Genomic DNA, 57,671 nt, shown 5'->3' on the forward strand with positions numbered 1-57,671 from the left:
GACGTGTTTCATCGCCGATCCGGTCGGGGTGGCCACCCGTCATCAGATCGGGGTGGACAACATCTGCTGGGAAGCCGACTACCCGCACTCGGACTCGATGTGGCCCGGCGCCCCCGAGCAACTCGACGAGGTCCTCAAGGTCAACAATGTGCCCGATGACGAGATCGACAAGATGACCTATCAGAACGCGATGCGCTGGTATCACTGGGACCCGTTCACCCACATCCCCAAAGAACAAGCCACCGTCGGGGCACTGCGCAAAGCCGCCGAAGGACACGACGTCTCCATCCAAGCCCTCTCCCACCACAAGGAGGGCGAACGAGGTGGCGGCGCAGGGCATTTCGACGCGCTGAATGCCGCCGCCCGCGGCAATTCCGGCGCCGACTAGCCACCTACCAACCGTGCCGAAATTGCATTCCAGCAGTTACTCACTCGAACTTTCTCTGCTGGAATGCAATTTCGGCGGGTGGTTGGACTTCAGCGCGTCAGCGAATACCGGATCGGCAGGTGCTTGAGCCCGCCGACGAAGATCGTCGCGATGTGCTCAGGCCTGCCGGCCAACTCGACTGACTTCAACCGGGGCAGCAACTCGGTGAAGAAGCTGTTGATCTCCATGCGGGCCAGCGCTGCGCCCAGGCAGAAGTGCACCCCGTAACCGAACGCCACATGCTTGTTGGGATCACGGCCGACGTCGAACCGGAACGGGTCGGTGAACACGTCCTCGTCGCGGTTCCCGGACGGGTAGGACAGCAGAACCGACTCCCCCGCAGCGATTTTCACGCCACGAACCTCGGCGTCCTGCTGCGCGGTCCGCATGAACTCCTTGACCGGGGTGACCCACCGGATCATCTCCTCGACCGCCAGCGGCATCAGGCCGGGATTCTGCTGCAGCCGCTGCAGCTGGTCGGGATTCTCGATCAGCGCCTGCAGGCCGCCCGAGATCGTCGCGCTGGTGGTGTCGTGGCCCGCCGTCGCCACGATCAGGTAGTAGGAGACCGTGTCGATGTCGGACAGCGGCGCGCCGTCGATGCGCGCGTTGGCGATCGCCGACGCCAGGTCCTCGGTGGGCTGAGCGCGCCGCGCGGAGGTGATCTCGTTGAAGTAGGTGAACATGTCGAACAGCGCCAGTCCGCGCTCCTCCATGCTCTCACCGCGCTGCAGTTCGGCATCGTCGTTGCCGAACAGTTCCTGCGTGTACGTCAGCATCCGCTGGAAGTCGGACTCCGGGATGCCGAGCAGCGACATGATGACGTACAGCGGGAAGTTGACCGCGACTTCCTGCACGAAGTCGCACTCCCCGCCGCGCTCGTACATCTGGTCGACGAACGTCCTGGCGAGCTCGTCGACGCGAACCTTCAACGCCCGCATGGCTTTCGGTCGGAACCAGTCGGCGCCGATTGCCCTGACCTTGCGGTGCTGCGGATCGTCGAGATGGATCAGCGTGCTGATGCCCATGGCTTCGTGCTGAGCGTCACCCTCTGCCGTCGTCAGCACGGGCCGCGGCGAGTTGGTGAACACGAGGTTGTCCCGCTCGACGGCCATGATGTCGGCGTGCTTGGCGATGGCCCAGAACGGGTTGTACCCGGGAACCTCCACCCACGACACCGGCGCGTGGGCCCGCAGGTGCGTCATCGCCGCATGCAGCCGTGCCTCGTCGGCGTAGGCGCTGGGGTCGGCGAAGACCCCGGCGGCCTCGTCGGCAATTCGAACGCTCATCGGTGTCTCCTTCGTCATGCGCCAGTGCGCAAATCGGTGACCAGGTCGACGACCGTCGCCTCGTCGATGGACGGCGGAAAGCCCACCAGCACACGGTCGATCACGCCGTCGCAGCGCGCGCGGATCTTGTCCACCACGTCGTCGACCAGAGCCACGACGGCGAACTCCGCGAGCATCCCGTCGTCGATCAGCGAGCCCATCGTGTCCCAGTCACCCTCACGCGAGAGTCGGTGGAGTTCGGTCTGCAGATCGCCCCAGCCGTGCAACTCCAACACGCTGCGGTAGGCCGGGGTGGAGGCGTAGAAGGCGATCTGCTTGCGGGTCGCCACCGCGGCCGCCGCCATCTGTTGCTCGTCGAGGCCGGTCACGATGAACAGCGGGCTGGCCACCTCGATGTCGGCGCGCGTGCGTCCGGCCCGCTCGATCCCCCGCGTCAACGTCGGGATGGTGATCTCCCGGACGTAGCGCTGCGTCGAAAACGCGTGCGCGAGCAATCCGTCGGCCACCTCGCCGCACATCTCGGTCATCCGGTCCCCGACGGCGGCCACGAACACCCTGGGGTCCCCGTGCGGGTGTGGTGGCGGGACGAACATCGGGGTCATCAGCTTGTGGGTGTAGAACTCGCCGTCGAAATCCAGCCTGCTGCCGTCGCTCCAGCTTGCCCAGATCGCGCGCAGCGCCAGCACGAACTCCTGCATCCGGCCGACGGGCTTGCTCCACGGCATGCTGAACCGCTTCTCGATGTGCGGTTTGATCTGTGATCCCAGACCCAGGATGAATCGGCCCTGCGAGTAGTCCTGCAGATCCCAACCGATCTGGGCGACCGTCATCGGATTCCGGGCGAAGGCCACCGCAATGCTGGTGCCCAGCTCGATGGTGTGGGTGTGTTCGGCCGCCAGCGCCAGCGGCAGGAACGGATCGTGATTGATCTCGGCCGTCCAGCAACCGTCGTAGCCCCGCCGTTCCAGTGTCCTGGCCGCGGCCGGGACCTGGGACAGTTGACTGACGACGGCAGCGTCCACCTTCAGGCCGCCTCCAGCACCCATGCTGGACGAAGCTACAGTAAGCAATTCAGTAAGGTCAACGTTGCGAACCGCGCGCCGTCGGAGGACAGGAGTCTGCACATGGCCAGTGCCGAGGATTGGCAGGACACGCTCGACGAGCTCGGGCGCCGGCGCGCGGTGTCGAGGTCCATGGGCGGCGACGAGCGCCTTGCCAGGCACCACGGCAAGGGAAAGCTCGACGCGCGCGGCCGCATCGACCACCTGCTGGACAAGGGCTCGTTCCGGGAATTCGGCACCCTGGTCGGCGGCGACATCGCCGCCGACGGCATCGTCGCCGGTTCAGGTCTGGTCGACGGCAGACCGGTGCTGGTCGGCGCGGAGGACTTCACCACGCTGGCCGGCAGCATCGGACCCGGCGGCAACGCGAAGCGATACCGGCTCGCCGAACTGGCGCTGCGCGATCGGGTGCCGCTGGTGATGCTGCTGGAGGGCGCCGGATTCCGGCCCAGCGGAGAGCACTACGGCCGCACCCCCACCGACCTGCTGGCCCAGGCACAGTGTTCGGGCAAGGTGCCAACGGTCAGCGGACTGTTCGGGCCGTCGGCCGGGCACGGCGCGCTGGTCGCACCGGTCTGTGACTGGACGATCATGACGACCCAGGGCGCGATCTTCACCGCGGGCCCGCCCGTCGTCAAAGAGTCGACCGGCGAGGAGATTTCGAAAGAGGACCTGGGCGGGCCGACGGTGGCGCTGGCCAGCGGGGTGATCCACAACCTGGGTCAGGACGACGCGGCGGTGCTCGACGAGATCCGCCGGTACCTGTCGTACTTCCCGTCCAGCGCGTGGTCCTATCCCCCGTCCTCACCCGCCGGCGACTCCACGGGCCGCCGCGCGACGCCGGAGCTGTTGGACATCGTGCCGCGCGGCAACCGGCAGGTCTACGACATGCGCGCGGTACTCGACGTCGTCTTCGACGACACCGACTGGTTCGAGGTGCAGCCGAAGTTCGGGCCCGCGATGATCACCGCGCTGGCCCGTCTCGGTGGCCACCCAGTCGCGGTGGTGGCCAACCAGCCCAAGGTGATGGCCGGTTCCATCGACGCCGATGCCGCCGACAAGGCAGCGCACTTCATCATGGTCGCCGACGCGTTCCATCTCCCGATCGTGTTCCTCGCCGACAATCCGGGGATGCTGCCCGGCAGCCGCTCGGAGAAGACCGGGGTACTGCGCAGCGGGGCCCGCATGTTCGCCGCGCAGACGGCCGCGACGACGCTGAAACTGCATGTGACACTGCGCAAGGCGTACGGCTTCGGGTCCATGGTGATGTCGCTGCTCGGCTTCGACAACCAGAGCGCGACGTTCGCCTATCCGGGCGCGACGATGGGCGCGATGAGTGCTGCGGCGCTCAGTCGTGCGTCGCACGCGACCGAGGACATCGAGGCGAAGCTGCGCCAGGCCGAGGTCGACGCGTCGTTCCGGTCCGCGGGTCACCTCGGCTTCGACGACCTGATCCATCCCGAGGAGACCCGCGACGTGCTGCTCGACGCGCTCGAGCGTGGCCTCTACAGCCGCCAGGCCGCCGCGCAACCGGTGACCCGCACGGTGATCACCCCCTAACCCCCCTGCGATTTCGGTGTACTTGGTCTACGTCAGCGTGACCAACAACACCGAAATCACGACCTGCCGGCGCGGTAGGCGGCGACGATCGGTTCGAGCTCGTCGGGGGTGGCGCCGTGCATGATCACCGCGTCGGCGCCGTAATCGAGCTCCTGACGGACCCGGTCCGCGCACTGCTGCGGCGATCCGGTGGCCGAAGGCGCCAGCCATTCGTCCGGGATCAGCGTGGCGATGTGCTCGATCTGCTCGGCGGTGGCCTTGTGGTCGATCCCGCCGCCGACGGACTGGACCACCTTGTCGTCCCGGAACCGTTGCAGCACAGCTGGATCCCAGCCGTTGGTGTTGACCAGCAGGTCACCGTAGCCCTGCAGGTAGGTGGCCAGCCGGGCGACGGTCTTCTTCAGCCGCAGCTCCTCGGGCAGGTGATCGCCGACGGTGGCGAAGCATGACCACACCCGCACCGACGCCGGGTCACGGCCGGCCTGCTCGGCCGCGTCCTTGACCGTCCTGACCGCACGCTGAAGCGTCTCGGGGGTGAAGTAGGTGTGCAGGATGACGTCGTCGAACTCGCGGCCGCCCAGCGCGAGCGTCTGCGGCCCGAACGCGACGATCGCCAGCCGGATGTCCTCGCGGAAGTCCGGGTCGAGGAACAGCACCTGGTACTTGCCCAGGGGTCCGTCATGGTTGAAGATCAGCTCGCCGTGCCAGAGCTTGCGCATCACCTGCGCGAAGTCCTCCATCTGCGCGGTGGTTACCGTCGGTATGCCGAACGCGTTGTAGATCGCGCCGATACCGCGGCCGATGCCGAGGGTGAACCGACCCCCGGACAGCCTGTGCATGGTGGTGGCCCACGATCCCGTGATCAGCGGATGACGCGTGTTGTGGTTGGTCGCCGCGGTCGCGATCTGCATGCGGCTGGTCACCGCCAGCGCGGCACCGGTCAGCGACGACGCCTCCTTGACGTTCCACCGCTCGGAGATGAAGCCGGTGCCGAATCCCAGCTCCTCGCCTCGCCGGACCTCGTCCATCAGCATGGCCGGCCCCTCACCACCCGCACCGGCCAGCAGATAGAAACCCAGTTCGTCCAGTACACGGGTCACGCCCAAACTCCTTGCTTGTAGCCGCAATTCCACACTTCGGTGATCCTGCCGTCGACGACGCGGAAGATCTCCATGCTCCCGACGGTGGTCTCGGTGCCGTCCTTGAGCTTCATCGGTGACTGGTACACGATCGCCACGTGCTCGCCGTCGTCGCCGGCGACCACCAGGTTCAGGTCGAAGCGGATGGTCTCGAACATGTCCCAGTGGTCGACGATGCGGGCGACGGCCTGCTGGTGGGTCAGCGTGGCGGACTCGCCGACGTCGTGACGGATCACCGTCTCACCCATCAGCTCCTCGGCGAGCGCGAAGTCGCGCTGGTTCCAGACGACCAGGTTGTACTGCTCGACCACCTCGCGGGCAGTCCTGGTCATGCGAACACCTCCATGGCATCGATGTCGTCGGCCGTGGCGATGGCGCGGGCGGTGAGTTCCAGACACAGCGCCCGGGAACGTTCCGGCAATGTGTCCCAACCGATCAGCGTGATGACCGGGAGCACCATCAGATAGGCCACCGCGAAGCGGTAGTGGCGCCACGCGTCGTCGAACTGGTAGGACACCAGCCCGCGATCCTGCAGCGCTCCGAGATATTCCCTCACGAGCGACTCGTCATGGCCTCGACGGACTTCGCTGGGCAGGCCCTGGCTGACGAGGTAGCCGATGTCGGCGGCGCCGCAGCCGACCGACGCGAACTGGAAGTCGACGATCTTGAGCCGGTCGCCGTCGAAGAACATGTTGTCGGCCCTGATGTCGCCGTGCAACAGCATCGAGTGCTCGGTCAGCGCCGACAGCGCCTGCGGCGCCATTTCGGCGAAGCGCTCGGCGAATCGCGCGACACGGCGCGGGACGGCGGCACCGGATTTGTCCCGGTAGATCTGCCATCCCGGCGCGAAGGCGGGCACCAGCAGGTCACGGACCACCGATGTGGCCAGACTTGGAAAGCTCTGCAGTGCAACGGCATTGGCCGGTTCAACTGACCATGCGTGCAGGGCCGCCAGGTTCGCGACGGCCAGCCGTGCCCGGTCCATGGACAACCCGGCTAGATGGTCGGCGTTGTCCCAGTCCCGGAGGTCTTCGAGGAGCAGCACGAAATCGACGGAGTCCTCGGCCATCCGGGCGGCGTAGACGCGCGGGGTGTCCAGCGGAGCGCGACCGGCCACGTCCCGGTAGAACGCGATTTCGCGCCGGTAGCCGCCCAACAGCTCCATGGCGCCACGGGCCTGCGACTCCGCGGGCAGTTTCGCGATCAGGGTCGCGGGCAGGCCGTCGCCGCCGGTCAGGTGCAACCGGTAGAGCAGCGACGAGAATCCGGAATCCGCGGCGATCCGCTCGGCCCGGACCTCGGAGACGGTGGCCGTGTCGGGCAGGCCTGCGTCGGTGCGTAACACCGCGGTGAGCCACTGCGGCGTCAGTCCGGCGACACCGCCCGGCACCGCGGTCGCGCTGCCGGCGTCGGTCACATCACCCGAAGTCACCGCTGACCTCCCAAATTATTTGACGCTGCGCAACTAAGTTAGATGTCGGGCCTTTAACATGCAAGGGTGCCTTCCCCCACCCGCGGGCTGACGCAGCCCCAGCGCCTGGAGCTTTCGGCGCGCAGGCTGCTGGAAGCCGCCGTGGCACTGATCGGCGAAAAGGGTTGGGATGCAACCACCGCCGCGGAGATCGGCCAACGCGCCGGGTACAGCCGGGCCATGGTGCACGCCCGCTACGGCAGCAAGGACGCGCTGCTGGAGACGTTGTTCGCCAGCGAGTACGAGAAGAAGCTGAGCCCGTCGCCTGACCCCGGCTCCGACGGGATGACCCAGGCGCTGGCCCACCTCGATCGGATCGCGCTGCTGTATGCCGAAGACCCGGATCTGTGCCGCGCGGTCTTCGTGCTGACGTTCGAGGCGGCCAAGACGACGTCGCAGGCCCACCCGTATATCCGCATGTGGCTGGAACGTGCGGCGCACGCCGTCGAGGCGGGGCTTCGCAAGGGCATCGCCGACGGATCCGTGCGGCCCGAGGTCGATATCGCCAGGGCCGTCAACGATTTCGGGGCGGCGGTACTGGGCACGGCCTATCAGTGGATCATGCAGGCCTATCCGTACGACATCGCCGAAGAGCTGGCCTACGTGCGGGCGCGGCTGGTCTGCGACTACGGCGCCTGACAACCGGGACACCGGCTCAGGGCCGGTCCGCGGCGACGGACCGGAGAAATTCCTCCGAGGCATCCTGCACCCCGCCGGCGAACAGGTGCCCGACGTGGCTGCCGCGATGCCAGTACAACCGCCCGCCCCAGCGGTCGTGCAGCGCGAGCGCTGGTTCCCGGCGTGCCATCCGGTCGTGCCACGCGCCGACGATCAGCCTGCGCTCGGGCGGCGCGGACGGTGCGACGGAATGGTAATCGACCGCCGACGCCACCCGTTCGACGGCTTGGGACCGCAGCAGCGCGACGGTTTCGCCCACCGACGGCCCCCAGCGACCCAGGTGGGCCGCGATCATCCCGTTCAGCCCCGAGATCGGGGTGTACACCGCGACCGCGTCGACCGGCTCCAGGTGGGAAACCAGCCCCGCCACAGGGCTTCCCATCGACACGCCGGCCACCGCGATGGAGGCGGCCTGTGGTCGCAGCCACCGCACGAGCGCGCGGACTTCCGACACCGCGCGCATCATGCCTGCGACGTTGGCCAGCGGATCCATGCTCGGATACTCCGGCCATCTCCCGCGCCGGACCCCGCACCCGGGTTGCACGGGAAGAGCGACGTTGAACCCGAGTTCCTCCTGCAGGCGCCGCGCCCGCGAGAACAGCAGATCGACGGGCTGCCCCTGTCCGGCGCCGTGCACCCACACCAACCAGGGCCTGCGCTCGTCGGTCACGCGGCACAGGTGCACGACGGCGGTGGCCGGGCCACCGAAGGCGGCCAGGGATTCCGGCAGGTGGGGGTCGTGGTCGAACCTCAACCGCTCGTAGGCCTGCCGACCGAATCGGCGTTGCCTGCAGGACCGCACCCGCAGCGGCTCCGGGTCGGCGTGGGCCCCGGCTACACCACGAGACGACAGTTCGGCCCCGGCGTCGGCACAGGAGTCCACCGAGCGCTCCAGCTTCGGCGGCGGCGCCGTCAGCGTCATGCCCGTCAGCGCCATCTCATCGAGCGCGACCTCGCCGAATCGTCGGATACCACTCGGCGACAAAGGGTTCCAGTCTCTGTCTGCAGCCACGGCGGCGTACACGCGTGGCAGCAGGCCCGCGAAGTCGCTGCCGGTCCGCCAGATCCGCTCCGTTACTCTCACGCCAGTTTGAACCCGGCGTAGCCCGCCTGCGCGATCTCGTCGCAGCGGCGGCGGTATTCGGGGATCCCCGCGGTGTAGCCCATGTACATGCGTTTCTTGCCGGGGACGTTGCCGCCGTTGTACCAGGAGTTGCACGACGGGTGGACGAGCACCGTGGGCGCCACCAGCGCGGTGGCGTCGTCGATCCATTGCTGTTGCGCCTCGGGCAGCGCCTCGATGGTGCGGTAGCCGTGCTCGCGCAGGTAGGTCACGCAGGCGCCGATCCATTCCACGTTCTGCTCCAGCGCCGCGACGAAATTTGCTGCCGCAGAGGGGCTTCCGGGACCCTGAATGGTAAACAGGTTGGGAAAGCCGGCGACCGCGAGACCCAGGTAGCTCAACGGCCCCTCTTCGGCCCAGAACCGGCCCAGCGACGCCCCGCCGCGTCCGCGCACGTCGATGCGGCTCAGCGCGCCGGTCATCGCGTCGAACCCCGTCGCATAGATGAGCACGTCAAGCTCGTGAAGGGCGCGCTCGGTCTCCAACCCGCCGGGCCGCACCGACACGATCGGATCGGCACGCAGATCGACGAGGGTGACGTTGTCGCGGTTGAAGGTCTCGTAGTAGCCCTGATCGATGATCGGCCGTTTGCACGCGAACGGGTGGCTCGGTGTCAGGGCCCTGGCGGTGTCGGGGTCGGTGACGATGCGGGCCACGGCCTGCCCGTACAACTGGGCGGCCATCTGGTTGGCTTCGATGTCGAAGAACAGGTCACCCCAGTTCAGCGCGCCCATGACGCCGTTCTCCTCGACCGCGCGACGTCGCTCCTGCGGGGAGGCGGACTTCAGCGCCGGCTTGGTGAGCATCTCCAGCAGCACCGAGAAGGCGCTCAGCCGGGCCGCACCGACGGGATGCTCGCGCTGGGCCGCGCGGATCTCGGGGTAGCGGGCCTTGAGTTCGTCGAGCTCGCCCGGTTCGAACTTCCGCACCTCCCATGGCAGCGTGTAGGCCGGAGACCGTTGAAACACCGTGAGCTGAGCCGCTTCCCGCGCGACCACCGGGATCAGCTGCACTCCGGTCGAGCCTGTGCCGATCACCCCGACCCGCAGCCCCGTCAGGTCGACGCCGCCCTCGGGCCAGCGGCTGGTGAACAGCGAGCTGCCCCCGAAGGTGTCCATGCCTGGGATCGACGGTTCCAGCGGCACCGACAGGATCCCGGTGGCGGCGATGACGAACGGGGCGACGAACGTCTCCCCCGTCCCGGTCCGCACCTGCCACTCGTCGGCGTCCTCGTCGAACGTCATCGCGACGACATCCGTGCCGAACGTGATGTCGCGGCGCAGGTCGAGCCGGTCGGCGGCGAAGTTGAGATACGCCTCGATCTCCGGTTGGGCCGGCATGGTCTCGGTCCAGACCCACTCCTGCTGGATCTCCTCGGAGAAGCTGTAGGAGTACTCGATGCTCTCGATGTCGCAGCGTGCCCCCGGATAGCGGTTGAACAGCCAGGTACCGCCGACGGCCTGCGCCCGCTCCAGCACCCGCACCCGCAGCCCCAGCTCACGCAGATGGTGCAACGCGTAGAGGCCGGAGAAGCCGGCTCCCACCACGAGTGCGTCGAAACGGGCAGCGCGATGTTCGGTCGTCACGGTTCCTCCGGGCTGGACATACTGTCGCTGTTACAGTATCGATGCCTAGAGCGGAACGTGGCCGATCCGCACGATCCGTTTCCACCACGCCTGCCGGATGGCCGTGGCAGCAGAGGAGTCGTCATGAAAGTCCCTTTCACCTGGAAGGTCACCGGGTGGTTCATGATCGGGTGGTCGGCGGAATACGAGGTCGGGGAGGTCAAGGCGCTCAAGTACTTCGGCGAGGATCTGGCCGCATACCGCGACGAATCGGGTCAGCTTCACGTCCTCGAAGCGCACTGCAAACACCTCGGCGCACACATCGGCCACGGCGGCACGGTGGTCGGCGACTGCATCGAGTGCCCGTTCCACGGCTGGCGCTGGGGCCCGGAGGGAGACAACACCTACATCCCCTACCGGCCGGACCGGCCCAACCGGGGCCTGCGGCTGAGGTCCTACCCGGTCAGGGAGCAGTACGGCTGCATCTTCATGTGGTACCAGCCCCAGGGCAAGGAACCCCAGTGGGAACTGCCCGACATCTTCCACAAGTTCCCACAGTTCGAGACCGACGCGAACGCCTACTACCGGCCGTATCCGGAGTTCTCCAGCCGTGCGGACGCCATTCCGGTGCACCCGCAGATCGTGGCCGAGAACGGGCCCGACAGCTCCCACTTCCGCTACGTCCACAAGGCCACCGTGACGCCGGTCTGCCTGCACTGGGAACACGTCGACGAGGAGTGGCGGTTCCTGACCGGATGGCCCGACGCACGCAGCGACGATCCCGACAGGATGGCACTGAAGATCCACAGCCACTTCTCCGGACTGGGGTTCGCGATGAGCGCGTTCGAGGGTTCGTCGAACCACCGGCTCATCTTCGCCTGCACACCGGTCGACGACGAGGTCTCGGACATGTTCTATTCGATCTGGTGGCCCAAGCTGCCCGGCGAGACATCCGACGTGCCGCCGCCGGAGGTGATCGAGAAGGTGGAGCGGCAGTTCCTCAAGACCGTGTGGGAGGACTGCGACATCTGGCGCTACCAGAAGTACGTGGAGAACCCGCCGCTGGCCAAGATCGACGCGAAACCGTACATGGCCATGCGCAAATGGGCGCAGCAGTTCTACGAGGTTCCCGCCAAGGTGCCGGCGCCGGCGACCACCGCATGAGGATTCCACTCGCCGAGCTCGTCGCACCCGGCCACACCGCGGTGGTGACACAGGAGTGTCAGGGTGCGGTGGTCGGACCCCACGCCGGCCTGGCCGCGCTGGCCGACGAGGCGCGCCGGGAGGCGCTGCCCAACATCGCCCGGCTGCTCCCGGTGGCACGCGCCGCGGGCGCATCCGTCGTGCACTGCCTGGTGCAGCGCCGCGCCGACGGGCGCGGAGCCAACCACAACGCCAAGATCTTCGCCATCGGCGCCACCGGGGTCGACATCACCCCGGGCAGCCCCGGCACCCAACTGGTTCCCGAAATCGAACCCCAGCCAACCGATCTCGTCCTGTACCGGTGGCACGGGCTGGGTCCGATGGGCGGCACCGACCTGGACGCCGTCCTGCGCAATCTCGACGTGCGCACGATCGTCGCGGTCGGGGTGTCGGTGAACGTCGCGATCACCAACCTCGTCATGGACGCCGTCAACGTGGGCTACCGGGTGGTCGTCCCCCGCGATGCGGTTGCCGGGATACCGGCCGACTATGCGGCCGCGGTCATCGACAACACGCTGTCGCTGCTGGCGACCGTGACCACCACCGACGAACTGCTCGACGCCTGGAGGTAGCCCGATGGGCATACAACTTTCGGCCATCTGTCCACTCGGCTGGCGCCGCCGTCTAGAGTCCATCGCATGACCGAGTCGATTCAGTTCACCGTCCCGGCCGCCGCAGACGCCGTCGCGGCCGCGATCGGCGACCGCGAGTTCATCGTCCAGGGCGACCGCCGGTACACCTACACGCAGATCGTCGAGCGGTCGAACCGGCTCGCCGCCTACCTGCACGCGCAGGGCCTGGGCTGCCACACCGAACGAACGGCGCTGCCCGGCCACGAGGTCGGCCAGGACCTGCTGGGCATCTACTCCCACACCGGTCCGGAGTACGTCGAAGGGATGCTGGGCGCCTGGCGGGCCCGCGTCGCCCCGTTCAACGTCAACTACCGCTACGTCAAGAGCGAACTGCACTACCTGCTGGCCGATTCGGGCGCCACCGCGCTGCTCTACCACGCCGCGTTCGCCCCGCGACTGGCCGAAGTCCTGGCCGACCTGCCCAACCTCAAGGTCCTGATCCAGATCGCCGACGACTCCGGCAACGAACTGCTGCCCGGCGCAGTCGATTACGAGTCGATCGTCGCCGAGGGTCCGGCCGATGTCCCGCCCGTCGAACCGTCGCCCGACGACCTCTACGTGCTCTACACCGGGGGAACAACCGGTATGCCCAAGGGCGTGCTGTGGCGCCAGCACGACATCTTCATGACCTCGTTCGGCGGCCGCAGCCTCTACACCGGGGAACTCGTCTCGACCTACGACGACATCGCCGCGCGGTGCTCTGAGTCGCCCGGCACCAAGTTGATGGTGCTGCCGCCGCTGATGCACGGCGCCGCGCAGTGGGCCGTCTTCACCGCGATGAACACCGGCCAGACCGTGGTGTTCTCGCCGGTCACCAGCCACCTCGACGTCGACGACGTGGTCTCCACGATCGAGCGGGAGCAGATCCTGGCGGTCACCGTGGTCGGCGACGCGATGGCCCGGCCCCTGGCAGAAGCGTTCGAACGCACCAGCGCGGATCTGTCGTCGCTGGCGGTCGTCGCCAATGGCGGGGCGCAGCTCACCCCGACCGCCAAGCAGCGCCTCATCGACGCCAAGCAGAACCTGATGGTCGTCGACGGGGTCGGATCCTCGGAGACCGGCGCCCAGATGACGCACATGTCGGCGCCGGGCGCGGTATCGACCGGCAAGTTCAACGCCGGGCCCGACACGTTCGTCGCCGCAGAGGATCTCGGCTCGATCCTGGAACCCGGACACGACGGGATCGGCTGGCTCGCGCAGCGCGGCTATGTGCCCCTGGGCTACAAGGGCGACGCCGCCAAGACCGCGGCCACGTTCCCTGTCATCGGCGGGGTTCGCTACTCGGTCCCCGGCGACCGGGCCCGGCACCTCGCCGATGGCGCGGTCGAACTGCTCGGCCGCGATTCGGTCACGATCAACTCCGGTGGCGAGAAGATCTTCGCCGAAGAGGTCGAGTCCGCCATCGCGTCGCATCCGGCCGTCGCCGACGTCGTGGTCGCCGGGCGGCCGAGCGACCGCTGGGGTCAGGAAGTGGTCGCCGTGGTCGCGCTCGCCGACGGCGCACAGGCGACCGCCGACGAACTCGTCGAGCACGCCTCGTCGGTGATCGCACGCTACAAGCTGCCCAAGGCTGTGGTGTTCCGGCCGGTGATCGAGCGCAGTCCGGCCGGCAAGGCCGACTACCGGTGGGCCCGGGAGCAGGCCATCAGCGGTTCCTGAGCCGACGGCGGGTCCGGCGGCGCGCCAGACGCAACGCCAGCGTGGTCGTCATCTGCATCGAACGCGGGAACGGCGGCGCGGCGCGACCGGTGATCGTGAACGGCAGATCGCTGCCGACCACGGTGCGATAGTGGCTGAACGCGTCGAAACCTGCTTTTCCGTGATAGGCGCCCATGCCGCTGCGCCCCACCCCGCCGAACGGCGCCGCTGACGGAATCATCTGTGCGGCAAAGTCGTTGCGCGCGACCCCACCGCTGCGAGTGTGCTCGACAAACGACCGGAAGTCGGTGTCGTCAGGTCCGAACCAGTAGGCCACCAGCGGCGCGGGACGCGCGTTGACGTAGTCGACGACGTCGGCGAGCCGCTCGTAGGGCCGTACGGTGAGCACCGGCCCGAACGTCTCCTCGTCGGCGATCCGCATGCTGTCGTCGACGTCGAGCAGGATGGTCGGGGCGATCTTGCGGGACTTGCGGTCGGGCAGGGTCTCGCTCGGCGGGGCCACCGATTCGACCCGGGCGCCCTTGGCGCGGGCATCCTCGATCAGGCCGACGACGCGGTCGAAGTTCGCCTCGTTGACCGAGGAGCAGTAGTCGGCGTTGTCCACGATCGAGCCGAACATGCCACGCAGCGTGTCGCGGGCGACCGCGACGAATTTCTCCACCCGGTCGGCGGGCACGAACACGTAATCCGGGCACACGCAGACCTGGCCACCGTTGATCATGCGGCCCTGCGCAATCCGTGCGGCCGCGCGCCCGAGATCTGCGCCGGGCGCCACCACCACCGGGTTCTTGCCTCCGAGCTCCAACGTCACCGGCACCAGGTTGGCCGCGGCCGCCTGCTGGACCAGTGCACCTACGCCCGGGGAGCCGGTGAAGAACAGATGGTCGAACGGCAGCGCAGCGAAGTCCGCGGCCACCTCGGCGTCTCCGGTGATCACCGCGAGTTCCGTGGCGTCGAAGTAAGTCGGCGCCACAGACTGCATCAGCTCAGCGGTCCGCGGCGTCACCTCCGACATCTTGATCAGCACCCGGTTGCCCGCCGCGAACGCCGCCGCGGCCGGCAGCACCACCAGGTTGAGCGGGAAGTTCCACGGCCCGATGATCCCGACGACCCCCAGCGGTGACGGTTGCACCTCGGCCCGCAACCCCAGGGGCCGCGCCGGGCGCATCAGTTTGACGGGCTTCATCCATTGCCGCACATGGGTTCTGGTGTATTCGATCACCGAGATCATGCCCATGATCTCGGTGAACAGCGTTCCGGCCCGCGGCCGGGTGCCGTAATCCGCCGCCATTGCGTCGACGAAATCGTCGGCGTTGTCCAGCACGAGAGCCATCAGCCGGTCGATGCGGTTGCGTCGCAACGCCGCGTCGGGAGGCCCGTCGGCGATGAACGCCGTTCGCTGACGCTCGAGGAACTCCGCCATCGGTTCTCGCCGACTCGCGGTCATGCCGCCCGGCAGCACTGTCATGTCCGACCCCTCTGTCCGGCAACACCTGCGGTAAGGGCAACGGTAACACCCGGTGCGGCATTGTCGACCGTCGACGAGTTGTTTACAGTCGTCCTTACTGTCGGCCATTCGGGGAGTTGTGGGAAGTCGGTGCTCATGCAGGTTGAGAAACGCAGGATCGTCGTTGTCGGAGCGGGTTCCGGCATCGGCGCGGCGGTCGCCGCCCACTTCCACGACAACGGTGACCATGTTCTGGCGGTCGACCTGCGCCCCAACGACACTCCGGCCGCAGCGCACGCACGGTGCGATCTACGTGACCCGCAGAGCATCGCCGGTCTCCTCGACGACATCGGCACGGACTGGGATGTGCTCGCGCACGTCGCCGGGGTTCCGGGCACCGCGCCGGCCGACGACGTGCTGACGGTCAACTACCTGGGCATGCGCAAGATGGTCGAGGGGATGTTGCCGCGCATGCGCCGCGGTGGTTCGGTGGTGGCCGTCGCCTCGATCGCCGGAATCGGTTGGGAGCAGCGCGTCGACGAGCTCTCCGGACTGCTGGCCGCCACCGACCCCGAGGCGGTCGCCGCCTGGCAGTCCCGCCAGGACCCGTCGTATCCGGTGTACACGACGTCCAAACAGGCGGTGATCCTGTACGCCAAGCGGTTGGCCGGCACCGCGCTGTCGAGATACGGGGTGCGTGTCAACACGGTCAGCCCCGGGCCGGTACAGACCCCGATCCTCGCCGACTTCGAACAGACGATGGGCAAGGAGATCCTCGACATGCTGCGCGACACCTACGGCAGACACGGCACCGTGGAGGACATCGTGCCCGTCATCGCATTCCTTGCCTCAGGCGCCGCGCAGTGGATCAACGGCCAGGACGTGCACGTCGATTCGGGGTTCGTCACGTCGATGACGGCGGGCACTCCGATCGCGCTGTAGCACGACGCTGTACACGTCAATACTGTAAGAGTTACAGTATTGACGTGGAGACCCCGGTGCAGGACCTCGCGAAGGACGAGCCCATCGACCTGCGCGACCCCTACCCCATGTTCGCGCGCCGACGGGCCGAAGGCGGGGTGTTCCGCGGATCGGTGATGGACTGGTCGAAGACCCCCGACTCACTGCGGCCCGAAAACCTGTACGCGGCGGTCTCCTTCGACGCGGTCAACAGGGTGTTCCGCGACGGCAAGGTGTTCAACTCGCACATCTACGACTCAACCATCGGGCTGTTCATCGGCCCCACGATCCTGGCCATGGAGGGCAAAACCCACTGGGAACACCGCAATCTCGTCTCCGCGGCCTTCAAGACGAGATCGCTGGCCCGCTGGGAACCCGAGATCGTGCGACCGGTGGTCAACGAACTGATCGACGAGTTCATCGACGACGGTCGAGCAGATCTGGTGCGCGACTTCACGTTCGAGTTCCCGACCCGCGTGATCTCCCGGCTGCTCGGGCTGCCCGAGGAGGACCTGCCGTGGTTCCGCAAGCGAGCGGTGGAACTCATCAGCTACGCGGTGAACTACAAGAAGGCCTTCGAGGCGTCGGCGGCCCTGAAGGACTACTTCCTCGGTCAGATCGACAAGCGGCGGTCCGCACCGACCGAGGACATCATCGGCGACCTGGTGTCGGCCGAGATCGACGGTGAACGCCTCACCGACGAGGCCATCTTCTCGTTCCTGCGCCTGCTCCTGCCTGCGGGCCTGGAGACCACTTTCCGATCGTCGGGCAACCTGCTCTACCTGCTGCTGACGCACCGCGACCAGTTCGAGGCCGTCAACGCCGACCACGCGTTGATCGGCGCGGCCATCGAGGAGGGACTGCGTTACGAGACGCCGTTGACGACCGTGCAGCGGTTCGCCAACGAGGACACCGAGATCGACGGGGTGGAGATCCCGGCCGGGTCGGTGATCGACGTGTGCATCGGGTCGGCCAACCGCGACGAGTCCCGCTGGGAGCGCGCCGAGCAGTTCGACATCTTCCGCACGAGGACCCCGCACATCTCGTTCGCCGCCGGCGAGCACACCTGCATGGGCCTGCACCTGGCCAGGATGGAGACCCGGGTGGCCGCGGAGACACTGTTGAGCAGGCTCTCTGCCATCGAGTTGCTCACCGACGGCGACCCCCACATCCACGGCCAACCGTTCCGGTCACCGACGGCCCTGCCGGTGACGTTCACCCCATCTGCCGCGGAATAGTATTCCTGGCTGCGACATTGGCCGCGGTCACAGCCCCGGCTTCACGTTCGCGGGTGTGGTCAGCTCTGCCGGCGTTCGCGCCGGGCGATGGTCTTGGTCTCGAGGTACTGCTGGAATCCTTCGATCCCACACTGGCGTCCGACCCCGCTGCTCTTGTAGCCGCCGAACGGGGCGTCGGCTCCGTAGAACATGCCGCCGTTCACGCCGAAGGATCCGGTGCGGACGCGGCGGGCGATGCTCATGCCGCGCTCGGCCGAACGCGACATCACCGCACCGGCCAGACCGAATGCACTGTCGTTGGCAAGGCGTACCGCGTGGTCGTCATCGTCGAACGGCAACAGCACCAGGACCGGGCCGAACACTTCCTGCTGCGCGATCGCCGCGCTGTTGTCGACACCGACCACCACCGTCGGCGCGACGTAGTGGCCGCCTGCCAGATGCTCCGGCAACCCGTCGACGGGTTCGCCGCCCACGGTGATCTCGGCGCCGTCGCGCCGGGCCCCGTCGATCGCGGAAAGCACACGGTCCTTCTGCGCGGCGCTGATCACCGGACCGACGAGGGTGCCGGGGTCGACCGGATCCCCCACCGGCATGGCCGCGTACGCGGCGGTGATGTCGGTGACGGCCTGGTCGTACAGCGACCGGTGAATCAGCATCCGGCTGGTCGCGGCGCAGGCCTGCCCGGCGTGAACACAGACTCCCATCGCGGTCGGGACGATCACCGCGGGGTTGGCGTCGTCGAGGACGATGGCCGCCGACTTTCCACCGAGCTCGAGGAACATCCGTTTCATGGTTTCGGCGCCCTGGCGCATCAGGAGCTTGCCCACCGCAGTGGATCCCGTGAACGACACCAGGTCCACCCGGGGATCGGCGCCGAGCAGGCCGGCGACCTCGTTGGACGGGGTGGGCACGACGTTGACCACACCCGCGGGGATATCGGTGTGCTCGGCGATGAGCCGGCCCAGCCGGGTGGCGTTCCACGGGGTGTGGGGGTCGGGTTTGAGGACGACGGTGTTGCCGGCCGCCAGCGCCGGACCCAACTTGTTGAGGATCACCTCGATCGGGAAATTCGACGGCGTCACCGCGGCGACCACGCCGACAGGCTCTTTGACCACGGTGCGGATGTTGCGCTCGCCGAACAGTCCGCCGCCGTCGAGCACCCGTTCCCACTCGAAGGTGTCGATCAGACCCGCCGGATAGTGCAGCGACTCGGCCAGCGGCCAGTCCAGCTGCGCGGATTCGGTGGTCATCACCGGGCAGCCCACCTCGGCGACGAGTTCGGTTCTCAGGTCTTGCTTTTCGGCCTCGATCGCGGCCTGCAGCTGCGCCAGGCAACGGCTGCGCAGCTCCCGATTCGTCGCCCAGTCGGTGGTGTCGAACGCGGTGCGCGCCGCGCCGATGGCGCGCAACATGTCCCGCTCGCCGGCGGCGGTGGTGGCGCCGAGGACCGCGCCGGTGGCCGGACTGTGATTGTCGAACTGCGCACCGGACTCGGCCTCGACCAGCTCACCGTCGATCAGCATCCGGCGTTCGGCCCGCTGCGCGGCACGCCTGCCCCAGTCGGCACTGGTCTGGGTACCTTCGACCGTCTCGGTCATCGCGTCGCTCATCGGACTCCTCCGGGGCCGCCGTTCTCGGACGATCAACGGTAAAGCTTACAGTATCGAACTTCCGCTACACTGCCCGACAAGAGCCGTTCGACATCGTCGTCAGAAGGGGATGCACTTGATCAAGGTGATGGAGGGCGTCCGTGTCCTCGAGGTTGCGCAGTTCACGTTCGTACCCGCGGCGGGCGCGATCCTCGCCGACTGGGGTGCCGACGTCATCAAGGTCGAGCACCCCGTGCGCGGTGACACCCAGCGCGGCTTCATCAACATGGGAGGGTTCCAACTCGACCCCAACCGACACCCGCTGATCGAGCATCCCAACCGTGGCAAGCGCAGCGTCGGCATCGACGTGTCCAAGCCCGGCGGTCAGGAGGTGCTCTACGAGATCGCCAAGACCGCCGACGTTTTCCTGACCAACTACATGCCTGCCCAGCGGCAGAAGAACAAGTTCGACATCGAACACATCCGCGCGGTCAACCCCAACATCATCTACGCCCGCGGCAGCGCCTACGGCGACAAGGGGTCCGAGCGTGACACCGGCGGGTTCGACGGCACCGCGTTCTGGACGCGCAGCGGCGTCGGGCACGCGTTGACACCGGAGGAGATCGGCGGCGCGCTGTCCCAGGGCATTCCGGCATTCGGCGACTCGATCGGCGGGATGAACATCGCCGGCGGGATCTCGGCGGCGCTGTTTCACCGGGAGCGCACCGGCGAGGCCGTCGAGCTCGACGTGTCGCTGCTGAGCACGGCCTGGTGGGCCGCCGGGGCGAGCGTGACGCAGGGCATGGAAACCGGCGAGACGATGCGCTCGCTGATGCCGGACTCGATCAGCTCCGTCAATCCGTTCATGGCGAATTACCTGACCTCCGACGGCGGCACCATCAACTTGTGCATCGTGAGCCCGACCGGCTACATCCGGGACGCGTTCGAACATCTCGGCCTGCCGGAACTGGCCGACGATCCGCGCTTCAACGACGTGATGCCGTTGATCGAGAACTCCGAGGAGGCAGCGCGGCTCATCGCCGAGTCGATCCGTAGCAAGCCGTTCGACTACTGGCGTCAGCACCTGAAGACGATGAAGGGGCAGTGGGCTCCGTTCCAGAGTCTGGTGGATCTGGGCACCGACGAGCAGGCCCTGGCCAACGACATGGTCGTCGAGGTCGAGGCCGGCGACGGCGGGAAGCCGTTCAAGGTGGTTCGGGGTCCGGTGCAGTTCAACCACGAGCCGCTCGAGACCACCAGGGCGCCGCAGGCCTCGGAGCATACCGAGATCGTGCTGATGGAGCTCGGTCTGGATTGGGACCGCATCGAAGCCCTCAAGGACAGCGGCGCGATCGCCTAGCCACGTTCCTCGCCGAAATTGCATTCCAGCAGCGAGAATTCGAGTGAGGGCCTGCTGGAATGCAGTTTCGGCGCGTTCTAGACAGGTTCGACGCGGACGGGGACGCCGGTCAGCCACGCCATGCCGGACAGGCTCTCGACGTCGTCAGGCTCGCTGGAGGTCAGCTGGTTGACGTTGGCGCCGCCGGCCCGGTTCGCCAACCGCCATCCACCGGTCCCGTCATGGCCCCAGCCGTGCGGCAAGGCGATCACCCCGGGCACGATGTCCTTGGTCAACGTGACGGGCACCGTGATCCGCCCGTACGGCGAGCTGACCGTCACGTCACTGCGGTCGTCGATCATGAGCTCGGCGGCGTCGTCGGCGTTCATCAGCCCGTGATGACTGCGGTCGCCGCGCATCAGCAGAGGGGCGTTGTGCATCCACGAGTTCTCCGACCGCGGTTCGCGCATCCCGATCATTCGTAACGGGTACCCGACTGGCTGTCGCATCTGCCTCAGCGCAGCGATCTCGGAGGCAATATCGTGGTGCGCCAACTGGATTCGCCCGTTCAGGTAGGAGATCGCCTCCTTGAGCACCCCGGTCCTCAGATGCGGTGCGATCACCGCACCGTGCGGGTGATCCCGCGTCAGCCGCGCGAACGTGAGACCGCCACGGCGCAGCCCGAACCGGTCACCGCCCGCGCAGACCCGGATGATCCCGTCGGCGAGCCTCCTCGGCGTGAACGGCACACCGAGTCGCGTCAAGCCTCGCCCCGCCCCGGTCAACACCGCGAAGACGCGCGACTGGCCGGACAACCGCTGCAGCAGCCCGCCGACGATCTCCCACTCCGGACGGGCCTGCCCCACCGGTTCGATCACCGCCTCGGTGGCCTGCCGGAACGGTGTGGCCTGGAACGGCTGGAAGGTCAGCGGGAAGTCGTCCCGCTCGTACATCGTCGTCACCGGTAGGACGTAGTCGCAACGCGCCGAGGTCTCGGTCAGGTAGAAGTCCAGCGCGACAGACAAATCCAGCGAGTCCAGCGCAGAGGCGAGTTCGTCACCGTTGGGCACCGACAGCACCGGGTTGCCCGCACTGACGAACATCGCCCGGATCTGGCGCTCCCCCGGAGTGGTCATCTCCTTGGCCATCAACGCCGCGGGCTCGGAGCCGATGACAGCCCGGAAGCCACCGATCCGGGACCGCCTGCGACGGTAGGTCCGCCGCAGCAGCGCACCCATGCCGACATTGACCCAGCGCTGGCCGGGAAGCCCCATTCCGCCGATGACCGAACCGCCCGGTGTGTCGAGATTCCCGGCGACGAGGTTGACGACGTCGATCAGATACGACGTCAGCGTGCCGTGCCGACCGACGCAGGTGCCCAACCGGCCGTAGATCGCCGCGCGCGGCGTCGTCGCGAGGTCACGGGCCAGTGCGCGCACCACCTCGGGGTCGATACCGGTGCGGGCCGCGGTCGCCTCGGGCGGGAACGGCGCCGCCTGACTGCGGAGCCAGTCGAGACCCGCTGTCTGCGCCGCGATTTCGCCGGTGTGCGCCAACTCCTCGGCGAACATCACCTGCAGCAGCGACAGCAACAGCAACGCGTCGGTATCGGGAACGATGCCGCACCACTCGAACTGCGCCGCGGTCTCGGTCTTGCGCGGGTCGATCACCACCACCCGGCCGCCGCGGCGGACGATGTCGTGCATCCGGTCCTTGATGCGCGGCGCGGTCAGGAAACTCCCATGGGATACCACGGGATTGGCCCCCATGACGACGAGAAAGTCGGTGCGGGTGAGGTCCGGGATCGGCACCGAGGTCGGGGTGCCGTAGAGCAGCTGGCTGGCCATCAGCCGGCTGTTGGTGTCCTGTGAGGACGCCGTGTAGAAGTGGGTGTGTCGGCCCAGGCCCTTGATGAAGGCCAGAATCGACAGGACGTGGGAGTAGCTGAACGCACCCGGGTTGCCCATGTACCAGCCGACGGCACCGGACCCGCGCTCACGCAGCACCGCCGCGAGTCGCGCCGTGATGTCGGTCAGTGCCTCATCCCAACTGACAGGCACGAACCCGTCGGGGGTTCGTCGCATCGGAGTGGTGACCCGGTCCGGGTCGTTGACGACCTCGGTGAACGCGATGCCTTTCTGGCAGGCGAACCCCGCCGAGAGCGGATGCTCCTTGTCGGGGCGCAGTGCGGTCAGCTTGCCGTCCTCGACGGTGGCGATCATGCCGCACAGCGGCTCGCAGATCCGGCAGAACGTGCTCTTCTGCACTATGTCGGACATCCGGTCGCCTCCCTGCGCTGGGCTACTTCGCTAGTCTGCGCACAATGCGCTGGATTGTCGATGGCATGAACGTGATCGGTTCGCGTCCCGACGGCTGGTGGCGCGACCGGCACCGCGCGATGGTGACGCTGGTGGAATCCCTCGAACGGTGGGCGCTCGTCGACGGCGCGGAGGTGACGGTGGTGTTCGAACGTCCGCCGTCACCACCCATCGAATCCGCGGTCGTCGCCGTGACGAGCGCACCGTCGCCCGCACCGAACTCGGCCGACGACGAGATCGTCCGGTTGGTCCGGGGCGACCCCCATCCGGAGCAGATCCGGGTCGCGACGTCGGACCGCGCCCTGTCAGAACGGGTGCGCGGAGCGGGCGCGACGGTCGTTCCCGCCGAGCGACTGCGCCAGCTCATCGACCCCCGCTGAAACCATCGCGATTTCGGTGCAGTTCGTCAACGCCAGCATGACCAACTACACCGAAATCAAAGGATACGCACCGGCACGTTCGCCCACCCGGACACGTTCTGCATACTGACCCGCCTGCACCCGTCCCACTCCACCTCGTAGCGCGGCATGAAGTCCAGCAGCATGTCCAACGCGATCGAGCTCTCCAGGCGTGCCAGCGCCGCGCCCAGACAGCTGTGGATGCCGTAGCCGAATCCGAGGTTCTGGGCCTCGGTGCGGTCGCGGTTGATGTCGAACACGTCGGGCGCGGTCCAGGCGTCGGGATCGCGGTTGGCCGACGCGCCCAACAGGAAGACGGGCGCCCCAGCGGGAATCGTGATGCCGTGCAGCGTGACCGGGTGATTCGACCGGCGCACGTTGTACTGCACCGGAGCGTCGTAGCGCAGCAGTTCCTCGATCGCCACACCGATCTTGCCGCGGTCGTCGAGCAACTGTTGCCACTGCTCGGGGTGGCGCGCGAACGTCACCACGGCGCTGCCCACCAGCTTCGTGACGGTCTCGGCCCCGGCCCCACCCAATAGCGTCGCGAAGCCGGCGATCTCGGAGTCCTTCAGCCGGTCGACCGTTCCGTCCTCGCGTTCCACCTCGGCGGCGATCAGCGCGCTGATCATGTCGTCGCGGGGGCCTGCGCGGCGCTGCTTGATCAAGTCGTAGTACATCAGCCAGGTCTCGGTCATCGCCTGCATGCCGGCCTCCGACATGTCGATCTGCCCCGGCTCACGGTGCAGCGACTCGTCGATCCACAACCGCACCTGCTGCCGGTACTTTTCCGGCACCCCCAGCATCTGGGTGATCACGTCCACCGGGAAGTACACCGAGAAGTCCTGCACCACATCGAAACTGTCGCCCCGGACTGCCGAAAGGAACCGCGTGACGGTGTCGGTGACCATCGCGCGCAACGCTTCGATGGCACGGGGTGTGAAGACCTTGTTGACCAGGCTGCGCATCACTCGGTGCTCGGGCGGGTCGATCGAGATGATCATCTTGGCCGGCACCTTCTCCCCCCTGCGCACCATCCCGAGGTCCACGCCGTAGGCCGACGAATACGTCGCGAAGTCCTTCAGGCCCGCGGCGACGTCGGCGTGCCTGCTCAGCGCGTAGAAGTCATAGGTGGCGTTGTAGTAGACGGGCGCCTCGGCACGCAGTCTCGGATAACACGCCTGCGGGTCGCGGTAGAACCCCTCGCTGAACGGGTCGAAGACCACCGGGTCGCGCCCCACGTCCACAACGGCCACAACCACCTCCTGTAAGCCATCCAGTTGTGCTTTCGGTAAAAGTCACTCTATCCTGCTCATGGCTGCCGCTGCGCGCAAGACAGGACGGGACGTGACCGACGCCTATTACGAACTCGTCGACGCCGACGATCCCCGCGGAGCGAAGTTCGCGGCGTCCGACCACGTCATCAGCACGTGGGGGCCGCACATGCAGAACGCCGCCCCGGTGTCCGCGCTGTTGGTACGCGCGGCCGAGCGCTGCGCGCCGCGTGACGACGTCCGTCTCAGCCGGGTCGTCGTCGATCTGCTGGGCCCGGTTCCGGTGGCCGGCGAGCTCTGGGTCCGCGCCACCGTTGTCCGTCCCGGGCGCAAGATCGAGCTGATCGGGGCCGAGATGCTCGCCCCCGGCCCGGACGGGACACCCAGGCCGGTCGCGACCGCATCGGCGTGGCGCTTCCAGCATTCCGAGACCGCTGCGCTGCCCGACTCCCCCGCCGAGCCGATGCGACCGGTCGCCGAAGGTCGGCGTCGCCTTCCCGACGACGGCACCGACCAGACCTACATCCAGAGCCTGGACTGGCGCTGGCTCAACGACATCCTGCACAGCGCGCAGGCCGAGTGCTGGGCCACGCCGTTGGTCGATCTCGTCGCCGGCGAAGAGATGACCCCGGCCCAGCGACTGTTCAGCGTCGCCGATATCGCCAACGGCATGGGGAGCCGGCTCGACCCCGGCAGTTACACGTTTCTCAACACCGACCTCGCCGTGCATATCCACCGGCTTCCGGAAGGACAGTGGATAGGCGTCCGCTCCGAGAATCATTACGGCGCCGACGGAGTCGGGGTGTCGAGGGGCATGTTGTTCGACGAATCCGGGCCGGTGGCGGCTATTCAGCAGGCGCAACTGGTCCGTCAACGGCCGTAAGCCGTAACCGAACTTCTTGGAAAGGACTCTCCGGATGCACGACGTGGCGATCATCGGGGTGGGGCTGCACCCGTTCGGCAGGTTCGAGGGCAAGACCGCCATGCACATGGGTGTCGACGCGATCACCGCTGCGGTCGCCGACGCGGGTGTGTCGTGGAACGACATCCAGTTCGGGGTCGGCGGCAGCTGGACGGTCGCCAACCCGGACGCCATCGTCGGCATGGTCGGACTGTCCGGGATCCCGTTCACGAACGTGTTCAACGCCTGTGCCACCGCCGCCAGCGCCACCAAGGCCTGCGCCGACGGAATACGGTTGGGCGACTACGACATCGGCATCGCCGTCGGCCTGGACAAGCACCCGCGCGGCGCGTTCACCGAGGATCCGGGCCTGGTCGGGATGCCCAGTTGGTACGCGGAGAACGGCCAGTACCTGACCACGCAGTTCTTCGGCATGAAGGCCAACCGCTACCTGCACGAGCACGGCATCAGCCATCGCACGCTGGCCAAGGTCGTCAACAAGAACTTGCGTAACGGCGCGCTGAACCCGAACGCGTTCCGTCGCAAACCGATGGACGAGGACGCGATCCTCGACTCGCCGATGCTCAACTACCCGTTGACGCAGTACATGTTCTGCTCCCCGGACGAAGGCGCCGCCGCGGTCGTCATGTGCCGGGCTGACATTGCGCACCGCTACACGAACAAGCCCGTCTTTGTGCGCGCGGTGGAAGTCCGCACCCGCAAATACGGTGCCTACGAGGTGAATACGACGTTCGCGCCGGTCGACGAGGACGTCGCGCCCACCGTCTACGCGTCGCGCGCGGCGTTCGAGAAGGCGGGCATCGAACCGTCCGACGTCGACGTGATCCAGTTGCAGGACACCGACGCCGGCGCCGAGATCATCCACATGGCCGAGGCCGGCTTCTGCGCCGACGGCGATCAGGAGAAGCTGATCGCCGACGGCGCCACCGAGATCGGCGCGGCGATGCCGGTCAACACGGACGGCGGACTCCTGGCCAACGGTGAGCCGATCGGCGCGTCCGGACTGCGGCAGCTGCACGAGATCGTGCGTCAGCTGCGCGGGCAGGCCGGTGACCGGCAGATCCCCGGCGAGCCGAAAGTCGGCTTCGCCCAGCTGTACGGCGCCCCGGGCACCGCAGGCGCCACCATCCTCACCACCTAGAAACGCGCCGAAATTGCGTTCCAGCAGGGAAGTTCCGAGTAAACCTCTGCTGGAATGCAATTTCGGCGAGGGGTGGCGACGCCGGACCCGCTATGTCTTGACCGGTGAGTAGTTCGGCTTACCGAGCCCGAGCGCGTACTGCGCGATCATGTTGCGGAATACCTCCAGGGTGCCGCCGTAGATTCCGACCAGTGGGGCGAACCGGTAGATGTACTCCGACGCTCCGTCGTCGGCGGCGCCGTCGGTGCCCAGCGGCAACGCCGAGGCAGCACCCAAGACGTCCATCAGATCCGGTGAGATGTCACGCATGGTCTGCGCCAGCGCGACCCTGCCGAAGATCGACGGCGCCGACAGCGACGCCTCCAGCCGGGCCACGCTGCGGCCCAGCCGGTAGGCCACCGATCCGTCGTCGATCAGTCGGCGTCCGTTCGGATCCGGGATCGTCGACTTCTGCGCAGCCTTGTCCACCGCGGCGGCCATGAACATCGCCTGATGCATCATGATCGACACGTCCTGCAGGCCGTCATCAGCCGCGTCCACCGCTCCGTGCTCGGCGTTGAGCGGCTCGCGCACCACGGTCCAGCCGTCGTTGACCTCGCCGAGCCGGTACCGGTCGTCGACGCGGACGTCGCTGTAGTACACGATGTTGGTCCGGTCGCCGTCGACGGTCCGGATGCCCTGGATCTCGACCCCCGGCGAATCGAGGGGCACCAGGAACATGGTGAGGCTCTTGTGTTTCGGTGCGCTCGGGTCGGTGTTGGTGATCAGGAAGACGTACTGGCAGTTGTGCGCACCGGTGGTGAACATCTTCGACCCGTTGATGACCCAGCTGTCGCCGTCGCGCACCGCGCGGGTCTTGCAGGTGGCCACGTCGGAGCCACCCTCGGGTTCGGTGTACCCCAGGCACAGCCGCACGTGGCCGCTGTACACCTTCGGCATCACTTCGTCTTTCAGTTCCGGGGAACCGAACCTCTCCACCGACTTCGCGATCATCGCGGTGGTCCCCGACGTCACCCACGGCACGTGAGCGCGGCGTTTCTCCAGCTCCCAGATCCGGCGCTGCACCCGCGTGAACGCCCGGTCGGAGTCGGGGTTCCAGTCGCGTTCGAGGTAACCGGCAGCACCGAGCGCAAGATGGACGCCCTCGTCGAAGTTGTCTCCGGTCTCGCGATCGCGGCGAATGACATCCTCGGTGACGATCTCGCCGAGGAACGTGCGGACCTCATCGAGGAACTTCTGGTCCTCGTCACTCAGTTCCACCCGTGAGAAATCCATTGCTCAGCTCCGTCCTTCACGATCAGCCACGATCTGCGCGATGTACTTGGCGGTCACACCCGGGTCTCCCCCGGCAACCGCCCAGCCCCGTGCCCGCACCAGGTACGCGGTGGCGGCTGCCTCCGCGGACACCCCGAGACCACCTTGGACATGGACGGCCATGGTGGCGGCCTTGGCGGCCTCCTCGGCCATGAACACGAACACCGACAGCGCCAGTTCGCGCCGTTCGCCGGGCTCGTTGTCGAGGAACCAGGCTGCCCGCCGCGCAAGGTTGCGACCGCCCTGCACGGTGATCGCGATGTTGGCCAGTGGGTGCGAGATCGCCTGCAATGTCGAGATCGGCACGCCGAGCGTGTACCGGGTCTTGGAGAACTCGGCGGCGATGGTCATCGTCTCCTCGACGAGACCGACCAGCGCGGCGCCCGTCAGGAGCCGCCATTCATCGAGTGCGCGTTGGTATTCAGCCGATGCCTGGGCACCGCTGGCCAACACGGTGCGGCTGTCCGCGGCGGCGGGATCCACCCACGCCATCGGCAGCTTGCCGATGTTGTCCACCCGCACCGGGCGCGTCGAGAAGCTCAGGAGCACCACGTCGTCCCCGTCGCGCACGATGATGTGGTCCGCGACGGAACCCGCCGGGATCAACCTGACCCCGGACACGTTGTCCTGCAGGGGATCCAAGGCGACGATCTGCCGGCCGTTCACGACGTCGGCCTCGACGCTGCCGAGGCGTGCCAGCAGCCGGGCCGCGCAGATGTGGTCGATCCACGGCACCGGAGCCAATGAGCGGCCGATCTCCTCGGCGACCAGGGTCAGATCCACCTGCGTGGCCCCGTCGCCCCCAACGGATTCCGGCAGCGCCATCGTCGTCGCGTCCATGGCGCACAGCCGTTCCCAGAGGTTCTTGTCGAACCCGGTTTCCTCGGCCGCCCGCACCGTCTCGATGGTGCAGCGGGTGGCGAAGAAGTCCTTGTAGGCGGCCTGCAGTGCCTGATGATCCTCGGACAGGCTGTAATCCAGCCTGCGCAGTTCGTACCGGTCCACGGTCAGATCTCCTGTTCTGCTGCGCCGAAGAAGAAGTCGTTGGCGTTGTTGTACAGATAGTTGTCGAGTACATCGGGTGGCAGATCCAGCGCGACCGCTTCCGGAACGACCCGGCTCTGGCGCAGCACCGGCCAGTCGGAGGCGAAGATCACCTTGTTCTTGCCGCGGGTGCGCATGAAGTGCAACAGGCTGTCGGGCAGGCGCTTCGGCGACCACGCCGAGGTCATGATCCGCAGGTTCGCGCATTTGATCAGCAGCCGGATCGCGACGTCCCACCATGGGTCGGCCCCGTGGATCATGCACAGCTTCAGCTCGGGGAACCGGACGCACACCCGGTCGAGGTGGATCGGGTTCTGCACCTCACCAGGGATCGGTGGCCCGGGTAGCCCGGTGTTGATGCACAGCGGCAGTTCGAGTTCCGCGCATTTGGTGTAGAGCGGGTAGTAGACGGCGTCGCTGGGCGGGTACATGCCGTCCCCCCAGAAGCTCGGCCCGACTGCGGCATAGGCGACAGGCAGGTCGGCAACCACCGCCGCGAGCTCGCGCAGAGACGGCATCGGGCGGAGCAGGTTCACGCCGCCGACCGCGAGGGCGAACTTGTCCGGCCGTTCCTCGACGAACTTGCGTGCGGTGACCGACGGCTTGACGAGGTTGTCCATCAGGATGGCCTTCTCGACACCGTGCTCGGCCATCTCGTCGAGCAGCGCGGGCAGCTCGACCTGTTCGTAGAGCGACTGCGGGCCCTTGAAGTAGTCGTCGCGAACCTTGAGCATGAACTCCGGCTGCTTGGCGGTTTCACCGAAGTGCACGTTGACCAGGCAATCAATCACCTTGTGCGTCACGACTGCCCTACCACCGTATCTCTCTGCGTCACCTGACTTTTCGCCCATCGGTAGTCGGCCTTTCCGTTGCCCAGCCGGCGCACCTTGTCGACGAAGATGAATTCCTTGGGAGCCTTGAACCGCGCCAGCGCCGAGTTGCACACGAGCAGCAGCGCCTCGGACTCGACGTCGGCGCCGGGCGCCTTCTCGATCAGCGCCACGATCTCCTGCCCCCAGCGGTCGCTGTCGCGCCCGACCACCAACGCGTCGGCGACGCCGCCGTGTGCGCGCAGCACTTCCTCGACCTCCTCGACGAACACCTTCTCGCCGCCGGTGTTGACGACCAGCGAATCGCGTCCGTAGAGGCGCAGGGTGCCGTCGGGTTCCAGCGAGGCCCGATCACCCGAGATGACCACCCGTCGCCCCTCGACCTGGGGAAAGGTGCGCCGCGTCGCCTCGGCGTCGTCGAAGTATCCCAACGGGATTCGGCCCTCGCGCGCCACCCAGCCGACCTCCTGGTCGCCCGGTTGCAGGATCCTGCTGTGGTCCTCGGACAGCAGGACCACGCCGTCGCGCCTCTCGAACGTGTCCTTGCGATCGTCGGCCTGGCTGCGGCCGAACGCCATGTTGCCGGTCTCCGACGATCCGTAACCGTTGATCAGCGTGATCTGCGGGAGCAGCTCGAGCAGCGCCTCCTGGTGGCGCTGATTGGTCGCCGCACCTCCGGTGCCGATCGCGAACAGCGACGAGAGATCGTAGGGGCGACGCCGCAACTCGTCGATCAACGGTCCGGCGTAGGCATCTCCGACCATGGTCATCAGACCGACCTTCTCCCGCTCGGCGGTGGAGAGCACCGTGGCCGAGTCGAGGGTCGGCTTGTCGTATAGGATCACGGTCTGGCCGTTGAGCAGCGCCGCGAACGCGGTCCACATGCCGGCGGCGTGCATCAGCGGGGAGACCGCGAACCACGGCGGTCCGGCGTGCTGCACCTTGTCGTGGATTTCCGCGACCGATTCGTGGTCGGCGCCGTTCATCGACACCACGTAGGTGTCGGACTGCCGCCACATCACGCCTTTGGGGCGGCCGGTCGTTCCGCCGGTGCAGATCATCATCACGTCGTCCGGCGACGGCGTGACGTGCTGGTCCGCCTCCCCCGCGGCCAGCGCGTCGTCCAGCCGCACCGCCCCGGACAGCTCGGGCGCGCCGCTGCCGTCATCGATCGAGATCATCAGGTCCACCCCCTCGCGGGGCAGCACGTCGGCGAACTTGGCGCCGAGCGAGCGGTGGAAGACGACTGCGCGCGGCCGCAGGTAACTCAGGAGCTCGTCAACCTCGCGCGGGGTGTAGTTGAAGTTCACGTTGACCGGTACCGCACGTGCCTTCAGCGAGCCGATCACCATGTCCGGGTACAGATCGTTGTGCATGATCAGCGCGACGCGGTCCTGCCCGCATTCCCAGCCCTGCAGCGCGTCGCGCTCCTGATGCGCCCCGATCCCGTTGGCGCTCAGGAAGTTCGCGAATCGCCGGGTGCGATCGGCAGTCTGTCGGTAGGTGCTCCTGCGCTCACCGCACACTGTCATCAACCGGTCCGGCACGGCCTCGGCGATGGCGTCGACGACACCACCGATCGTCCACTCGCCCATGGCTCAGGCCGACACGTGTGTGCCGACGAGGGTAAGAGCGTTGTCGCGCATCACCTTGCGGGTGTCCTCGTGGCTGAACTCGGGGAACTGCGGGATGTCGGCGGTGAACGACGTGGGGTCGGCCAGCCCTTCACCGTGCGGCCAGTCCGAGCCGAACAGGATCTTGTCCACCCCGATGGTGTCGGCGAGCAGTTTCACGTCGTCCTCGTAGTACGGCGCGATCCAGACGTTGTTGCGCAGCTGCTCGACCGGGTCCTCCTTGTAGTGGTACGGCGCGTTGTTGGCGGACTTCTTGAGCCGCTTGATCAGCCGGTACACGAAGTAGGAACCGTTCTCGATGCTGGCCACCTTGAGCGTGGGGTGCCGGGTGAACACCTGGTGGACGATCATCGCGGCGATGGTGTCGTGGATGGCGCGGTCGTCCATGATCACCATGTCCAGCGGATCGCGCTTGCCGAAGCCCCTGAACACTCCGCTGCCGCCCCACAGCGCGGGGATCGCCATATAGCCGGAGTCGGACAGGTGGAACACCACCGGGACACCGGCCTCGGCCAGCCGTGCCCACACCGGGTCGTGCACCGGGTCGCCGAGGGAGCGGGGCCGGACCTCACCGGGCACCGGCGCGGGCCGCACGCACACAATCTTGGCGCCCCGGCTCAGCACGAACTCCACCTCCTCGACGGCCTTCTGCACATCGGCCAGCGAGATGATCGGCGCGGCGAGGATGCGGTGATCCTGACGGTCGAATCCCCAGTCCTCGTCGACCCACAGGTTGAAGGCGTGGACCGAGGCCATGGTGGCCGGGATATCGTGCTTGAGCCCCTCCTCGACGCCGCACGCGAACGTCGGCAGCATGAACACCGTTTCGAGGTTCTGCTTGTCGAGGATCTTCACCCGGGCGTCACGGTTCTGGTACTCGGGGTGGTCGGCGAGCCGGTCGACCTTCATCAGCGAGGCGGGGTCGACGCCCTCGGGGATCTCGCCCCGGAACAGCAGATCCAGGCAGCCCGGTTCGATGATCGGGTCGAAGGTGGGGTTCGGGATGAAGTGGTTGATTACCCCGCCGAACACCGCGTAGGTGCGCTTGCCGTCCGTGAGCATCTGCACGCCACGGCTGCGGAACTCCTTGGGCAGGTGCCGGGTGAACGAATCGATCGGCTCGTAATAGTGGTTGTCCACATCAATCGCCCGATAATCCAAAGGTTGGGGGGCTGTCATGACGTCTCCTCCTTGAGCGGCGGGAAGCTGGGCTGTCTCTTTTCGAAGAAGGCGGTGATGCCTTCGATGAAGTCGGGTCGCTGCATCGACTCATGCATCAGTTTCTCCGCGTCGGCACTGGCGTCGGACAGATTTCGCAAAGCATCCCGGTAGATCTGCCGCTTGATCACCGCGAGCGAACTGGGCGCACAGTTGCGGGCCATGTCCTCGGCATAAGCGAGCGTGTGCGCCATCAACTCGTCGGGGGCGACCACCTGATTGACGAGGCCGAGCTCGTTGGCCTCCTCGGCGTAGAACGTGCGTCCGGAGAGCAGCAGATCCTGCGCGGCGCTCCAGCCGACGATTCGCGGCAGGATCCACGAGATGCCGTACTCGGCGATCAACCCACGCCGCGCGAACGCGGTGGTGAACTTCGCGCCCGCCGCGGCGAACCGGACATCACACATCAGGGCGTGGGTGAGGCCGATCCCGGCGCACGCCCCGTTGATCGCCGCGATCAGCGGTTTGCGCAGCTGGGTCAAGAAGTGCGGATGACGCTCGCCGACCAGCTGCGACACGTCGGTGTCGGCCAGTCCGCTCTCCCCGTCGCTCCGTTCGCCCCGGCCGGTGTCGCCGGCGGCGCTGATCGAGTCGAGGTCGCCCATGTCGGCGCCGGCACAGAACGCCCGGCCATTCCCGGTGAGCACGATGACGCGGACGTGCGGGTCGGCCTCGGCCCGGTCGATGCACCGGTAGAACGCCTGTGCCAGTCCGCCGCCCCAGGAGTTCATCCGCTCCGGCCGGTTCAGGGTCAACACCGCGACGCCGCTGTCGTGCACGTCGAACAGCACCGGCTCGGTGTCTGCGATGCCGGGCTCCGCAGCGCGATCGACAGCGCTCACCGACGGACCTCCTCAGCTCGATGGATGCTCATACTGTACACCTATCGGTAGTGGCTTCCGCAACCGTCGGAGACCGCAGTCAGCCCACCAGTCCAAGGTTTCGGTAGGCGACACGAATCTCGTTCTGCGCCAAAGCCGGAAGCTCCGCCTGAGGGGGACGCGAATGCGGATATGAGCCGATCGGCAGGCCCAGTACCGACGCCGCGAACTTGAACGCCCCGCCCCAGTGCGTGAAATAGTCCGGCCGACCCGGATAACAGGTGAACCAGGCGCCCATGTCGATGTCGAACTGATCCAGCCCCGACTCTCGGGCGTAGTCCATCGCGTCGAGCAGTTCTCCCGCGACGATCAGCTCCCAGTACTCGGAATAGATTGGGCGATCCGGGGTTTCGAAGAGATAGCCCGCGGTGCCCAACTGGGCCGGGCATACGATGCCGTCCCGCAGCCAGCCGGCCCAGTCGATGTCCTCGCCGTCGGCGCCGCCGAGCGGGGTGTAGAGCGAGTCCCCGATACCGCGCAGGGCGCCGCGCGCCCACTCCCGGGCTTCTACCGCTGTCGCCATCCGCATTCCCCCGGTCAGGTGAAGTCGCTACCGCCGTCGACGTTGATGTTGGCGCCCGTCATATAGGAATTGCGCCGCGACGCCAAAAACGCAACCACAGGCCCGATCTCGGTCGGCAGGCCGGCGCGAGGCAGATGCGCGGGGTGGCCGAAGTGTTCGTCGATGGCGGCCATCAGCGCGTACGGGTCGCTGCCGTCGACACCGACGGAATCGGCCCAGCCGAGCAACGCCTCGGAGGCGATGCTGCCGGGCGAGACGACGTTCACCAGGATCTCGTCGCGGGCCAGCAGCAGCGACAGGTTCTTCGAGATGCTGGTGACCATGGCCTTGGCCGCGGTGTATGCCGGGAGTATCACGCTCTGGCGTTGCGTCGAGTGGGCGGAGAAGTTCACGATGCGCGCCCACTCGGCGGCCCGCAGCAAGGGCAGAGCGGCGCGCACACAGTGCACCATCCCCATCGCACCCTCGTCGACGGCCTGTCGCCAGTCGGCGTCGGTGAGCTCGTCGAAGGTGCCCCGCACCGTGGGCCCGACGGCGTTGACCAGGATGTTCAGCTCACCGTTCCACCGTTCGCCCAGTTCGGCGAAAGCCCGCCGGACCGCTGCGTCGTCGGTGGTGTCGGCGACCACTCCAACGGCGTCGGGGCTGCCCCGCTCCCGCAGCTGCGCGGCCGCACCGTCGAGCACCTCCGGGGATCGGCCGATCAGCGCGACGCGCGCGCCATCGTCGGCGAAGCAGTGCGCCGCGGCGAGGCCCATGCCGCGACCTCCGCCGACGACGACCGCGGTGGCGTCACGCAGACCCAAATCCACTGTGGTCCAGCCCTAGCCAGGCCCGGTCAGGAGCCCGTCCAGTTCGGCTTGCGCTTCTCGGCGAATGCGGTCGCACCCTCCATCGCGTCCTTCGACGAGAAGACCGACATGACGAGTTCGCCCTGCTTCTTCCACATCTCGGCTTCGGTCCAGTCGGCCGACTTCACGATGACCTCCTTGGTCACCGCGACCGCCAGCGGACCGTTGGCGGTGATGCGCTCCGCCAGGGCCAGCGCACCGTTGAGCGCTTCGCCCGGTTCGGTCAGCACGTTGACGAAGCCCCACTGCGAGGCTTCCTCGGCGGTGAAGCTGTCGCCGGTCAACGCGAGTTCGAGCGCCTTCTGGTAGGGGATGCGCTTCTGCAGCCGCAGCAGACCGCCGCCCGCGGCCACCAGGCCGCGCTTCACCTCGGGGATGCCGAACTTCGCGTTCTTGGCGGCCACGATCAGATCGGTGGCCAACACGATCTCGGTGCCGCCGGCGAGCGCGTACCCCTCGACCGCGGCGATCACCGGCTTGCGTGGCGGGCGCTCGGTGAACCCGATTCCGCGGCCCTCGATCGCGGGCACCTCGCCGGCCATGAACGCTTTCAGGTCCATACCGGCGCAGAAGTTGCCGCCCGCCCCGGTGATGATCGCCACCGACAGCTCAGCAGAGCTGTCGAGTTCGTCCATCGCGTCCGCCAGCCCCTGCGCCACCGCGAGGTTGAAGGCATTGCGCGCCTCCGGACGGTTGATGGTGATGATCAGAACCCGGTCCCTGCGTTCCAGAAGAACCTCGTCAGCCACTTGTCGCCCTTCACCTTTCAATGGGATGCCGCCCCGTATCGCTGGAAAACCTTACTATAGGACTTACAGTAAAAGAGTGGAAGAACGGCGGCCGCTGCCGATCCGGGCCGGGGCGGTAAGGTCTCGCACACGGCGACGTAGCGACACGGATGCAAAGACGCAGGCCAGAGTACCCGCTGCCGGTAATTTCACGAACCACCGCGCCGCTCCGGCGGAGCGCCGCGAGCAGCATCGAGACGATGGAGGTGCCCGACAGTGGCAAAGCAGGCGACCGCGGAGAAGCGTCAACGGCGTGAGCGCGGGTCCATCAATCCCGATGACATCATCAAGGGCGCTTTCGAACTCGCCGAGCAGGTCGGCATCGACAACCTGAGCATGCCGCTGCTGGGCAAGCACCTCGGCGTCGGCGTCACGAGCATCTACTGGTACTTCCGCAAGAAGGACGACCTGCTCAACGCGATGACCGATCGCGCGCTGCGCCAGTACGCGTTCGCCACGCCGTATGTGGAGGCCAAGGACTGGCGCGAGACGCTGGCCAACCATGCCCGGTCGATGCGGCAGACGTTCAACGGCAACCCGATCCTCTGTGACCTGATCCTGATCCGCTCGGCGCTGAGCCCGCGGGCGGCGAAGTTGGGTGTCCAGGAAGTCGAGCGGGCGATCGGCAGCCTCGTCGAGGCGGGCCTGTCCCCCGAGGACGCGTTCGACACCTACTCCGCGATGTCGGTTCACGTCCGCGGGTCGGTGGTGCTGCAGCGTCTCCGCGAGAAGAACCTGGCCGGCGAGGACGGCCACGGCGACATCGACGACACGATGACGATCGACCCGGAATCCGCCCCGCTGTTGGCTGCCGTCACGCAGAAAGGCCACCACCTGAGCGCGTCAGACGACCGCAACTTCGAGTATGGCCTGGAGTGCATCCTCGATCACGCCGCCCGGCTCATCGAGCAGAACGCCAAGCCTGCGCGCAAGGCCACGCCAGCCAAGAGCACCGCACGCAAGCGCTGACTCTTCACCCGCCGAAATTGCATTCCAGCAGGGCGCTACTCGATCTTCGTCTGCTGGAATGCAATTTCGGCGGAGAGTTGACCTAGACCTCGATGACGACGCCGCCGCCCTGGCCGCCGCCGGCGCACATCGCCGCCACACCGATGCCACCGCCGCGACGCTGCAGCTCGTAGATCAGCGTGGTGATCATCCGCGCGCCGGAAGCGGCGATGGGATGGCCGAGGCTGCAACCGCTGCCCGAGAAGTTGACGAGTTCCTCGTCGATGCCGTACTCCTTGCACGCCGCGATCGGCACGGACGCGAACGCCTCGTTGATCTCCCACAGCGCCACATCGGACGGCTTGAGTCCGGCCCGGTCGAGCACCCTGCCGATGACCTTCACGCCGCCGAGGCCGGTGTCGCGCGGCGCCACACCGACGGCACCCCACGCCCTGACCTTGGCCATCACGTTGAGGCCGTTCGCGGCGGCGTAGTCGGCATCGACCAGCGCCACGCCCGCGGCGGCGTCATTGGTGCCGCTGGCGTTGCCTGCCGTGATCGAGAAACCCTCGATCTCGGGGTGCAGCACCTTCAGACCGGCCAGCTTCTCGAGCGTGGTGTCGCGACGGGGAGACTCGTCGACACTGAAGTCGATGACCGATCCGTCGAACTGGGTCACCTTCAGCGGGACGATCTCGTCGACGAACTTGCCGGCATCGATCGCGGCGACGGCGCGCTGGTGCGAGCGGACCGCCCAGACGTCCATCTCCTCGCGGGTGATACCCGCCGCCTGCGCCGTGTTCCAGCCGACGGTGATCGACATGTCCTTGGTCGGCGCGTCGGGGGTTTCGACGTGGGTGGGCGGCATCCACCGCTCTTCGAACTTCAGCTCGGGGCCGGGGATGCGCCAGTTGACCAGCGGCGTCATCGACAGCGACTGCACGCCGCCGGCGATCAGCACCCGCTCCATGCCGGAGCCGATCTGCGCCGAGGCGTTGCCGATCGCGGTGAGGCTGCCCGCGCAGTGCCGGTTCACCGACTGACCGGGCACGTGCTGCAGCCCGACGGCGTCGGCGGCGTAGCGGGCGAGATCGCCACCGCCGTAGTGAGATTCGGCGAAGATGATGTCGTCGATGTCGGCGGGGTCGACGCCGGAACGGCGGACGACCTCGGGCAGCACCGTGGTGATCAGGGTTTCGGGCGGGGTGTTGACCAGTGTGCCCTTGAACGAGCGGCCGATGGCCGTCCTGGCAGCACCGACGATGACGGGTGTTGGCATGCTCTTCGACCTCGGTTTCGTGACAGACAGACGTTACAAAACTAACAGATAATGTAGTGCCGGCAGTAGGTGGGGCGGGTCACTTACGGTGACGGGTCGGGGCGAGGGCCCGGCTCAGGAACAAAGAAGTGCTCGTCACGCAGGCGGAAGGCTTCCTTGGTGCCGTGTTGCGCGCGGGTCTTGACGAAGTTGAACTCGCCCTCGGCGAACTGCAGGTTGGTGCCGTAAGCGTGGAAAAGATAGCTCGCGACCTCTTCCCCCTGGTAGGCCTGACTCTGCTCGACGAGCCGGAACGCCTCCTTGGCGATCACCACACCGTCGGCAGGCATCTTCGCGGCCTTCTCGGCCCAGTACCGCGCCCTGGCCGGCACCGCGGCGGCATCGCAGGTGTCGGTGAAGACACCCAGGTGTTCGACCTCGCCCGCTCGGATGATGTCGCCGGTCAATAGCAGCCGGCGCGCCAGCACCGGTCCCAACCGGTGGAAGAACATGTGCAGGCTGCCCAGCGCGGGACCGAGGAAGCGGGTGGCCGGCATCCCGATCCGGGTGTCGCGGGCGATCACCGAGATGTCGGTCATCAGCGCCATCTCGAAGCCGCCGCCGAGCGCATAGCCGCTGATCTCCCCCACGGTGACCTTCGGGAAACCCATCAGGTTGTGATAGAAGCCGAACGACTTGCGATCCACGGTCAGGCGCCGACGCTGACTTGGCCGGTTCTTGGCCGGCTTGTCCTGCTTGTCGGGTCCATACCAGCCGTACGCGTTGTTCATGTCCGCACCGGTGCTGAACACGCCGTCCGCCCCGCGCAAAAGCACCACGGTGATGTCGTCGTCCTCGGCCACCTCGTCGAGGTAGCGCGCGAGCAGATTCCGCATCGAGGCGTCGTAGGAGTTGCGTTGCTTGGGGTTGTTCAGCGTGATCGTCGCGATGTGCTTGTCGCGGTCGACCTCGAAAAGTACGCGGTTGTCCTCGGCGGTCGTCATGGTGAATTCCTGTCGTTTACTGGACGTTTCAACGGTCGTGGTTGGCGATCAGCTTCGCCTCGATGGTTCTGTCCGAACCGGCGGCCAAGGTGTTGTGGCGTGCGGCGGCGAGGTGGTCCTGCGCCAATCGCACTGCCCGTGAGGAATTCCCGTCGATGATCGCCTCGACGATCCGGTGATGATCGCGCAATGCGGCCCGCATCGTCTTCGGCCGCATCGGGTCCTCGGGGTGACACTCGTCGCTCCACACCGAGGACTCGTGCGCCGACCAGATGAGCTCGAGGGACCCGATCAGCAGGATCATCGGCTCGTTGCCGCACCGGGACACGATCGCCTCGTGGAACCGCCGCGCGTTGGACACATAGCGCGACGTGCGGTCGAACTGCTCGACCTGCACATCGATCGCCGCCTGCAGGTGCGGCACCACCTCTGTCATCCGATCCCCGCGCGAGGCGCACATCCCGGCACAGATCGGCTCCAGATGCAGCAGCGCCTCGCTGACATCGGCCGGGGTGGCCGACCGGGTCTGTAGCACCATGCTGATCATCTGCGCGGTGCGTTCGGCCGACGGCAGGTGCACGACCGCTCCGCCGATGTTCCCGCGCCGCACCGAGATCAGACCGTCGGACTCGAGGATGTGGACAGCCTCCCGCACGGCGGGTGGGCTGACCCCGAACTCGGCGAAAAGGGCTTCCTGCGAGGGCAGTACATCCCCCTCCTTGAGGCGCCCGGTCAGGATGTCGTCGCGCAGCCGGGATGCCACGAGTTCTGCGACCCGCGGCTGACGAATTCGCTGTGCCGGCACTGTTCCCTCGACGGCCTTTCCTTGCTAAGTTGTACAGGATAGTAATAGTAGTACCAACTGTATGGCTATCTGTATAGCTTTTCGTTCAGTGCCCGAAAGGACGGTGCCTGGTGCGCGACGACGCCGGCGCGGTGCGCGTCGTCAGGGACGACGCGGTCCTGCGGATCACCCTCGACCGCCCCACCCGACGAAACTCTCTCAGCCACGCGATGATCGACGATCTGGTCGGCACCCTGACAAGTGCCGCCTCGGACGACTCGGTCCGCGCGATCCACCTGACCGGCGCCGGGGACGACTTCTGCTCCGGCGCGGACTGGGTCACCACCAACAGCAGCGACCGCAAACCCCGGCCCGGCAACCTCGTCCGGCGCATCCCTCACGCGGCCAACCGGGTCGTCGAGCTTGTCGCCACGATCCAACTTCCCGTCGTCTGCACCGTGCGCGGTTGGGCGGTGGGCCTCGGCGCCAACCTCGCCCTCGCCGCGGACTTCACCCTCGCCACCCCCGAGGCGAATCTCTGGGAACCGTTCATCGACCGGGGCTTCAGCCCGGATTCCGGCTCGACCTGGCTGCTCCCCCGTCTCGCCGGGGTGACCCGCGCCAAACGCATGCTCCTGCTCGGCGAGAAAGTGACCGGCGCCGACGCCGCCGACTGGGGTCTGATCCACCAGGCGGTGCCTGCCGACGAGATCGACGCGGCAGCCGAGGAGTTGGTCACCCGGCTGGCATCGGGGCCGACGGTGGCGATCGGTCTGGCCAAGCAGGCGATCAACTACGGCATGCACGCAACCCTGCCCCAGTCCATGGCTCACGAGCTGGCGAGCCTGGAACTGGCCTGCAGGACAGCAGATTTCAAGGAAGGTCTGGCGGCGTTCCGGGCCCGCCGAGCTCCCGATTTCGAAGGCAGATGAGGAAAGAAGGCACGTGAGTTCCCACAGCTACGACACCATCGGCTACGAGGTCGACGGGCACAAGGCCACCATCACCCTGAACCGTCCCGAGGCGCTCAACGCGCTGTCCCCACACATGATCAACGAACTGCGGGCGGCCTACGACGAGGCCGAGAACGACGACGACATCTGGCTGATGATCGTCACCGGCACCGGCCGGGCGTTCTGCACCGGCGCGGACGTCAAGGAGATTCCCGAGGACGGCAAGGTCATCTACGAGCGGCCCTACCTGTCCACCTACGACCAGTGGGAAGCCCCGCAGGAGGGTACGCCCCCGTTCCGACGGATGGCCAAACCGGTACTGGCCGCGATCAACGGAATCTGTTGCGGCGCCGGGCTCGACTGGGTCACCACCGGGGACATCGTGATCGCGTCGGACAAGGCCACCTTCTTCGATCCGCACGTCAGCATCGGTCTGGTCGCCGCCCGCGAGATGGTGCGGCTGGCACGCGCCCTGCCGCGCTCGGTGGCGCTGCGGATGGCGTTGATGGGCAAGCATGAGCGCATGAGCGCCGAACGCGCCTACGAGCTGGGGATGATCACCGAGGTCGTGGAGCACGACAAGCTTCTCGAGCGGGCCCACGAGATCGCCGACATCGTCAACTCCAATGCGCCGCTGGCGGTTCGGGGCACCCGGCTGGCCATCCACAAGACCCTCGACCTGCCGCTGCTCGAAGGTGAGATCCTCGCCGAGACCTTCCGCGAACGGGTGGTCCGCACCGAGGACGCCCAGGAGGGGCCGTTGGCCTTCGTCGAGAAGCGCGCCCCCGACTGGCAGTGCCGGTGAGCGACCCGATGACGTTCGAGACGATCCTGCTCGACCTCGACCACGAGGTCCGCGTCGCCACGGTCACCTTGAACCGGCCGGACGCGCTGAACTCCTTCAACCGCGCGATGTGCGAGGAGATGAAGGATGTCTGGCGGATCATCAAGGCCGACGAAGGCATCAACGCGGTGGTGTTGCGTGCTGCGGGCGAGCGGGCCTTCAGCGCCGGGCTGGATGTCCGTGCCAGTTACGGGCAGCCCGAGATCGTCTGGAACCACGAGGATCCCGGCGAGCTGCTGAGCCCGAAGTGGCAGAAGATGTGGAAGCCGGTGGTGTGCGCCGTGCAGGGCATGTGCACCGCCGGGGCGTTGTACTTCGTCAACGAGGCCGACATCGTGATCTGCTCGCGGGGTGCGACGTTCTTCGACTCGCACGTCAGCGCGGGCCTGGTCTGCGCACTGGAGCCGGTGGGCCTGATGCGCCGGATCGGTCTCGGCGACACACTGCGGATGGCGTTGATGGGCAACGACGAGCGCGTCGGCGCGGAGACCGCGCTTCGCATCGGTCTGGTCACCGAAGTCGTCGACGAGAATGACCTGTGGGCCCGCGCGCACGAGATCGCCACGACGATCGCCGCCAAACCACCCACCGCCACCCAGGGCACGGTGAAGGCCATCTGGGAATCGCTGGACAAGCCCTATCGTGCCGCCATGGACCAAGGTCTGATCTACACCCGGCTCGGCAACCCGATCGCCAAGGCCGAGCTGGCCGAGCGCCCCGTCCCGAAGACCCCGCCCCGGATCCGTTGATGGTGCATCGCCTTTCGCAACGGATCGACGACGTACTGGCCTTGGATCCGCCGGGCCGGGCGATCCAGTTCGGCGGCGACTGGATCACCTGGGAGCAGATCGGGACGTTGGCGCACCGTATCGGTGACCTCGTCGGTACCGCGCGCGCCGGGATCATGCTGCGCAACCGGCCGGTACACGTCGCCGCACTGCTCGGTGTGCTCCGCGGCGGCGGCACCGTCGTCGTCATCAATCCCTCCCGCGGGGACGACCGCACCCGGTCCGACATCGAGGCGCTGAATCTGCCGATCATCATCGGGTCCTCCGAGGACCTCGCGGCGCTGGCACCGGACACAACGGCAACGACGCTGGCCGTCGACGGATTCGACGAGCCGCCGACAGTGCACCGCGGCAACACTTCTGACGACGCGGGCCGTCCGGGCGTGGCGGTGTGGATGCTGACCAGCGGCACCACCGGCCCGCCGAAACGGGTCGATCTCACCTACGACATGCTGGCGCGCAGCGTGATGGGTCCCGATTCGGACCACGACGCGGCCCCGACCGACCTGCGGCGCGGCGTCGCGATCGTGAACTCGCCGCTGGTGCACGTCGGCGGGGTGTTCCGGGTGCTGCTGTGTGTGGCCGAGGCGCGGCCGTTCGTGTTGTTGCCGAAGTTCGAATTGAAGCAGTGGGCCGACGCCGTGCGCGAGCACCGCCCCCGCGCGGTGTCGCTGGTGCCCGCCGCGCTGCGGATGGTGCTGCACTCCGACCTGACCCGCGAGGACCTCGACGGCATCCGTGTCGTGACCTCCGGGACAGCCCCGCTGTCGGCCGATGACGCCGACGCGTTCACCGAGAAGTTCGGCATCCCGGTGCTGACCTCTTACGCGGCAACGGAATTCGGCGGAGGCGTGGCGGGCTGGACCTTAAAGGACCATCAGAGGTTCTGGCAGCACAAGCGCGGCAGCGTCGGCCGTGCCAACCCGGGCGCACAGCTGCGCGTCGTCGACGACAACGGCGAACCGGTACCGCCCGGGCAGCAGGGTCTCCTGGAAGTCATCCCGGCACAACTGGCGGGCCGAAGCGGGTGGATGCAGACCACCGATCTGGCCCGCATCGACGAAGACGGCTTTGTGTGGATCCTGGGACGCGCCGACCAGGCGATCATCCGGGGCGGGTTCAAGGTGATGCCCGACGACGTCAAGAACGCACTCGAAAGCCATCCCGCGGTGGCCGGGGCTTCGGTGGTCGGCCGGCCCGATCCACGTCTCGGCGAAACCCCGGTCGCTCTGGTGCAACTGCGTCCCGGTATGAGCGCCGAACCGGACGAGCTGCTGAATTATCTGCAAAAGAGGCTGGCACGCTACGAGATTCCGGGCGAGTTGGTGATCACCGACGCGATTCCGCGCACCGCGTCGGGGAAACCCGACCTGACCGCCGTCCGCTCCCATTTCGCGCAGTCGTGACCCCCGACCCGGCCACCGTCGCCGACGTGCTGCGCCGGCAGCGGTTGTGGGCCGACAAGCCGCTGCTGGTCTGCGACCGCACCCGGCTGAGCTACGGCGAGGCCGATGAGCGGTCGGCGGTGCTGGCACAGCGGCTCGTCGCACTCGGCGCCGGAAAAGGCACGCACGTCGGCCTGCTGTATCCCAACAGCGCCGAGTTCGTCGTCGCCATGCTGGCCGCGACGCGCATCGGTGCCGTCGTGGTTCCGTTCTCGACGTTCGGCACCGCCCCCGAGGTACGTCGGCAACTGGTCGACAGCGACGTCTCGGTGCTGCTGGCCGCCCGCAGCTTCCGGTCCCACGACTACGTGCAGACGCTGACCGACGCCGTCGGTGCGCGGCCCACGCACGGCCCCGTCTTCAGCACCGCCGCGCCGGTACTGCGGCACGTGCTGTTCGACGACCAGGACGGTGACGCGCGGGGTCGCGTCGACGACGCGTTGCTCCGCGCCATGGAGGACGACGTCGACGGCTGCGACCCGCTGGCGGTCATCTACACGTCGGGGTCGACCAGCGCCCCCAAGGGCGTCGTGCACACCCATGCGGCACTGCTGGCACACCAGCGCAGTCTCAACGAGATCCGCCGACTGACCGCCGACGACCGCCTCTTCTGCAATTCGCCGTTCTTCTGGATCGGTGGCTTCGCGTTCGGCCTGCTCGCCACCCTGGTGGCCGGCGCCACCCTGATCTGCTCCAACGCCACCGACGCGGCCGACACGCTCGACCTGCTCGAGGCCGAGAAACCCACCGTCACGAACGGATTCATCGCCGGCATCGCGCATCTGCCGCGTCATCCCAGCTTCGCGCGACGCGACCTGTCGTCAATGCGGCGCGGCAACCTCTACCCCATCATGGCCGCCGGCGCGCGGCCGGCAGACGCCGAGCTACGGCACAACATGCTCGGGATGACCGAGACCGGAAGTGTGGTGCTGCTCAGCGGCGACGACTCAGATCAACCGGAGTCCCGCCGCGGCTCGTTCGGGTTTCTGGCACCGGGGTTCCAGGCGCGTGTCGTCGACCCCGACACCGGCTGCGACGTCGCGGTGAACACCCCCGGGGTGCTTCTGTTGCGCGGCCCGTTCCTGATGCAGGGCTATTACGGGCGTGCCCGCGAGGACTGCTTCGACGGCGACGGCTGGTTCGACACAGGAGACCTGGTGCGCCGCGACGGGGACGGTGTCTTCTACTTCATCGGCCGCACCGGCACGATGATCAAGACTGCGGGAGCCAACGTGGCACCCGGCGAGGTGGAGAAGGCGATCATCGCCGTGATCCCGGATCCCGACGTCGTGGTCCACGTCGTCGGCCTGCCCGACGCCGATCGTGGTCAGCTTGTCGCCGCGGTGATCGCGTCGGACACCGAGGTCGACGTAACCGGTCTCCAGGAGACCCTGCGCTCCCACCTGTCGGCGTACAAGATCCCCCGCCGAGTGGCCACCGTCAGGCACGCCGACATTCCGATGTTGTCCAGCGGAAAGGTCGACCTCTCGGCGCTGCGGAGACTCTTCGGGGCTCTTCGATGACCGACACCATCGACTCGCTGTTGCGGGATCAGGCCGCCGCACACGGCGCCAGGGACGCCGTCGTCGACCCGGCCGAACGGATCTCCTACGCCGAATTGAACCGGTCGACAGGGGAACTCGGCGCCGCGTTCGTCGCCTCCGGCATCGGCAAGGGGATGCGGGTCGGGCTCCTGATGCCCAACGGTGTGGCGTGGGCGCGGATCGCGTTGGCTCTGATGCGTATCGGGGCCGTGGTGGTTCCGCTGAGCACGCTGCTCACCGCCCGGGAGCTGTCGGCACAGCTGCAGACCGCGTCTGTGCAACATCTGATCGCCGTCGAGGAGTTCCGGGGACACCGCTATGACCTGGATGCGACGACGCCCGCACTGCGGAGTGTACGGACGCCTGAACAGGTGTTCGCACTGCGCGGCCATCCGGCGGCGGCGGAGGTCGCCGAGGCGATGTCCCGAGGTGTGCGGCCGGCTGATCCGTTGACCGTCGTGTTCACCTCCGGAAGCAGCGGCGCACCGAAGGGGGTCCGTCATTCGCACGGCAACGCGATCGGCGCGGTGCGGTCCGGCCTGGCGGCGCGCTGTGTCGATGCCGACACCCGGCTGTACCTCCCGATGCCGTTCTTCTGGATCGGTGGGCTCGGTGGCGGGCTGTTGTCGGCGCTGACCGCGGGGGCGACTCTGGTCACCGAGCCTGTCCCCCAACCTGATTCGACACTGCGTCTGCTGGCAGACGAGCGGGTCACCCTGTTCCGCGGCTGGCCTGATCAGGCCGAGGCACTGGCTCGGCACCTGCCAGCCTCGGGTGTCGAGCTGACGGAGCTGCGGGCGGGCAGCCTCGACGCGCTGCTGCCGCCGCGGTTGCGGTCCCGGCCGGGCGCCCGGGCCCGGTTGTTCGGGATGACCGAGTCGTTCGGGCCGTACTGCGGATACCCGGCCGACACCGACATGCCCGAGACCGCCTGGGGAAGTTGCGGTAAGCCGTTCGACGGCATGCAGGTACGCATCGTCGGCGCCGACACCGGTGAACCGGCGCCGACCGGCGCGATCGGGATGATCCAGATCCGCGGACGCCACGTGATGCGCGGCATCTGCCGCCGCAGTCGGGATGAGGTGTTCACCTCCGACGGCTGGTACGCGACAGGAGATCTCGGCCACCTCGATGCGGACGGATTCTTGTATTACCACGGCCGTTGCGACGACATGTTCAAGGTCCGCGGCGCCACCGTCTATCCGTCGGAGGTCGAGCAGGCGCTGCGCAGCCTGGACGGGGTCAGCGCCGCGTTCGTCACCAATGTCGCCGGGCCCGAGGGGGATCGCGTCGGCGCGGCGGTGGTGTGCGACGCACCCGCCACCGCCGAAAGGCTCCGCTCCGCGGCCCGCGAGGTCCTCAGCAGCTTCAAGGTGCCGACCGTGTGGCTGCTGCTCGACAGCCAGGACGGCGTGCCCCGGGGCGCCACCGGCAAGGTCGACATGGCACGGCTTCGCGCTCTTCTCGAACAGTCCTGAGCGGCTCAGATCACCTTCCGGTCGCGCAGCCGCGCGACCTGGTCGCCCGTGTAACCGATCTCACCGAGGATCTCGTCGGTGTGTTCACCGAGCTGCGGTGCGCGTCTGCGGATCTGGCCCGGGGTGGCGGACATCCGGAACGGGGTCTCGATGATCGGGACGTCGCGGGGGGCACCGGGGAACGGCACCCGCTGCAGGAACCCCATCGCCTGCACGTGCGGGTCGTCGAGCACCTCTTGTGTCGAATGCATCGGAGCCGCGGGCAGTTTCGCCGCCTCCAGGCGTTCGAGGACCTCGGCCTTGGTCTTGTCGGCGCACCACTGCGCCATGATGTCGTTGAGCTCGTCGCCGTGCTGCCAGCGCAGATCGTCGTTTGCGAAACGCGGATCGTCGAACAGTTCGGGCCTGCCGACCAGCCGGCACCAGCGCTTGAACATCGGCGGACCGGCGACCTGCAGCAGCACCCAGCCGCCGTCGCGGGTGCGGTACAGGTCGCAGGGCGCCACCGAGGTTCCCCGGTTGCCCATGCGCGGTTTGTCGGTGCCGAGCAGCTCGCGTTCGATGAGGAACGCGTTCGACAGCATCAGCGCGGTGGGCAGCAGCGCACCCTCCACGTGTTGCCCCTGCCCGGTGCGGTCACGGTGGAACAGCGCCATCATCACGCCGATGGTCAGGGTCAGCGCGGTGCCGAAGTCCGCGTAGGGCACCACGGTCCGGATCGGTTGGTCCGGCAGCCCCTGCCGATACACCGCACCCGACATCACCTGTCCCGCGCCGTCGAATCCGATGCGGTCGCTGTAGGGGCCGCCCTCGCCGTACGCGGTCGCACTCGCGAGGATGATGTCGGGCTTGACCGCCCGCAGTGTCTCGTAATCCAATCCGCTGGACCGCATCCCGGCCGCGGGCATGTTGGCGACCACGATGTCGGCTCCGGCCACCAGTTTCCGGGTGATCTCCTTGCCCTCGTCGGTGGTCGAGTCCAGCGTCAGCGAGCGCTTGTTGCGGTTGCACTGAAGGAACGTGCCGCCTTCGCCGCCTTCGGCGACCGACTGCACCCAGCGGTCCTCGCCGCCCTCCCGTTTCTCCACCCGGATCACGTCGGCGCCCATGTCGGCGAGCAGTGCCGCGCACCAGGGCGCGGCGATGAAGCGGCCGTAGTCCAGTACCCGCACACCGTCGAGGACACCCATCGTCGACCTTCCTTCCGGCGAGCAGACACAAACTCGCACAGTTCAGCGCGTAACCCTGCGAGTTTGTGTCTGTTCGCCAATCATTGGATGACGCCCCGCCGGGTGAGGTGTTCGATCAGCGGACCCGACGCGGCGCAGAGATGCTCCGACATCGCCGCCCGCGCCGCCTCGCTGTCGCGTGCCTTGAGCGCCGCGAGAAGTTCACGATGGTCGCGCATGGAGTGCGCGGGCCACCCTTCGACGGTCGGATACACCGACTCCAGCGCGAATCTCGTGATCTGCCCCATCAACAGGCCGAGCTTGGGCGAGCCTGCCGCGACGTTGACGCCACGGTGGAACTCGTGGTTCAGCCGCACCGCGCCCTCGTGGTCGTCGGCGTGGTAGGCGACTTCCAGCTGATCCTGGACGTGGTCGAGCGCCTGCAGCTGCTCATCGGTGATGCGCTCGGCGGCCCGGCTGGCCAGCACGCCGCCGATGTGGGCCTGCACGTCGGCGACGTCGGCGATGTCACGGCGGGTGATGGGCAGCACCACGAAACCCCGGCGCGGCTGCTGGGTCAGCAACCCTTCGGCGCGCAGCCCGAACAGCGCCTCCCGCACCGGGGTGACACTGATGCCGAGTTCGTCGGCCAGCTGTTCCAGCCGGATGTACTGCCCGGCGGGGTAGGTGCCCTCGAAGATGCGCCGCCGCACGAAGCGCGCCACATCCTCGGCGAGCTGCGGCCTGGCCGCGAATTCGGGAATGCTCACCGCCGTCAGACCCGGTAGTCCGCCAGCAACCGCTTGCTGATGATGTTCTTCTGGATCTCGCTGGTGCCCTCGCCGATCAGCAGGAACGGTGCGTCACGCATCAGCCGCTCGATCTCGTACTCCTTCGAGTAGCCGTAGCCGCCGTGGATGCGGAAGCTCTGCTGGGTCACCTCGGCGCACACCTCACTGGCGAAGTACTTGGCCATGCCCGCGGCGACGTCGTTGCGCTCCCCGGAGTCCTTGAGCCGCGCCGCATTGACCATCATCAGGTGGGCAGCCTCGACTTTGGTCGCCATCTCCGCCAATTGGAACGCGATGGCCTGGTGTTCGGCGATCGGTTTGCCGAAGGTGCTGCGCTGCTGGGCGTACCGCACCGCCAGCTCGAACGCCCGGATGCCGACACCGCACGCGCGGGCGGAGACGTTGACGCGACCGACCTCGACGCCGTCCATCATCTGGAAGAAGCCCTGCCCTGGCGCCTCACCGAGGATGTCGGTGGCGCCGGCCCGGTATCCGTCGAAGATCAGCTCGGTGGTGTCGATGCCCTTGTAGCCGAGCTTGTCGAGCTTGCCCGGGATGGTCAGTCCGGGGGCGACTTCACCGAAACCCGTGGGCTTTTCGATCAGGAACGCGGTGAGGTTGCGGTGCGGCTTGTCGGCGCCCTCGTCGGTGCGGACCAGTGCGGCCACCAGGGTTGAGCTGCCCCCGTTGGTCAGCCACATCTTCTGTCCGTCGATGGTGTAGGTGCCGTCGCCGTTGTCGCGGGCCCTGGTCCGGATGGCCGCCACGTCGGAGCCCAGCTCCGGTTCCGACATCGAGAAGGCGCCGCGGGTTTCTCCGGTGGCCATCCGCGTCAGGTAGTGGCGCTTCTGCGCGTCGGTGCCGTGCTGACGGATCATGTAGGCCACGATGAAGTGGGTGTTGATCACGCCGGACACGCTCATCCAGCCGCGCGCGAGTTCCTCGACGCACAGCGCGTAGGTGAGCAGCGACTCCCCCAGCCCGCCGTACTCCTCCGGGATCATCAGCCCGAACAGACCCATCTCCTTCATGGCGTCGACGATCGCCTGCGGGTAGGTGTCGGAGTGCTCGAGCTCCTGCGCCGTGGGGATGACCTCCTTGTCGACGAATTGCCGCACCGTCGAGACGATCTCGGCCTGGAACTCGGTGAGCCCCAACGTCTGCGCAAGCTTAGTCATGCGCGATCCCGCTTCGCTTCTCGCTGTATGTCACGGCGTCACCCTTTCGAAGACCGCGGCCAGTCCCTGCCCGCCGCCGATGCACATCGTCTCCAGGCCGAAACGGCCGTCACGGCGGTTCAGCTCCCGCGCCAGCGTGGCGAGCATCCGCCCGCCGGTGGCGCCGACCGGATGCCCGAGCGAGATTCCCGACCCGTGCACGTTGGTTCGCTCCAGGTCCGCCTGCGTGAACTTCCACTCCCGCATACAGGCCAGCGCCTGCGCGGCGAACGCCTCGTTGAGCTCGATCAGGTCCATATCGGACAGCTGCAGTCCGGCATTTCCCAGCGCCACCTCGGTCGCCGGAACCGGGCCGATGCCCATGACGTTGGGGGCAACCCCGGCCACGCCCCACGACACCAGTCGCACCAGCGGGCGCAGGCCCAGCTCTGCGGCCTTCTGCGGGGTGGTCACCAGGCACATCGAGGCGGCGTCGTTCTGGCCGCTGGAGTTACCGGCCGTCACGGTGGCATCCGGATCCGACTTGCCGAGAACAGGTTTGAGCTTGGCCAGGGATTCCAGCGAGGTGTCGGCGCGGGGGTGTTCGTCGGTGTCGATCACCTGGTCACCCGATCGGCTCGTGACGGTCACGGGAATGATCGTCTCCGCGAGCAGTCCGTCCTTCTGCGCCGTGACCGCCCGACGGTGCGACAGCACGGCGAGCTCGTCCTGCTCCTGGCGCGAGATCCCGTAGTCGCGGCGCAGGTTCTCGGCGGTCTCCAGCATGCCGCCCGGCACCGGGTAGTTCTTACCGCCTGCGGTGGTGCGCCCGCGGGCCAGCGCGTCGTGCACGGTGATGCCGGTCCTGGCCCCGCCCCACCGCATGTCGGTGGAGTGGAACACCACGTTGCTCATCGACTCGGCACCGCCGGCGACGACGAGATCGTTGTTGCCGCTTGCCACTTGCATCGCCGCCTGGATGACCGCCTGCAGACCGGAGCCGCAGCGGCGGTCGATCTGCATGCCCGGCACGGTCACCGGCAGGCCCGCGTCGAGCGCGATCACCCGCCCGATCGCCGGTGCCTCCATGCTCGGGTAGCAGTGGCCCACGACGACGTCCTCGACGGCGCCCGGCGCGACGCCGGTTCGGGCGAGCAGGCCCTGCAGCGCCGCCACCCCGAGTTCGACGGCGGTCAGCGACTTGAACATCCCGTTGTAGCGGCCGATCGGCGTGCGCACGGGCTCACAGACGACGGCATCCCGCATCACAGATGCCGTCCACCCGTGACCTCGAGGACCGTGCCGGTCATGTACGACGACAGGTCAGACGCCAGGAACAGCGCGACGTTGGCGACCTCTTCGGGTTCCCCGGCCCGGCCCATCGGGACCTCCGCCACCTTCGAATCCCAGATACGTTGCGGCATGGCCTCTGTCATCGCCGACCGGATGAGCCCGGGCTGGATGGCGTTGACGCGCACCCCGAGATAGGCGAGCTCCTTGGAGGCGGCCTTGGTCATCCCGACGATGCCGGCCTTGGCCGCGGAGTAGTTGGTCTGCCCGACCATGCCGACCTTGCCGGAGATCGACGACATGTTCACGATCGCGCCGCGCTTCTGCTCTCTCATCACCGCGGCGGCGGCGCGCAGACCGTTCCAGGTTCCTTTCAGGTGCACGGCGATCACCTGATCGAACTGCTCCTCGGTCATCTTGCGCATCGTCGCGTCCCGCGTGATGCCCGCGTTGTTGACCATGATGTCCAGGGATCCGAATCCGTCCACCGCGGCCGCGATCAGCGCGTCGACCTCCGCCGAATCGGTGACGTCGCAGCGGACGGCGCGGGCGACGTCCTCGCCGCCGAGTTTCTCCGCGGCGGCGACGGTGGCGTCGAGGTTCACGTCGCCGAGCACCACCCGAGCGCCTTCCTCGACGAACCGTTGCGCGATGGCGAAGCCGAGCCCCTGGGCTCCTCCGGTGATCACCGCGGTCTGACCTGTTAGCAACGACACTTGTTCACCCATCCTCACGCCCGTAACCAACCCGACCATTCGGGACTGATCGTATTTCATATACGATATTGGCCGATCGCCTCCCCCTTCGACTCCCCCTCCACGCAACTTCCCCGAGGAGCACCGACGATGTCCACAGCCGAAGTCGGCGACGAAGATTTCCGGCAGATCCTGGCGCAGACACGCCAATTCGTCCGCACCGCGGTCGTGCCGCGCGAGCAGGAGATCCTCACCACCGACCGGGTGCCCGACGAGCTGCGCGAGCAGGCCAAGTCCATGGGCCTGTTCGGCTACGCCATCCCCCAGGAATGGGGCGGGCTCGGCCTCGACCTCACCCAGGACGTGGAGCTCGCCATGGAGCTCGGCTACACCTCGCTGGCGCTGCGCTCGATGTTCGGCACGAACAACGGCATCGCCGGCCAGGTACTGGTCGGCTACGGCACCGACGAGCAGAAATCCACCTGGCTGGAGCGGATCGCGTCGGGCGAGGTGGTCGCCTCGTTCGCCCTCACCGAGCCGGGCGCGGGTTCGAACCCGTCGGGCCTGCGCACCAAAGCGGTTCGGGACGGCGACGGGTCTTCTTCGGGGTGGATCATCAACGGCCAGAAGCGATTCATCACCAACGCTCCCAACGCGAACCTGTTCGTGACATTCGCCAGGAGCAGGCCGGCCGACGACAAGGGCGCCGGAATCGCGGTCTTCCTCGTCCCCGCCGACACACCGGGCGTGGAGGTCGGGGCCAAGGACAAGAAGATGGGCCAGGAAGGTGCCTGGACCGCGGACGTCAACTTCACCGACGTGCGGGTACCCGACGCCGCCCTGGTCGGCGGTAGCGAAGACATCGGATACCGCGCGGCGATGACGTCGTTGGCACGCGGCCGGGTGCACATCGCCGCGCTGGCGGTCGGGGCGGCACAGCGCGCGCTCGACGAGTCGGTCACCTACGCTGCCACCGCCACCCAGGGCGGCACCGCGATCGGCGACTTCCAGTTGGTCCAGGCGATGCTCGCCGATCAGCAGACCGGGGTGATGGCAGGCCGCGCGTTGGTGCGCGAGACCGCCCGGCAGTGGGTCACCGGCGAGGACCGCCGAATCGCCCCGTCGGCCGCGAAACTGTTCTGCACCGAAATGGCAGGCAAGGTCGCCGATCTCGCGGTCCAGATCCACGGCGGCAGCGGCTACATGCGTGAGGTGCCCGTCGAGCGGATCTACCGCGACGTGCGACTGCTCCGACTTTACGAGGGCACCAGCGAGATTCAGCGGCTGATCATCGGGGGCGGACTGGTGAAGGGAGCCAAGGCGAGATGAGCAGGCTGGAGGGACGCGTCGCGTTCATCACCGGAGCGGCGCGCGGACAGGGTCGGGCGCACGCCGTGCGCATGGCCAACGAGGGCGCCGACATCATCGCCGTCGACATCGCCGGCCCACTTCCACCCTGCGTCCCCTACGATCACGCGACCCCCGACGATCTCGCGGAGACGGTGAAGCTGGTCGAGGCGACGGGCCGCCGCATCCTCGCCTCGAAGGTGGACACCCGCGACGGCGAAGCACTTCGGGCCACCGTGGAGAAGGGTGTCGCCGAACTCGGCAGGCTGGACGTGATCGTCGCCAATGCCGGAATCACCGCGCCGCAGGCATGGGACGACATCGGCGCCGACGACTTCCGCGACGTCATGGACGTCAACGTGACCGGCACGTGGAACACCGTGATGGCGGGTGCGCACAAGATCATCGACGGCGGCCGCGGCGGGTCGATCATCCTGATCAGCTCGGCGGCGGGAATCAAGTTGCAGCCGTTCATGATTCACTACACCGCCAGCAAGCACGTGGTCACCGGGATGGCCCGCGCGTTCGCCGCCGAGCTGGGCAAGCACTCTATCCGGGTCAACAGCGTGCACCCGGGTCCGGTGCTGACGGACATGGGGACCGGCGACATGGTCACCGCGCTGGGCAAGGCGATGGAGACGAACCCCCAGCTCTCGAACATGATGACGCCGTTCCTGCCGACCTGGGCGGTCGAGCCGGAGGACATCGCCGACGCGGTATGCTGGCTGGCCAGCGACGAGTCGAAATTCGTGACGGCGAGCGCGATCTCAGTCGATCAGGGTTCCACGCACTACTGAGAAAGTTCGGGTCAGGAACGCCACCTGGTCGGAGACGGTCTTGTCGAACCAGTCGTGGCCCGGCCACACGTCGAAGTGATCGCACGGGTAGTGGTGCACCTGCGCTCTGCCGTGCGCGGCCGTGGCAGCGACCGCAGCCGCAGGCACGTACTGATCGAAATCGGCGATCTGCACCAGCAGCGGGCAGCGCATTTTCTTGGCCGCCGCGTTGGTGCGCACGCCGACAACCTCCAGGCCGACCGAGCTGTCGATCTCGTTACGCCAGGTCGGGCCCGCCAGCGCGGTGTAACTCTCGTATGCCCCGTCGAGAGCGAGTGCGCCGGGCTCCCCCACCGGTGCGACCAACGGCATCATCGTCGGCCGGCCACCTCGCCGCACGGCGAACCGGCTCCTGACCCCGGTGAGGGTCCAGCGCAAGGATGTCACCATGTCGCGTGATGTCGCGGCGGCGCGGCTGACGGCCAGGCCGCTCGTCAGGGGCGTCAACGAGATCACCGCGCCGATGTCGTCACGTTCGGCGGCCACCCGCAGCACGTGTCCGCCGGAGAACGACGCCCCCCACAGCCCGACACGGCCCGGATCCACGCCGTCGAGGGTTTTGGCGGCCTCGACCGCCGCGTTGTAGTCGTCGATCTGCCTGCGCACCGAAAGTGATTGCCGCGGAACACCACCGGAGGCACCGAAGCCGCGGTAGTCGAATGCGAGGACGTCGATGCCCGCAGCGGCGAACCGCTGCGCGAACGGCTCAAGACCGGAATCCTTCGTACCGCCGAACCCGTGCGCCATCACGACCACCGGCCGAAGCGCACCACCGGATGTGAATGCCATCCGCTGCAGGCATCTTGACCGCTACGGAAGCTAATCTCCGACCGGGTCACCGCGCCACCGCCGCCACCCGCTCCGCGCGCTTGCGCCCCGCCGGGATCTCCCGTTTGAGCAGGTCATGTTCGTAGACGAAGTAGTCGACCTGCTGGGTGTGGCGCGGCCGGTCCGTGCAGTGGCCGGCGTGCAGCTGCTGGTCGGCGTCGATGGTCCGCTCCATCTCGTCGGCCGACGGCAAGGCATAACGTCCGACGGCGTACGCGGCCAGCAGTCGTGACTGGCACTCGACGAACGGGAACAGGGTGGGCACCGACTGGGCGAACCCGATGAACACGAGATCGTCGACACCCGGCTTGAACATCCGCTTGTAGAGCCGGATGGAGTTGTCGGGGGCACTGATGAACTCGGGGTCGAAGAACGGGAAGGTGATGTTGTACCCGGTGGCGTAGATGATGACGTCGAAGTCGGCACTGGTGCCGTCGACGAAATGGACCGTGTGCCCGTCGAGGCGCGCCACGTTCGGCTTGGGTGTGACATCGCCGGAACCCAGCCGCAGCGGCAGCTCCACGGACTGGGTCGGGTGCGCCTCGAACAGCTTGTGGTCTGCCGGGGGCAGGCCGTACATCGTCGGATCGGTACCCAGCATCGGCGCCACCAGTTGCACCGCCTTGCGCTGCCACGACAGCGGCAGATAGGGCGAGGTGCGCCAGAAGGTGTCCCCCGGGCGGCCCGCGATGTACTTGGGCACGATCCACGCCGACGACCGCGTCGAGAGGGTCACGTCATTGCGCAGCGCCTTCGAGGACAGTTCGACGGTGATGTCGGCGGCGCTGTTGCCGATCCCCACCACGAGGATGCGCTTGCCGCTCAGATCCAGCGGCGTGGACGGATCGATATAGGAGTGGGAGTGGATGGACTCGCCGGCGAAGGAACCGGGGAACTGCGGCAGCCGCGGATCCCAGTGGTGGCCGTTGGCGACCACCAGCAGATCGAAGTGCCGCTGAGCGCCTGCCTGATCGAGGATCCGCCAGCCGCCGGACCCGTCTTTGGCGGCATGCACCACGCCGTTGCCGAACTCGATGTGCTCGAGCAACCCGAACACCTCGGCGTACTCGTCGAGGTAGGCCTTCACCTGCGAGTGGTGCGGGAACGACGGGTAGTGCTCGGGCATCGGGAAGTCCTTGAAGGACAGTCGGTCCTTCGAGGTGTCGATGTGCAGCGACCGGTAGGCGCTGCTGTGGCCGTTCGGGTTGCCGAACGCCCAGTTGCCGCCGATGCGGTCACTGGTCTCGAAGGTGGTGTAGCTGACGCCGTAATCCTTGAGCATTTTGCCCGCGGTCAGCCCACTGATACCTGCACCGATCACCGCGACCCTGGGGTGTGCCTGCTCCACCTCGCTCCTCACGCCACCTGGCAAACCGTGTTTTTGACATACGTCAGATTTATCTGACGAATGTCTATCACGGCGACCGCCGCGGCGTGGCGGAGTCAGCCGATGAAGCGCACGATCGATTCGGCCACCGCGGCGGGTTTGTCGGAGTCCTGGATCTCGACGGTCGTGCTGACGGTCGCCTGCACCGCGTTGTCGAGCTGCGCCACCGCGGTGATCTCGGCGCGGGCCCGCAACTTGGCACCGACCCGCACCGGCGTGATGAACCGGACCTTGTTGTAGCCGTAGTTGATGGCCATCGCGACGTTGTCGACCGTGTAGAGCTGGTGGGTGAAGTACGGCAACAACGACAGCGTCAGCAACCCGTGCGCGATGGTCCCGCCGAAAGGGCCGTTGGCCGCCCGCTCGGGATCCACGTGGATCCACTGGTGATCCTCGGTGGCATCGGCGAACAAGTTGACCCGGTCCTGGGTGATCTCCAGCCACTCGGTCGGCCCCAGTTGGGTGCCTTCCGCCGCGACGAATTCGGCGAGATCGTTGAACTTCTTCACTGGCGTCTCCTTTGACCCGGCTGACGACGACGGCCGCCGTTGGATGTTCGGCATGTCAATTGCAGGCCTCACAGTGCCACAACCTGTGCGGTGGTCCGCAGCGCGGGCGGCGGTCCCGACCACCGGACAGTGGCGCCGAAAATGACGCCGCCTGGGTTGCACATCGCCGGCGCAGCGAAGGCCCCTTACGGCACTGCTTCACTCCCCCGCCAACCCGCGGTCATTGGTCCGTAACATCGCCGTGCGACACCGAGGTCGATTCGACCGCAGGTCCGAGAAGTTAGCGAATGGCCGGCACGAATCGGACAGGCATCGCCGAATGACAGTTTGCACCGTTGCTGAAGTTCGCCAGATCTGAATTGTCACAGCCACGACCGGTCGGATTCCACCAAATTCTCCTTGCCATTGACGCCTCTGGGGTAAGCCTTGTGGTGGAGTTTTGTATCCGAAAATCGAAAAGGAGAAAATAATCGGCGGCTAGCTAGAAATGGAGTGACCGGCGGCCACATACTTGATCTCGCACTTATAACCCAGCTGTCGGATCAGTTTGTCGACAGCCGGTGCGCACGTTTTATCTGTTTCACCAACCCCCACCGATAGGAAAGCCATGTCAATTACTTCTCTGATTTCCGCCGACACCGATCATTTCGAACTCGCGAGTAACCACAGTTGGTGGGACGGCGACGCCGAATGCACTCTGGTGATGTCACAACCACACCTGGACCCCGACCTGTGGCTGGAGTACCTCCGCGGCGCGGAGCACAGTTACCGCAAGCACGGGGTCGAGGCCGCACTCGACGTCGACGAGATCAGCAGTGGCCATGACACCGCGGTGTTCTGGGCAGCACTCGACACGACGGGACGGGTGATCGGCGGCGTCCGCGCCAAAGGCCCGCTGACCGGCGCCGATGATTCGCATGCAGTCGTGGAGTGGGAGGGGCAACCGGGCCTGGCCGCGGTGCGCAAGATGATCGACGACCGGGCACCCTTCGGCATCCTCGAGATGAAATCGGCGTTTGTGACCGATGATCCCGCACGCAACAAGGGAGTGACGCGCGCTTTGGCGCGCAGCGGTTTTCATGCCATGGCCGCGATGGACC

The 57,671-nt window shown here is 67.3% G+C and carries 51 protein-coding genes and 2 pseudogenes (1 of these 53 only partly in view); 22 read left to right on the plus strand and 31 right to left on the minus strand.

Annotation, left to right across the window (positions count from 1 at the left end):
- Positions 1-388 (plus strand): amidohydrolase family protein (locus tag BN976_RS21475; RefSeq protein WP_145977980.1); only part of this gene is annotated, 388 nt, incomplete at its 5' end.
- A gap of 89 nt (positions 389-477) precedes the next feature.
- Here BN976_RS21475 and BN976_RS21480 read toward each other — a convergent pair.
- On the minus strand, positions 478-1,716 hold the full coding sequence (locus BN976_RS21480; RefSeq protein ID WP_036374223.1) for a cytochrome P450: 1,239 nt from the start codon (positions 1,714-1,716) through the stop codon (positions 478-480).
- 14 nt (positions 1,717-1,730) lie between these two features.
- On the minus strand, positions 1,731-2,762 hold the full coding sequence (locus BN976_RS21485) for an LLM class F420-dependent oxidoreductase (protein WP_199558986.1): 1,032 nt from the start codon (positions 2,760-2,762) through the stop codon (positions 1,731-1,733).
- A 78-nt stretch (positions 2,763-2,840) separates the two neighbouring features.
- Between BN976_RS21485 and BN976_RS21490 the strand changes: the two genes are divergently transcribed.
- Positions 2,841-4,337, plus strand: coding sequence for an acyl-CoA carboxylase subunit beta (locus BN976_RS21490; RefSeq protein WP_036373692.1), 1,497 nt, complete (start codon positions 2,841-2,843; stop codon positions 4,335-4,337).
- Positions 4,338-4,393: 56 nt separating this feature from the next.
- On the opposite strand, the gene BN976_RS21495 is transcribed toward BN976_RS21490, so the two are convergent.
- Genes BN976_RS21495 through BN976_RS21505 form a run of 3 tightly spaced genes read right to left on the minus strand, consistent with a single transcriptional unit; the run spans position 4,394 to position 6,908 of the window.
- The gene (locus tag BN976_RS21495; protein ID WP_199558987.1) at positions 4,394-5,470 is read right to left on the minus strand and encodes a TIGR03857 family LLM class F420-dependent oxidoreductase; all 1,077 of its coding nucleotides are present in this window, start codon (positions 5,468-5,470) and stop codon (positions 4,394-4,396) included.
- The gene (locus BN976_RS21500) at positions 5,434-5,808 is read right to left on the minus strand and encodes a nuclear transport factor 2 family protein (protein WP_036373695.1); all 375 of its coding nucleotides are present in this window, start codon (positions 5,806-5,808) and stop codon (positions 5,434-5,436) included. Before BN976_RS21500 ends, BN976_RS21495 begins: the two co-directional genes overlap by 37 nt.
- A complete protein-coding gene (locus BN976_RS21505; RefSeq protein WP_199558988.1) occupies positions 5,805-6,908 on the minus strand; it encodes a phosphotransferase in 1,104 nt (367 codons plus the stop codon). The genes BN976_RS21500 and BN976_RS21505 overlap by 4 nt, the downstream gene beginning before the upstream one ends.
- A 66-nt stretch (positions 6,909-6,974) precedes the next feature.
- Here BN976_RS21505 and BN976_RS21510 point away from each other — a divergent pair, with 66 nt between their 5' ends.
- Positions 6,975-7,586, plus strand: a complete 612-nt coding sequence (locus tag BN976_RS21510; RefSeq protein ID WP_036373698.1) for a TetR/AcrR family transcriptional regulator — start codon at positions 6,975-6,977, stop codon at positions 7,584-7,586.
- Positions 7,587-7,602: 16 nt separating this feature from the next.
- On the opposite strand, the gene BN976_RS21515 is transcribed toward BN976_RS21510, so the two are convergent.
- The gene (locus BN976_RS21515) at positions 7,603-8,709 is read right to left on the minus strand and encodes an alpha/beta hydrolase (protein ID WP_036373701.1); all 1,107 of its coding nucleotides are present in this window, start codon (positions 8,707-8,709) and stop codon (positions 7,603-7,605) included.
- Entirely contained in the window at positions 8,706-10,334 is a 1,629-nt protein-coding gene (locus BN976_RS21520; RefSeq protein ID WP_011779246.1) for a flavin-containing monooxygenase, read from the minus strand. The genes BN976_RS21515 and BN976_RS21520 overlap by 4 nt, the downstream gene beginning before the upstream one ends.
- A gap of 123 nt (positions 10,335-10,457) precedes the next feature.
- Between BN976_RS21520 and BN976_RS21525 the strand changes: the two genes are divergently transcribed.
- From BN976_RS21525 to BN976_RS21535, 3 genes are all read left to right on the plus strand, one after another.
- The gene (locus tag BN976_RS21525) at positions 10,458-11,477 is read left to right on the plus strand and encodes an aromatic ring-hydroxylating oxygenase subunit alpha (RefSeq protein ID WP_011779245.1); all 1,020 of its coding nucleotides are present in this window, start codon (positions 10,458-10,460) and stop codon (positions 11,475-11,477) included.
- Positions 11,474-12,088, plus strand: coding sequence for a cysteine hydrolase family protein (locus BN976_RS21530; RefSeq protein WP_036373704.1), 615 nt, complete (start codon positions 11,474-11,476; stop codon positions 12,086-12,088). Before BN976_RS21525 ends, BN976_RS21530 begins: the two co-directional genes overlap by 4 nt.
- Before the next feature lie 66 nt (positions 12,089-12,154).
- Positions 12,155-13,807 carry a medium-chain acyl-CoA ligase Mig gene (locus BN976_RS21535; protein WP_036373707.1) on the plus strand — a complete coding sequence of 551 codons (1,653 nt, stop codon included), beginning with the start codon at positions 12,155-12,157 and terminating at the stop codon, positions 13,805-13,807.
- On the opposite strand, the gene BN976_RS21540 is transcribed toward BN976_RS21535, so the two are convergent.
- Entirely contained in the window at positions 13,794-15,275 is a 1,482-nt protein-coding gene (locus BN976_RS21540) for a coniferyl aldehyde dehydrogenase (RefSeq protein WP_051558528.1), read from the minus strand. The genes BN976_RS21535 and BN976_RS21540 overlap by 14 nt on opposite strands.
- A 135-nt stretch (positions 15,276-15,410) precedes the next feature.
- Here BN976_RS21540 and BN976_RS21545 point away from each other — a divergent pair, with 135 nt between their 5' ends.
- Both BN976_RS21545 and BN976_RS21550 read left to right on the plus strand, forming a co-directional pair.
- Positions 15,411-16,196 (plus strand): 3-alpha-hydroxysteroid 3-dehydrogenase, encoded by a 786-nt coding sequence (locus tag BN976_RS21545; RefSeq protein ID WP_036373709.1) that lies wholly within the window; start codon positions 15,411-15,413, stop codon positions 16,194-16,196.
- 44 nt (positions 16,197-16,240) lie between these two features.
- The gene (locus BN976_RS21550; protein WP_036373712.1) at positions 16,241-17,452 is read left to right on the plus strand and encodes a cytochrome P450; all 1,212 of its coding nucleotides are present in this window, start codon (positions 16,241-16,243) and stop codon (positions 17,450-17,452) included.
- 59 nt (positions 17,453-17,511) lie between these two features.
- Here the strand turns inward: BN976_RS21550 and BN976_RS21555 are convergent, their stop codons facing one another.
- A complete protein-coding gene (locus BN976_RS21555; RefSeq protein ID WP_084182352.1) occupies positions 17,512-19,062 on the minus strand; it encodes an aldehyde dehydrogenase family protein in 1,551 nt (516 codons plus the stop codon).
- A 127-nt stretch (positions 19,063-19,189) separates the two neighbouring features.
- Here BN976_RS21555 and BN976_RS21560 point away from each other — a divergent pair, with 127 nt between their 5' ends.
- Positions 19,190-20,401 (plus strand): CaiB/BaiF CoA transferase family protein, encoded by a 1,212-nt coding sequence (locus BN976_RS21560; RefSeq protein WP_036374239.1) that lies wholly within the window; start codon positions 19,190-19,192, stop codon positions 20,399-20,401.
- A gap of 77 nt (positions 20,402-20,478) precedes the next feature.
- Here BN976_RS21560 and BN976_RS21565 read toward each other — a convergent pair whose 3' ends face one another.
- Positions 20,479-22,659, minus strand: coding sequence for a molybdopterin-containing oxidoreductase family protein (locus tag BN976_RS21565; protein WP_036373714.1), 2,181 nt, complete (start codon positions 22,657-22,659; stop codon positions 20,479-20,481).
- A 44-nt stretch (positions 22,660-22,703) separates the two neighbouring features.
- Here BN976_RS21565 and BN976_RS21570 point away from each other — a divergent pair, with 44 nt between their 5' ends.
- A complete protein-coding gene (locus BN976_RS21570; protein ID WP_011779236.1) occupies positions 22,704-23,078 on the plus strand; it encodes an NYN domain-containing protein in 375 nt (124 codons plus the stop codon).
- 56 nt (positions 23,079-23,134) lie between these two features.
- On the opposite strand, the gene BN976_RS21575 is transcribed toward BN976_RS21570, so the two are convergent.
- The gene (locus tag BN976_RS21575; RefSeq protein WP_234935502.1) at positions 23,135-24,352 is read right to left on the minus strand and encodes a cytochrome P450; all 1,218 of its coding nucleotides are present in this window, start codon (positions 24,350-24,352) and stop codon (positions 23,135-23,137) included.
- A 58-nt stretch (positions 24,353-24,410) separates the two neighbouring features.
- Between BN976_RS21575 and BN976_RS21580 the strand changes: the two genes are divergently transcribed.
- Both BN976_RS21580 and BN976_RS21585 read left to right on the plus strand, forming a co-directional pair.
- Positions 24,411-25,253 (plus strand): thioesterase family protein, encoded by an 843-nt coding sequence (locus BN976_RS21580; protein ID WP_235622099.1) that lies wholly within the window; start codon positions 24,411-24,413, stop codon positions 25,251-25,253.
- 34 nt (positions 25,254-25,287) lie between these two features.
- Positions 25,288-26,433 (plus strand): thiolase family protein, encoded by a 1,146-nt coding sequence (locus BN976_RS21585; RefSeq protein ID WP_036373721.1) that lies wholly within the window; start codon positions 25,288-25,290, stop codon positions 26,431-26,433.
- Between the two features lie 90 nt (positions 26,434-26,523).
- On the opposite strand, the gene BN976_RS21590 is transcribed toward BN976_RS21585, so the two are convergent.
- The 9 genes and pseudogenes from BN976_RS21590 to BN976_RS21630 all read right to left on the minus strand — a co-directional run bounded on the left by BN976_RS21590 (position 26,524) and on the right by BN976_RS21630 (position 35,477).
- The gene (locus tag BN976_RS21590) at positions 26,524-27,708 is read right to left on the minus strand and encodes an acyl-CoA dehydrogenase family protein (RefSeq protein ID WP_036373726.1); all 1,185 of its coding nucleotides are present in this window, start codon (positions 27,706-27,708) and stop codon (positions 26,524-26,526) included.
- A gap of 3 nt (positions 27,709-27,711) precedes the next feature.
- Complete coding sequence (locus BN976_RS21595) at positions 27,712-28,752, minus strand: acyl-CoA dehydrogenase family protein (RefSeq protein WP_036373728.1); 1,041 nt, start codon at positions 28,750-28,752, stop codon at positions 27,712-27,714.
- Positions 28,753-28,754: 2 nt separating this feature from the next.
- On the minus strand, positions 28,755-29,594 hold the full coding sequence (locus tag BN976_RS21600) for an amidohydrolase family protein (RefSeq protein WP_036373730.1): 840 nt from the start codon (positions 29,592-29,594) through the stop codon (positions 28,755-28,757).
- Positions 29,591-31,216, minus strand: a complete 1,626-nt coding sequence (locus BN976_RS21605; RefSeq protein ID WP_036373733.1) for an acyl-CoA synthetase — start codon at positions 31,214-31,216, stop codon at positions 29,591-29,593. The genes BN976_RS21600 and BN976_RS21605 overlap by 4 nt, the downstream gene beginning before the upstream one ends.
- A gap of 3 nt (positions 31,217-31,219) precedes the next feature.
- A complete protein-coding gene (locus tag BN976_RS21610; RefSeq protein ID WP_036373736.1) occupies positions 31,220-32,434 on the minus strand; it encodes an amidohydrolase family protein in 1,215 nt (404 codons plus the stop codon).
- Entirely contained in the window at positions 32,431-33,315 is an 885-nt protein-coding gene (locus BN976_RS21615) for an enoyl-CoA hydratase (protein ID WP_036373738.1), read from the minus strand. The genes BN976_RS21610 and BN976_RS21615 overlap by 4 nt, the downstream gene beginning before the upstream one ends.
- A gap of 79 nt (positions 33,316-33,394) precedes the next feature.
- A pseudogene (locus BN976_RS21620) lies at positions 33,395-33,769 on the minus strand (dihydrodipicolinate synthase family protein); the annotation flags it as partial.
- A gap of 122 nt (positions 33,770-33,891) precedes the next feature.
- A complete protein-coding gene (locus tag BN976_RS21625; RefSeq protein ID WP_011779226.1) occupies positions 33,892-34,689 on the minus strand; it encodes an SDR family NAD(P)-dependent oxidoreductase in 798 nt (265 codons plus the stop codon).
- Between the two features lie 26 nt (positions 34,690-34,715).
- Positions 34,716-35,477, minus strand: a complete 762-nt coding sequence (locus BN976_RS21630) for a crotonase/enoyl-CoA hydratase family protein (RefSeq protein WP_011779225.1) — start codon at positions 35,475-35,477, stop codon at positions 34,716-34,718.
- 255 nt (positions 35,478-35,732) lie between these two features.
- On the opposite strand from BN976_RS21630, the gene BN976_RS21635 reads away from it, so the two are divergent.
- Positions 35,733-36,485 carry a TetR/AcrR family transcriptional regulator gene (locus BN976_RS21635; RefSeq protein ID WP_011779224.1) on the plus strand — a complete coding sequence of 251 codons (753 nt, stop codon included), beginning with the start codon at positions 35,733-35,735 and terminating at the stop codon, positions 36,483-36,485.
- 82 nt (positions 36,486-36,567) lie between these two features.
- Here BN976_RS21635 and BN976_RS21640 read toward each other — a convergent pair whose 3' ends face one another.
- From BN976_RS21640 to BN976_RS21650, 3 genes are all read right to left on the minus strand, one after another.
- Positions 36,568-37,743, minus strand: coding sequence for a thiolase family protein (locus tag BN976_RS21640; protein ID WP_036373742.1), 1,176 nt, complete (start codon positions 37,741-37,743; stop codon positions 36,568-36,570).
- An 83-nt stretch (positions 37,744-37,826) separates the two neighbouring features.
- A complete protein-coding gene (locus tag BN976_RS21645; RefSeq protein WP_036373745.1) occupies positions 37,827-38,726 on the minus strand; it encodes an enoyl-CoA hydratase/isomerase family protein in 900 nt (299 codons plus the stop codon).
- A 28-nt stretch (positions 38,727-38,754) separates the two neighbouring features.
- Positions 38,755-39,531 carry a FadR/GntR family transcriptional regulator gene (locus tag BN976_RS21650; RefSeq protein WP_036373748.1) on the minus strand — a complete coding sequence of 259 codons (777 nt, stop codon included), beginning with the start codon at positions 39,529-39,531 and terminating at the stop codon, positions 38,755-38,757.
- Between the two features lie 110 nt (positions 39,532-39,641).
- On the opposite strand from BN976_RS21650, the gene BN976_RS21655 reads away from it, so the two are divergent.
- From BN976_RS21655 to BN976_RS21680, 6 genes are read left to right on the plus strand one after another with little or no spacing between them, the layout of a single operon-like run.
- Entirely contained in the window at positions 39,642-40,442 is an 801-nt protein-coding gene (locus BN976_RS21655; RefSeq protein WP_011779220.1) for an enoyl-CoA hydratase/isomerase family protein, read from the plus strand.
- Between the two features lie 13 nt (positions 40,443-40,455).
- On the plus strand, positions 40,456-41,268 hold the full coding sequence (locus tag BN976_RS21660) for an enoyl-CoA hydratase/isomerase family protein (RefSeq protein ID WP_011779219.1): 813 nt from the start codon (positions 40,456-40,458) through the stop codon (positions 41,266-41,268).
- 8 nt (positions 41,269-41,276) lie between these two features.
- Positions 41,277-42,056: an enoyl-CoA hydratase/isomerase family protein gene (locus tag BN976_RS21665; RefSeq protein ID WP_011779218.1), complete on the plus strand. Its 780-nt coding sequence runs from the start codon at positions 41,277-41,279 to the stop codon at positions 42,054-42,056.
- Complete coding sequence (locus BN976_RS21670) at positions 42,056-43,501, plus strand: class I adenylate-forming enzyme family protein (RefSeq protein ID WP_036373751.1); 1,446 nt, start codon at positions 42,056-42,058, stop codon at positions 43,499-43,501. Before BN976_RS21665 ends, BN976_RS21670 begins: the two co-directional genes overlap by 1 nt.
- The gene (locus BN976_RS21675; RefSeq protein WP_036373753.1) at positions 43,498-45,063 is read left to right on the plus strand and encodes a class I adenylate-forming enzyme family protein; all 1,566 of its coding nucleotides are present in this window, start codon (positions 43,498-43,500) and stop codon (positions 45,061-45,063) included. The genes BN976_RS21670 and BN976_RS21675 overlap by 4 nt, the downstream gene beginning before the upstream one ends.
- Positions 45,060-46,562 carry a class I adenylate-forming enzyme family protein gene (locus tag BN976_RS21680; RefSeq protein ID WP_036373756.1) on the plus strand — a complete coding sequence of 501 codons (1,503 nt, stop codon included), beginning with the start codon at positions 45,060-45,062 and terminating at the stop codon, positions 46,560-46,562. The genes BN976_RS21675 and BN976_RS21680 overlap by 4 nt, the downstream gene beginning before the upstream one ends.
- A 5-nt stretch (positions 46,563-46,567) precedes the next feature.
- On the opposite strand, the gene BN976_RS21685 is transcribed toward BN976_RS21680, so the two are convergent.
- From BN976_RS21685 to fabG, 5 genes are all read right to left on the minus strand, one after another.
- Entirely contained in the window at positions 46,568-47,752 is a 1,185-nt protein-coding gene (locus BN976_RS21685) for a CaiB/BaiF CoA transferase family protein (protein ID WP_036373758.1), read from the minus strand.
- A gap of 80 nt (positions 47,753-47,832) precedes the next feature.
- Positions 47,833-48,501: a GntR family transcriptional regulator gene (locus BN976_RS21690; protein WP_036373761.1), complete on the minus strand. Its 669-nt coding sequence runs from the start codon at positions 48,499-48,501 to the stop codon at positions 47,833-47,835.
- Between the two features lie 5 nt (positions 48,502-48,506).
- Entirely contained in the window at positions 48,507-49,700 is a 1,194-nt protein-coding gene (locus BN976_RS21695; protein ID WP_036373763.1) for an acyl-CoA dehydrogenase family protein, read from the minus strand.
- Between the two features lie 30 nt (positions 49,701-49,730).
- Entirely contained in the window at positions 49,731-50,945 is a 1,215-nt protein-coding gene (locus BN976_RS21700) for an acetyl-CoA C-acetyltransferase (protein ID WP_036374252.1), read from the minus strand.
- Entirely contained in the window at positions 50,945-51,697 is a 753-nt protein-coding gene (gene fabG / locus BN976_RS21705; RefSeq protein WP_086008421.1) for a 3-oxoacyl-ACP reductase FabG, read from the minus strand. Before fabG ends, BN976_RS21700 begins: the two co-directional genes overlap by 1 nt.
- A gap of 117 nt (positions 51,698-51,814) precedes the next feature.
- Between fabG and BN976_RS21710 the strand changes: the two genes are divergently transcribed.
- On the plus strand, positions 51,815-52,993 hold the full coding sequence (locus BN976_RS21710; protein ID WP_051558530.1) for an acyl-CoA dehydrogenase family protein: 1,179 nt from the start codon (positions 51,815-51,817) through the stop codon (positions 52,991-52,993).
- Positions 52,990-53,808: a mycofactocin-coupled SDR family oxidoreductase gene (locus tag BN976_RS21715; RefSeq protein ID WP_036373769.1), complete on the plus strand. Its 819-nt coding sequence runs from the start codon at positions 52,990-52,992 to the stop codon at positions 53,806-53,808. The genes BN976_RS21710 and BN976_RS21715 overlap by 4 nt, the downstream gene beginning before the upstream one ends.
- Here the strand turns inward: BN976_RS21715 and BN976_RS21720 are convergent.
- From BN976_RS21720 to BN976_RS21730, 3 genes and pseudogenes are all read right to left on the minus strand, one after another.
- Positions 53,779-54,686: pseudogene (locus BN976_RS21720) on the minus strand (alpha/beta hydrolase). The gene BN976_RS21715 and the pseudogene BN976_RS21720 overlap by 30 nt on opposite strands.
- Positions 54,683-56,023 (minus strand): flavin-containing monooxygenase, encoded by a 1,341-nt coding sequence (locus BN976_RS21725; protein ID WP_036374257.1) that lies wholly within the window; start codon positions 56,021-56,023, stop codon positions 54,683-54,685. Before BN976_RS21725 ends, BN976_RS21720 begins: the two are co-directional and overlap by 4 nt.
- A gap of 95 nt (positions 56,024-56,118) precedes the next feature.
- On the minus strand, positions 56,119-56,571 hold the full coding sequence (locus BN976_RS21730) for a MaoC family dehydratase (RefSeq protein ID WP_036373772.1): 453 nt from the start codon (positions 56,569-56,571) through the stop codon (positions 56,119-56,121).
- 703 nt (positions 56,572-57,274) lie between these two features.
- On the opposite strand from BN976_RS21730, the gene BN976_RS21735 reads away from it, so the two are divergent.
- Positions 57,275-57,671: the 5' portion of a hypothetical protein gene (locus tag BN976_RS21735; RefSeq protein WP_235622100.1), read on the plus strand. It continues 257 nt past the right edge of the window; 397 of the gene's 654 nt are visible here — the first part of the coding sequence; the start codon lies at positions 57,275-57,277; the stop codon falls past the right edge of the window.

The sequence above is a fragment of the Mycolicibacterium austroafricanum genome, assembly GCF_000612725.1.
GTDB lineage: Bacteria > Actinomycetota > Actinomycetes > Mycobacteriales > Mycobacteriaceae > Mycobacterium > Mycobacterium austroafricanum.

What these genes read in the sequence shown, in the direction of transcription:
- BN976_RS21540 (WP_051558528.1), bottom strand. Translation starts at nt 15,275, where the DNA reads ATGACAGTGCTGCCGGGCGGCATGACCGCGAGTCGGCGAGAACCGATG.
- BN976_RS21700 (WP_036374252.1), bottom strand. Translation starts at nt 50,945, where the DNA reads ATGCGGGATGCCGTCGTCTGTGAGCCCGTGCGCACGCCGATCGGCCGC.
- BN976_RS21570 (WP_011779236.1), top strand. Translation starts at nt 22,704, where the DNA reads ATGCGCTGGATTGTCGATGGCATGAACGTGATCGGTTCGCGTCCCGAC.
- BN976_RS21685 (WP_036373758.1), bottom strand. Translation starts at nt 47,752, where the DNA reads ATGGGTGTCCTCGACGGTGTGCGGGTACTGGACTACGGCCGCTTCATC.
- BN976_RS21480 (WP_036374223.1), bottom strand. Translation starts at nt 1,716, where the DNA reads ATGAGCGTTCGAATTGCCGACGAGGCCGCCGGGGTCTTCGCCGACCCC.
- BN976_RS21610 (WP_036373736.1), bottom strand. Translation starts at nt 32,434, where the DNA reads ATGACAGCCCCCCAACCTTTGGATTATCGGGCGATTGATGTGGACAAC.
- BN976_RS21640 (WP_036373742.1), bottom strand. Translation starts at nt 37,743, where the DNA reads ATGCCAACACCCGTCATCGTCGGTGCTGCCAGGACGGCCATCGGCCGC.
- BN976_RS21560 (WP_036374239.1), top strand. Translation starts at nt 19,190, where the DNA reads ATGGAGGGCGTCCGTGTCCTCGAGGTTGCGCAGTTCACGTTCGTACCC.
- BN976_RS21715 (WP_036373769.1), top strand. Translation starts at nt 52,990, where the DNA reads ATGAGCAGGCTGGAGGGACGCGTCGCGTTCATCACCGGAGCGGCGCGC.
- BN976_RS21545 (WP_036373709.1), top strand. Translation starts at nt 15,411, where the DNA reads ATGCAGGTTGAGAAACGCAGGATCGTCGTTGTCGGAGCGGGTTCCGGC.
- BN976_RS21590 (WP_036373726.1), bottom strand. Translation starts at nt 27,708, where the DNA reads ATGGATTTCTCACGGGTGGAACTGAGTGACGAGGACCAGAAGTTCCTC.
- BN976_RS21645 (WP_036373745.1), bottom strand. Translation starts at nt 38,726, where the DNA reads ATGACGACCGCCGAGGACAACCGCGTACTTTTCGAGGTCGACCGCGAC.
- BN976_RS21585 (WP_036373721.1), top strand. Translation starts at nt 25,288, where the DNA reads ATGCACGACGTGGCGATCATCGGGGTGGGGCTGCACCCGTTCGGCAGG.
- BN976_RS21535 (WP_036373707.1), top strand. Translation starts at nt 12,155, where the DNA reads ATGACCGAGTCGATTCAGTTCACCGTCCCGGCCGCCGCAGACGCCGTC.
- BN976_RS21710 (WP_051558530.1), top strand. Translation starts at nt 51,815, where the DNA reads ATGTCCACAGCCGAAGTCGGCGACGAAGATTTCCGGCAGATCCTGGCG.
- BN976_RS21490 (WP_036373692.1), top strand. Translation starts at nt 2,841, where the DNA reads ATGGCCAGTGCCGAGGATTGGCAGGACACGCTCGACGAGCTCGGGCGC.
- BN976_RS21665 (WP_011779218.1), top strand. Translation starts at nt 41,277, where the DNA reads ATGACGTTCGAGACGATCCTGCTCGACCTCGACCACGAGGTCCGCGTC.
- BN976_RS21670 (WP_036373751.1), top strand. Translation starts at nt 42,056, where the DNA reads ATGGTGCATCGCCTTTCGCAACGGATCGACGACGTACTGGCCTTGGAT.
- BN976_RS21500 (WP_036373695.1), bottom strand. Translation starts at nt 5,808, where the DNA reads ATGACCAGGACTGCCCGCGAGGTGGTCGAGCAGTACAACCTGGTCGTC.
- BN976_RS21485 (WP_199558986.1), bottom strand. Translation starts at nt 2,762, where the DNA reads ATGGGTGCTGGAGGCGGCCTGAAGGTGGACGCTGCCGTCGTCAGTCAA.
- BN976_RS21680 (WP_036373756.1), top strand. Translation starts at nt 45,060, where the DNA reads ATGACCGACACCATCGACTCGCTGTTGCGGGATCAGGCCGCCGCACAC.
- BN976_RS21580 (WP_235622099.1), top strand. Translation starts at nt 24,411, where the DNA reads ATGGCTGCCGCTGCGCGCAAGACAGGACGGGACGTGACCGACGCCTAT.
- BN976_RS21695 (WP_036373763.1), bottom strand. Translation starts at nt 49,700, where the DNA reads ATGACTAAGCTTGCGCAGACGTTGGGGCTCACCGAGTTCCAGGCCGAG.
- fabG (WP_086008421.1), bottom strand. Translation starts at nt 51,697, where the DNA reads ATGGGTGAACAAGTGTCGTTGCTAACAGGTCAGACCGCGGTGATCACC.
- BN976_RS21555 (WP_084182352.1), bottom strand. Translation starts at nt 19,062, where the DNA reads ATGAGCGACGCGATGACCGAGACGGTCGAAGGTACCCAGACCAGTGCC.
- BN976_RS21525 (WP_011779245.1), top strand. Translation starts at nt 10,458, where the DNA reads ATGAAAGTCCCTTTCACCTGGAAGGTCACCGGGTGGTTCATGATCGGG.
- BN976_RS21530 (WP_036373704.1), top strand. Translation starts at nt 11,474, where the DNA reads ATGAGGATTCCACTCGCCGAGCTCGTCGCACCCGGCCACACCGCGGTG.
- BN976_RS21565 (WP_036373714.1), bottom strand. Translation starts at nt 22,659, where the DNA reads ATGTCCGACATAGTGCAGAAGAGCACGTTCTGCCGGATCTGCGAGCCG.
- BN976_RS21605 (WP_036373733.1), bottom strand. Translation starts at nt 31,216, where the DNA reads ATGGGCGAGTGGACGATCGGTGGTGTCGTCGACGCCATCGCCGAGGCC.